A 47,158-nucleotide genomic window follows, 5' to 3' on the forward strand; every position below is an offset into this window, starting at 1 on the left:
TGAACCGACTTCCGGCGAAGTGATTACGCCTGATTTGTTGTTTGTGCCGTGTGTTGGGTTTGATGTGGATGGGTATCGGCTTGGGTATGGTGGTGGGTATTACGACCGTACGCTCGCCGTGTTTCGCGAAGCTGGGAAGGTGCCTGTGACCGTCGGTGTCGCGTATGAGGTGTGCCGGGCTGGCACGATGCAGCGGGAAGCGCATGATATTCCGCTTGATGTTGTCGTTACTGAGGGTTCTTGTTATCCGGAAGGGGCGCGGGGTTTGTAGTAGTGGTTTTTTTGCTGGTAGCGCGGGCATTCGTGTAGCGCCTTTGCGGCGCGGGCGGTTTGGTTTTTTTGCTTTGCGCTGGCATCTGTGTGGCGTTTTTGGGCTTTCGCTGGCATCCGCGCCTTCGTGCTTCAAGCGTCGCCCCTGTGCGGGGCGGCACCTACTTTTCTTTGCCGCCGCAAAGAAAAGTAGGCAAAAGAAAGCGGCTAACACCGCCAACATTTCTTCTTGCCTGAGGGCCCCCAACCGGTCCTACACTTCACGCGGCAACGTCCCTGTTCGCGCGCGTTGCCAACGCACTGAACGAGCGCCTCACCCGCTTCAAACACCCGTACATGGGCTAATGGCAGCGAATGGTATGTGCCGCCCAGGTGGCAAACTGTGTGTAGGTTGTCGCGGCGTATAGCTTGGCGCTCTTACACGGTGGAACGCGTGCGCTATCGGTCCGAAGTGAGGCGTGTGAAGTGCGACGGCCTACACACAGTTTGCCACCTGGGCGGCAGAGGAATGTCCGGCGCGGTACGCTGCGACGCGGGCGCGCGAAGCGGGTGAGGCGTCAATTCAGAGCGTTGGCAACGAACATGAGTCACGTGATTGCCGTGTGAAGTGTGGGACCGGTTGGGGGCCCTCAGGCAAACACAAGAGCTGGCGGTGTGAGCCGCTTTCTTTTGCCTACTTTTCTTTGCGGCGGTGTACAGACTGGAGACATAGCTGACAGGTGTACAGGGACATGACTGACACTTTCGGGTAATCAAACGCCCGGATTCCAACCATGCCCTGGGAAGCAAAAGACACCATGAATCTCCGCGAAGACTTCGTGCGCGATGCCGCCACGCAGGCGGTGCCGTTCAGCGAGTTGTGCCGCAAATACAAGATCACCCGTCAGACGGGCTACAAGTGGCTTGGACGCCATAAGAGCGAAGGCGCCGACGGACACCTGGCCGACCGCTCCCGCCGCCCGCATCACAGCCCCACACGCTCACCGGAGCACATCGAAGCGCTGGTGCTGGACCTGCGCTGCCAGCACGGCTGGGGCGGACGCAAGATCGCACAGCGCCTGCGCGATCTGGGCCAGACCGAGGTGCCCGCGCCTGCCACCATCACCGAGATCCTGCGGCGCCACGGGCTGATCGACGAACAGGCGTCGCGACAGCGCCAGCACTGGCAACGCTTCGAGCATGAGCATCCGAACTCGTTGTGGCAGATGGACTTCAAGGGCGACTTCCCGACCCTGGAGAGCGGGCGCTGCGCGCCGCTGACGGTCATCGACGATCACTCGCGCTACAACATCGTGCTGAGCGCCTGCTCGCGCACCACCACGCAGGTCGTGCAGGAAGCGCTCGAGCAGGCGTTCCGCTGCTACGGGCTACCCTCGCGTATCAACACCGACAACGGCGCGCCGTGGGGCTCGCCCAGCGCGCCGGGACAGCTCACCGAGCTCGCCGTCTGGCTGATCCGGCTGGGTATCCATGTGAGCTACAGCCGGCCGTATCACCCGCAGACCAATGGCAAGGACGAACGGTTTCACCGCTCGCTGAAGGCCGAAGTGCTGCAGCGGCACGCCTTCAGCACGCACGAGCACGTGCAGCAGGAACTGGATCGCTGGCGGCAGGTGTACAACACCGAGCGTCCACACGAGGCACTCGGGATGGCCACGCCGGTCACCCGCTACGCGTGCAGCCTGAGCAGGATGCCCGATCGCCTCCCGGAGCCCGAATACGAGTCCGGCGATAAGTTTTACTGGTCAACTCAAGCGGCGTGGTGCGCTTCCGGGGCGAGAAAGTGAGGCTCTCGATTGCGCTCAAGGGCTTGCATGTGGCAGCCCGCCCGAGCGAGGACGAAGACGGGGTGATCGAGTTCTGGTTCGCCCATCAGCGTGTCGAAAAACTTGACCTGAAGGAGCCCAAACCCTGACCATCATGTGTCAGCGATGTCCCTGTACATGTGTCAACGATGTCTCCAGTCTGTACACGGCGGCAAAGAAAAGTAGGTGCCGCCCCGCACAAGGGCGACGCTTGAAGCACGAAGGCATAACGCGGATGCCAGCGCAAAGTCAAAAAACCGAAAACCGCTTGCGCAGCAAACACCGTAACGCGGATGCCAGCGAAAAGGCAAAAAATCCAACCCGTCGGCAGACAGCAAAAAACCCCTACAGCGATGCAGCCGCCCGCGCCGCAGTGTCATAAAGCCCGGAAGCATTCCGCATCAGTTGCGCTGCCTCCCCAATCTGCTCATTGGTGAGCCCACTTTCCTTCAGCGTCGCGATCAGACAACTCTCCCGCACCTCGCGATACTTCATACACAGATCACGCCCCGCCTGCGTAGCAGAAAAAAACACTTCCTTGCCGGTCTTTTCGCTTTTTACATACCCTCTAGCTACGAGCTTCTTGAGCGCGTAAGTCGCGACGTGCGTGTCCTCGATATTCAGCACGAAGCAGATATCCGCAATCTTCTTGCGCCGCTCGCGGTGGCTCACATGGTGCAGCAGCGAAACTTCGATCGCAGTCATGTCCTTGTCGCCCGCCGCCGCCATGCAACGAACCATCCATCGATTGAACGCGTTGCTCGCCATGATCAGTCCGTACTCGAGTTCGGATAACTCCGCACTAAATTCAGACACAAGATGTTCCGATGAGACGATTTTGGTCGGATGACGCGCCATGGTGATTTTTCTATGCGAAGCGTGATGGTTGACCGAAGTGTACGACTTCCCTCCTGGACGGGCGAGCCTGGGGACATCGCTTATTGATAAATTGTCGAGATTTTATTGAGAATGTAGGCTAGCTCTATCGTGAGAAGTTAGCATGCATCGTCGGACGAATCTGCTGCTTCTCTACTTGACCCAGGATATTGATGACTGAACCCCGCATCTTTCCGTTTGGCGATACCGCACTGGTCTGCGAAGCGCCGCCGCCTGCCACGCTGGATTGCCAGCGCCGCGTGTGGTCGGCCGCCCAGGCCGCGCGCGACTGGCCGCACGTGCTCGAAGTGGTGCCCGGCATGAACAACCTGACCGTGATCTTCGATCCCCTCGCAGCCGATCCCGACGATCTGACTGCCAGGCTCAAGGCCGCGTGGGAACAGCCAGGCAGCGCGCAAGATTTGGGCCGCGAGGTGGAAATCCCCGTGCAGTACGGCGGCGAGTTCGGCCCGGATCTGAAGACGGTGGCCGATCACACGGGCCTCACGGTGAAGGAAGTCGTCGAACGGCATGCGGGCGGCGAGTACATCGTGTTCTTTCTCGGCTTCCAGCCTGGCTTCGCGTACATGGGCGGGCTCGAGGAGGCACTGCACACGCCGCGTCGCGCCGAGCCGCGTCTCGAAGTGCCCGCTGGCTCGGTCGGCATCGGCGGCGCGCAGACGGGTATCTATCCGGCCACTTCGCCGGGCGGCTGGCAACTGATCGGCCGCACTGCGCTGAAGCTCTTCGACCCGACGCGCACGCCGCCCACCCTTCTGCAACCGGGCGATCGCGTCCGCTTCACCATCGCGGGGCTGCACGCATGATCGACGTAATACGCGCGGGTCTGTTGACCACGATCCAGGACCTCGGCCGGCATGGCTTCCGGCACCTCGGCATCGCGATGGGCGGCGCGCTCGACAGGCTGTCGCTCGAAGTGGGCAACCGTCTGGTCGGCAACCGGCCCGATGCCGCCGGGCTCGAAATCACCTTCGGCCCGACCGTGCTGCGCTTTCTGCGCCCGACGCGCGTCGCGATCACGGGCACCGAATTCGGTGCAACGCTCGACGGCAAACCGGTCTATTCGTACTGGAGCCTGCCCGTGCAGGCCGGCCAGGAACTGACGCTGAACGTGGCGAAGCGTGGCATGCGCGGCTACGTTTGCATTGCGGGCGGCGTCGACGTGCTGCCGATGCTCGGTTCGCGCAGCACCGACCTGCAGGCTGGCTTCGGCGGCCTGGGCGGCCGCGCGCTGCGCGACGGCGACCGCCTTCCCGTCGGCGTGCCGCGCGCCGGCACGGGTTCAGGCTTTTCGCCCGATGCGCCCGAGTTCGGTGTGAAGGCGCCCGCCTGGTGCAAGTTCGTGCTCGTCGACGAGCCGGTGCGTCGTGGCCGTCATCCGTCGGGCGTCGCCTGGGCGCCGCCCATCCGCGTGCTGGCCGGCCCCGAGTACGACAGCTTCACCGCCGACGCGCAAAACGCCTTCTGGAACGACGAGTGGCTCGTCACGCCGAACAGCAACCGCATGGGCTTCCGGCTGGCGGGCACCGAACTCAAGCGCACGCACAAGAGCGATCTGCTGTCGCACGCGGTGATGCCCGGCACGATCCAGGTGCCGCCGAACGGCCAGCCGATCATCCTGATGAGCGACGCACAGACCACGGGCGGCTATCCGAAGATCGGCGCGGTGATTCACGCGGATTTATGGAAGCTCGCGCAGGTGCGCCTGAACGGCGCGGTCCGCTTCATCCCGACCACGCCTTACGAGGCCCGCCAGGCGCTGATCGAAGAGCGCAAGTACCTGCGGCAGATCGATGCCGCAATCGGCATGCATGAAGAACGCTGCGCGCGCCTCGCCGCACCCGCAGCGATGTAAGACCTACGAGGACATCATGGAAATCGACTTGAACGCCGATCTCGGCGAAGGATGCGGCTCCGACGAGGCGCTGCTCGATCTCGTCAGCTCAGCGAACATCGCGTGCGGCTGGCATGCAGGCGGACCCAATGCGATGCGCGAATGCGTGCGCTGGGCAGTGGAAAAAGGCGTGTCGATCGGCGCGCATCCGAGTTTCAACGACCCGGAGAACTTCGGCCGCAAGGAAATGGACTTGCCCGCGGGCGAAATCTACGCGGGCGTGCTGTACCAGCTCGGCGCGCTGTCGGCGATTGCGCAGGCCGAGGGCGGGCGCATCGCGCACGTGAAGCCGCACGGCGCGCTCTACAACCAGGCTGCGCGCGATCCGAAGATCGCCGACGCAATCGTCTCGGCCGTGCATGACTTCGATCCGTCCGTGGCCGTGTTCGCGCTTGCCAACAGTGGGCTCGTAACGGCCGCGCGCAACGCGGGGCTCGTCGCGATCGAAGAAGTGTTCGCCGATCGCGGCTATCGCGCGGACGGCTCCCTCGTGCCGCGCAAGGAGCCGGGCGCGCTGCTCGAAGACGAAGAAGAAGTGCTGCAACGCACACTGGCGATGGTACGCGAGCAGCGCGTGCAGGCCGTCAGCGGCGAATGGGTGCCCCTCAACGCGCAGACCATCTGCCTGCATGGCGACGGCCCGCATGCGCTCGCGTTCGCGCGCCGCATCCGTACGGCGCTCAAGGAGGCCGGCATCGGCGTGCATGCGGCGGGCGCAGCGCGCGTCTGATTTTTCAGCGCTTACGCCTCTGATTAAAGGCCATTACACAACAGTCGACGCCCCGCTTTTCGCGGGGCGTTTTCCAGAAAGTAAGCCAGAAAACAACATCGCCAGTTGCCAACGGCTTTTTGAAGCAGCACAAGTTCGGCAGCAACCGTAGAGCAGTAACCCGCAGCAACGACAGGGCAGTGCAGCCTGAGTGGCCACCGAAGAGCCACAGGGCAACGAGGAAAGCCGGGCCCAAAAAAACCAAGGCCCGGCGTCATTAAAGTTCGCCGCCACGAGCGGTGTCCCAATGCAGGACCACCTCTGGAGATCTAGATGCAGTCAACCGTCAACCTATGGCCGCTCATTGGAGTCGCGGTCATCATCGTCGGGTTTGTGTTGCGCTTCAACCCGATGCTGATCGTGGCCGCCGCCGCCGTCATCACCGCCATCGCCGCGCACTTTCCGCCGGACAGAATCCTGGCCGCGATCGGCAGTGGCTTCATCAAGACACGCAATATCCCCCTCATCATCCTGTTGCCGCTCGCAGTGATCGGCCTGCTCGAACGGCACGGGCTGCGCGAGCGCGCGCAGACGTGGATCGCCAGCATCAAGGCCGCGACGGCCGGGCGTCTCCTGATCGTCTATCTGCTCGTGCGCGAGCTGACGGCGGCCGTCGGCCTGACGGGCCTCGGCGGGCATCCGCAGATGGTGCGTCCGCTGATCGCGCCGATGGCGGAAGGCGCCACGGAAACGCGCTTCGGCAAGCTCAGCGATGCCGTGCGCTACAAGCTGCGCGCGTTCTCGGCGGCCACGGACAATGTCGGCCTGTTCTTCGGCGAGGACATCTTTGTCGCGTTCGGCGCGATCGTGCTGATGGTCACGTTTCTGAAAGAAGCGGGCATCACGGTCGAGCCGATGCACGTCGCGCTGTGGGGCATTCCGACAGCCATCAGCGCCTTCCTGATCCACGGCTTCCGGCTCTGGCTGCTCGATCGCAAGCTCGAACGCGAGTTGCGCGGTAACGCGGCATCGCAAGGGGCTGCGAACGTCAACACGAACAACCACACGAGCCACAACGCGACGCGCACGACCGGGGACGAAGCATGACACTCACCATCAACTATCTGTTCTGGCTGCTCGGTATCGTGCTGCTGGTGATCGGCGGCATGATCGCCACCGATAAGGATCATCCGCGCCGCTTCACGGCGGGCGGCTTCTGGATCATCTACGCGCTGATCTTCCTGGTCGGCGACAAGCTGCCCGTCGAACTGGTGGGCGTGCTCGTCATCGCGATGGCGCTGATCGCGGGCTTCGGCGGCGTGACGGCGGGCAAACCCAAAGTGCTGTCCGAAGCAGCGCGCAAGGCGAGCGCCGCGCGCCTCGGCAACAAGCTGTTCGTGCCCGCGCTGACGATTCCCGTCGTCACGGTGATCGTCACGTTGTCGGCGAGCCATCTGGTGTTCGGCGGCACGCCGCTGGTCGAGCAGAAGAACGTCACGCTGATCGGCTTCGGTATCGGCTGCGTGATCGCGCTGGCGATCGCCTGCATCATGACGCGCGACACCGTCGGCCAGTCGATGAAGGAAGCGCGGCGTCTCGTCGATGCGCTGTCGTGGGCGGCCGTGCTGCCGCAAATGCTCGGCATGCTCGGCCTCGTGTTCTCGGACGCGGGCGTCGGCAAGGCGGTCGCGCACGTGACGACGGCTTACATCAGCCTCGACTACCGGCTGATCGCGGTGGCCGTCTACTGCATCGGCATGGCGCTTTTCACGATGGTGATGGGCAACGGCTTCGCCGCGTTCCCGGTGATGACGGGCGGCGTCGGCGTGCCGATCCTCGTCAACGTGTTTCACGGCAACCCGGCCGTGATGGTCGCAATCGGCATGTTCTCCGGCTACTGCGGCACGCTGATGACGCCGATGGCCGCGAACTTCAACATGGTGCCCGCCGCGCTGCTCGAACTCCCCGACAAGAACGCGGTGATCAAGGTGCAGGTTCCGACGGCGCTCACGCTGCTCGTCGTGAATATCTTCCTGCTCAACTTCCTGATGTTCCTGTAGCGCCTTTGCAGTGATCCCGGCCGCGGGCGGCTCGCCGAATCCTATTTCCAGGATACGCGATCCGCCCGCGCGGCTTGTTTCAAAAGGCGCGCCGCCATTTTTAGGATGCCTCTGATAGTTTGGCCGAGGCCCCGGACCTAACCTGTGAATGTTCCATCGTTCATAGTCCGGCGCATCGACAGGTCTGCGCCGGCTCTTTCGAGAGTCTGGAGAGCATCGCCATGCAACCGCAATCCGCCGTTTCTACTTCCTCCGCTTCTACCTCCACCGCTTCTACTCCTACCACCCAGCTTTTCCCGCTCACGCTCGCGTTCGCGCTCGAAGCGCATCGCGCGTGCCGCTTCATCGAAGCCGAATCGCTGTACCGCTAAGCACTCGCGATCTGCCCGGAACAGCCGGATGTGCTGCATTACTACGGCGTGCTGCTGCATCAGCGCGGCCAGCATGTGCTGGCGCTCGAATACATCGACCTTTCGCTCGAACTCGAACCGGACAACGCGGAGTGCTGGAACGACCGCGGCTTCGTGGCCGATGCGCTCGGCGACAAAGCGCTCGCACTTCGCTGCTATCGCGTGTCGCTGGCGCTCGATCCGCGCTCACCCGATGCGCACAACAACATCGCCGTTGCGCTCGAAGCCGAAGGCAAGCTCGGTGAAGCGGTACATCACTATCGCGAGGCGTTGAAGGTCGACCCGACGCTCGCCGACGTGCATATCAACCTCGGCTCGGCGCTCGACCGCCTGATGCGATTCGACGATGCCGACGAGCACTACCGCGCGTTGCTGTCGCTGAATGCGCGCACGGTTAACGTCTGTCTGAAGACGAGGGGTTCGAAAGAACAGTCGCTCGATGCGCTGGAAGCAGCGCTAAAACTCGTGTCGCAAACCGGCCGTGGACGTGTCGCCAACGGCGCCTTCGGCGCGGTAGGGGCAAGCGTTTAACCGTCGCTCACGTTGAGCGCGCAGGCAGCGCGCTCCTCAATAAGACTCGACAACAAACCCCCGCTGCCGCAACAGCTGCAGCACACCTTTTTGCCCGCCCAGATGCAGCGCGCCGATCGCGACGAACACTGGCTTGTTCGGCGCCGCGATCAGTAGCATCCGGTTGACGAAGCGCCGGTTGCGATCGAACAGAATCTTGTTATCCACCTGCGCGGAGATACGCTTGTCGCGCGCGAGCTTCTCCGACTTCGCTGCTTCCCACGCGGTAATCGCATCCGCGTCGCCGACGCGCCATAGCCGGTGCAAGGTCTGCACATCGGCGACATTCTCGGCGGGCGTCTGCACGAGATCCTGCGCAAGCATTTCGCGCTGCTGCGCCAGCGTGAGCCCCGTGAACGCGCGCATCTGCTCGGCGAGCGTCTCCAGCCCGACAATCTTTCCCTTCTGCCGCAGATACACGTTCTGCAACTGCGCTTCCGTGCCGAATTCCGTTTGCAGCCCGGCGCTCAGCGAATCGTAAGTTTCGACCAGCAAGGACGCGAGCCACGGCCGCATCTTGCGGATTTCATCGAGCGCGGCGGGATTGGCACGCAGACGCATCGCGAGCTTGTGCCACAACGGTTCGGGCAACAGCTTCGGCAGACATTCATACGAGCAGATGCCGTACTTCGACACATCGTCCTGCGAGACGAGCAGATCGTCGGGCGACAGTTCGAGCGCAAGCGTCGGCGATGCGGCTAGCGCACCGAGAATCGGCGCGCGGAATGGCTGGTTCGGCGGATAGTCGTTCGGATCGCCGACATGCAGCGTGCCCAGAAGATAAATCGTGGTCTTGCCGCGTGTCGCGACATAGAAAGGCATGCGCGTCGGTTGCGCGCGCACGGGACCGCTCGCCGTGGTGCCGCTCGCGTACGAAGGCGGCGGATTGAAGCCGGGCAGCGTCGCGCGCGGTTGCGACGGGGTGTGCGGAACGGGAACGGCCGGGCGGCCGACCTGATTGGCCTGCGCAGCCTGCACGGGCGTATTCGCCGAAGCCCCTGCGGCATGCGCGGAGGCGATCGGATCGAACGGATGAAACGGCAGCAACGGACATTGCGCCGTCACGACGAGCAGCGCGCCCATCAGGACGCGCGCAACCCGCCGATGTGAAGACGCAGCGCGCGCGCCGCCCGCATGTTTCATAGGCTTCACATGCTAACGACGCGCATGACGGCGCGCAACATCACGCGCCGCCACCCCATCATGCATTCGTATCGTCCCCCACCTCCTCGGCGCGGTGACACGATACCTGGCGACCATCCACTTCACGCAGCTTTGGCTCTTCTTTGCGGCAACGTTCGATAGCATACGGGCAACGCTGATGGAACGTACAGCCCGACGGCGGATTGAGCGGCGACGGCATTTCGCCTTGCAGCTTGATCTGGATGCGGCGGTCGGCTTCGAAGATCGACGGTGTCGCCGACATCAGCGCGCGCGTGTACGGATGACGCGGCTTGCTGAAGATGCGCTTCTTTTCACCGAGTTCGGCAACGCCGCCGAAGTACATCACCATCACGTCGTCGGCGATATGCTCGACCACCGACAGATTGTGCGAGATGAACACATAGCTCGTCTTGAACTGATCCTGCAGGTCCATGAACAGGTTCAGGATCTGCGCCTGGATCGACACGTCGAGCGCGGAGACCGGTTCATCGGCGACGACGATCTGCGGATCGAGAATCATCGCGCGCGCAATCGCCACACGCTGGCGCTGGCCGCCTGAGAACATATGCGGATAGCGCTTCGCATGCTCGGGCCGCAGGCCGACGGTGCGCATCATGTGCGCAATGCGTTCGCTGCGCTCGCTTGCGGTCAATTGCGTATTGATCGCGAGCGGCTCGCCCAGCGTCTGCTCGACGGTCTTGCGGGGATTGAGCGACGCAAACGGGTTCTGGAACACCATCTGCACGCGGCGTCGCAACTGCGCGATTTTCTCGTGGCTCGCGCCCGCGACATCTTCGCCGTCGATCAGCAGACGTCCGGCCGACGGCGCTTCGATCATCGTCAGCTGACGCGCGAGCGTCGACTTGCCGCAGCCGGATTCGCCGACCACAGCGAGCGTCTTGCCGCGCTCCAGATGAAACGACACGCCGTTCAGCGCCTTGACGGTGCCATGGCCGAACATGCCGCGCTTCACGTCGTAGTGACGCGCGAGGTTGTCGGCGATCAGCACGTGATCGCCTGCGGGCTTGCCGGGCCTGTCACCATCGGGGCGCCGCGTTTCGGGTACTGCGTTCATCGTGCGCCTCCCGGGTGAATGGCATCGCGAACCAGGTTCAGCGGCTTGATGCAGCGAACCTGGGCGGCGGGATCGTGATCGGCCAGCGGCGAGAGCGCGGGCCGCGCCTTGTTGCAATCGTCGACGACGTATTTGCAGCGCGGCGCGAACAGACACCCCTTAGGCCGGTCGTCGCGTCCCGGCACCATGCCCGGCAGCGCGGCCAGCCGCACCGCGCCGACGTTGTGCTCGGGAATCGCCGCCAGCAGCGCTTCCGTGTACGGATGATGCGGCGCCTTGAAGATATCGGGCACGCGGTTCGTTTCGATGACTTCGCCCGCGTACATCACGGCTACACGCTGCGCGACTTCCGACACCACGGCCAGATCGTGCGAGATCAGCACGAGCGCCATGCCGCGATCTTTCTGCAACTGCACGAGCAGTTGCATGATCTGCGCCTGAATGGTCACGTCGAGCGCGGTGGTCGGCTCGTCGGCGATCAGCAGCTTCGGGTTGCACGCAACCGCCATCGCGATCATCACGCGCTGGTTCATGCCGCCCGACATCTGATGCGGGAACGTGTTGATGCGGTTCTTCGCGTCGGGAATGCCGACCTGATCGAGCAGTTCGACCGCGCGTTTGTGCAATGCGTCGCCGCGCAGCCCTTCGTGCAGTTTCAGCACTTCCTTGATCTGATAGCCGACGGTGTAGCTCGGGTTCAGGCTCGTCAGCGCGTCCTGAAACACCATCGCCACGTCTTTGCCGATGATCTTGCGGCGTTGGTTGGGCGTCGCGTTCAGCAGGTCCTTGCCGTCGAAGGTGACTTCGTCGGCCGTGACCTTGCCGGGCGCGTCGATCAGGCCCATCAGCGCCATCATCGTCACGCTCTTGCCCGAGCCCGATTCGCCCACCACGCCGACCACTTCGCCCGGCGCCACGTTCAGATTGATTCGATCGACAGCGGGCATGCCGCTGAAGTTCACCGCAAGATTGCGGATGGTCAATAGGTTACCGTTGCTCATGTCAGGCCAGCCTTTTGAGTTTCGGGTCGAGTGCGTCGCGCAGCCCGTCGCCGAGCAGGTTGATCGCGAGCACCGAGATCAGGATGGCGAGACCGGGCATGGTGACGATCCACCATGCGCTGTCGATGTAGTCGCGTGCCGACGCGAGCATCGCGCCCCACTCCGCCGACGGCGGCTGCACGCCGAGGCCGAGGAAGCCGAGCGCGGCGGCATCGAGAATCGCCGACGAAAAGCCCAGCGTGGCCTGCACGATCAGCGGCGCAGTGCAGTTCGGCAGCACCTGCGAGAACATCAGGCGAGCCGTGCCCGCACCTGCGACGCGCGACGCCATCACGTATTCCTTGTGCAACTCGCCGAGCGCCGATGCGCGCGTCAGACGCACGTAACCCGGCAGCGCGACGATCGCGATGGCGAGCATCGTGTTCACCAGACCCGGACCGATGATGGCAACCACGGCTACCGCGAGCAGCAGCGACGGCAGCGCGAGCAGCACGTCCATGATGCGCATGATGGGCGTGTCGGCCCACTTCTCGAAGAACGCGGCGATCAGACCGAGCACGATGCCGGGAATCAGCGCGAGCACCACCGAAACAAAGCCGATCCAGAACGACAGCCGCGCGCCGTACATCAGGCGCGAAAGAATGTCGCGGCCGGCTTCGTCGGTGCCGAGAATGAACTTCCAGTTGCCGCCGTCGAGCCATGCGGGTGGAATCTTCACGGAATCGCGGTATTGCTCGATCGGGCTGTGCGGGGCGATCAGCGGCGCGAAGATCGCGACGAAGACCAGCACCAGCACGATGAGGCCCGCGCCGACGGCGCCGCGGTTGCGGGAGAAGTTGGACCAGAACTCGCGGGCGGCGAGAGCACGGCCGCTCGGGGGTGTGACTGCCTGGGGGACTGTATTTTGAATGTCTGCCACGGTATTACCTCGTATGGCGGATGCGTGGATTCAACACGCCGTACAACAGATCAACGACGAGGTTCACGACGATCACGAGTGTCGCGATCATCAGGATACCGCCCTGCACGACGGGATAGTCGCGCCGGCCGATCGCGTCGATCAGCCATTTGCCGATGCCCGGCCACGAGAACAGCGTTTCCGTCAGCACCGCGCCCGCGAGCAGCGTGCCGACCTGCAAACCGATCACCGTGACGACGGGAATCAGCGCGTTACGCAGTGCATGCACGACGATCACGCGTCCCGGCGACAAGCCCTTCGCGCGCGCCGTGCGAATGTAATCTTCGCGCAGCACTTCGAGCATCGACGAACGGGTCATCCGCGCGACGACCGCGAGCGGAATCGTGCCGAGCACGATCGACGGCAGGATCAGGTGCGACAGCGCCGAGCGGAACGAGCCTTCATCCGTGCCGGGCAGCAGCGAGTCGATCAGCAGGAAGCCGGTCACGTGCGGAATGTCGTATTCGACCGCGATGCGGCCCGACACGGGCGTCCAGCCGAGCTTCGACGAGAAGAACATGATGAGGATCAATCCCCACCAGAAAATCGGCATCGAATAGCCGGTCAGCGCTGTGCCCATCACGCCGTGATCGACGGCCGTGCCGCGCCGCAACGCAGCGAACACGCCCGCCGGAAGACCCACGATCAGCGCGAACATCATGGCGCAGATCGACAGTTCGACGGTGGCGGGGAAACGGGCCAGGAATTCGTCCATCACGCTGGTATTGGTGATGATCGACGTGCCAAGGTTCCCCTGCAGCGCGTGGCCGACGTAATGGAGGTACTGGATGGGCAACGGTTCGTCGAGCCCGAGGCGATGCATCGCCGCAGCGTGCATGGCCGGATCGACGCCGCGCTCGCCCATCATGACTTCAATGGGGTCGCCCGGAATCAGGTGAATGAGTGCGAACGCGAGGATCGTGATACCGATGAAAGTCGGTATGACCATCCCGATGCGGCGCAAAACGAATCGGAACATGGTTCGTCCCTATGGTCTTGGTGAGAAAAAACGCAACCGGCGACGAGGGCTCGTGACCCCGGTCGCCGGACCATTTCGACCAGTCTTCTAACCGAACGAAAAGCGTACTGCGTATGGGATGCAGCAGGCAACGAAGCCCACCGCATCACGTGATTTACTTCATGCTTACGCCATCGAAGCGCGCATAGCCGAGCGGCTCGATGCGCATATCGACAACCTTCTTGCTCACCGGCTGATACACCGTCGAGTGAGCGATCGGCGAGAACGGCAATTGCTGCGCGAAGATCTGCTGCGCCTGCACATACGCCTTCGTGCGGTCTGCCTGGCCCGTCGTTTCACGGCCCTTCTGCACGAGTTCGTCGAACGGCTTGTAGCACCACTTCGAGAAGTTGTTGCCGTTCACCGCGTCGCAGCCGAGCAGCGTACCGAGCCAGTTGTCCGGGTCGCCATTGTCGCCCGTCCAGCCGATCAGCATCGTGTCGTCTTCGCCCGCGTGCGCGCGCTTGATGTACTCACCCCATTCGTACGTGACGATCTTCGCCTTCACGCCGATCTTGGCCCAGTCGGCCTGGATCATTTCCGCCATCAGCTTGCCGTTCGGGTTGTACGCGCGCTGCACGGGCATCGCCCACAGCGTGATGTCGAAACCGTTCGGGAAGCCAGCTTTGGCGAGCAGCGCCTTGGCCTTTTCCGTATCGTATGCCGGCATCTTCAGGTTCTTGTCATACGACCACTGAGTAGGCGGCATCGGGTTCGTCGCGGCCTGGCCTGCGCCTTGATACACGGAATCGATGATCGCTTTCTTGTTGATCGCCATGTCGAGCGCCTGACGCACTTCGAGCTTGTCGACGGGCTTGTGCGTCACGTTGTACGCCAGGTAGCCCAGGTTGAAGCCCGGCTGCGACGGCATGTCGACGTTCGAATCGGCCTTCAGCGGTGCGATATCGGCGGGACGCGGATAGCTCATCACCTGGCATTCGTCACGCTTCAACTTCTGCACGCGCACGCCCGCATCAGGCGTGATCGAGAAGATCAGCTTCGAGATCTTGACCGTGTTCGGCTTCCAGTAGTCCGGATTGCCGTCGAAACGGATCGTCGCGTCCTTCGTGTAGCTGCGGAAAATGAACGGGCCCGTGCCGACCGGCTTCTGGTTGATATCGGCCGCGTTGCCGGACTTCAGCAGCGAATCCGCATATTCAGCCGAGAGGACCGACGCGTATTCCATTGCCAGATTCTGGATGAACGGCGCGTTGACTTCCTTCAGCGTGAACTTGACCGTGTACGGGTCGACCTTTTCGACCTTGTCGATCAGCTTGTCGAGGCCCATGTCGGTGAAGTACGGGAACTGCACCGGGTAAGCCTTACGGAACGGCTGGTTCGTGTCCAGCATGCGCTGGAACGTGAACACGACGTCATCCGCGTTGAATTCGCGGGTCGGCTTGAACCAGGACGTGGTGTGGAACTTGACGCCGTGGCGCAGATGGAACGTGTACGTCTTGCCGTCCGGCGAGACATCCCACTTTTCTGCGAGGCCCGGCTCGACCTTCGTGCCGCCGCGTTCGAATTCGACGAGGCGGTTATAAACCGTGAACGTATTGGCCGTGAAATCCACGCCTGTGGTGTATTGCGCCGGATCAAAACCCGCCGGGCTGCCTTCCGAGCAGTACACGAGGGTTTTGTTCGGGATATCGGCGGCGTTCGCCAGTTGGGTCCCCGCCATCGATGCCGCTGCCGTCGCGACCAGCATCGTGAGCCGTGCCGCGCGCAACAGTTTGTTTTGCTTCATGTTTCCTCCAGGATCATCGCCGGCTAAAACCAGCGTAGCGCGATATTACTGAGCTTTGCCAGGGGCCGCAATTGGAGGAAATTAACTTTGTTGACGATCGGAAACAGCTTTCATCCGGGTTGCCGCGCCTGGCGCGGCAACCCTCCCGAATTTCAGCGAAATTGGGGATAGAAGCGGTAAATTACCTACTTGAGACCGACGTTCCAGAACTGGGTCGGGCCAAACGGGTCGATCTTGAAGCCGGTGACTGCCTTCGACAGCGGCTGGTAAACGGTCGAATGCGCAATCGGCGTGAAAGGCACCTGATCCTTGAAGATCTGTTGGGCCTCGGTGTAGTCCTTGGTGCGCGTGGCCGTATCGGTGGTGCTGCGGGCCGCCTTGATGAGGTCGTCGAACGGCTTGTAGCACCATTTGGAGAAATTGCTGCCGTTCACGGCATCGCAGCCGAGCAGCACACCGAGCCAGTTGTCCGGGTCGCCGTAGTCGCCCGTCCAGCCGATCAGCATCGCCTCGTGCTCGCCGCTGTGCCCGCGGCGGATGTACTCACCCCACTCGAAGGTGACGATTTTCGTCTTCACGCCGATCTTCGCCCAGTCCGCCTGCAGCATTTCGGCCATCAGGCGCGCGTTTGGGTTGTAGGGTCGCGAAACGGGCATCGCCCACAGCGTCAGGTCGAAGCCATCCGGGTAGCCCGCCTGCTTGAGCAGCCCTTTGGCTTTGTCGACGTCGTACGGTGCGTCTTTCAGGCTCTTGTCGTAACCCCATTGGGTGGGCGGCATCGGATTGGTCGCCGCCTGGCCCGCGCCCTGGTAGACCGAATCGATGATCGCCTTCTTGTGGACGGCCATGTCGAGCGCGCGGCGCACGAGCACATTGTCGAGCGGCTTTTTCGTCGTGTTGTACGCGATGAAGCCCAGATTGAAGCCCACCTGATGCGGCAGCGCGATCGACGAATCCGCCTCGATCTGCGCAATGTCGGCGGGCTTCGGATAGCTCATCACCTGGCATTCGTTGCGTTTGAGCTTCTGCAGACGCACGGATGGATCGACGGTGATCGAGAAGATCAGCTTGCTCACCTTCACGACGCCGGGTTTCCAGTAGTTCGGGTTACCGTCGAAGCGGATCGACTCGTCCTTCGTATAGCTGCGGAAAATGAACGGGCCCGTGCCGACGGGGAACAGATTGATGTCGGACGCCTTGCCGGCCTTCAACAGCTGGTCCGCATACTCGGACGACAGGATCGATGCGAACGGCATCGCGATCTGTTGCAGGAACGGCGCGTCGACTTCCTTCAGCGTGAAGCGCACGGTGTATGGGTCGAGCGCCTCGACCTTGGTGATGTTCTTCGCGAGGCCGAGATCGGTGAAGTACGGGAACGGCACGTTGTATGCCTTGCGGAACGGCTGCTCGGGATCGAGCATGCGTGTATACGTGAACACGACGTCGTCTGCGTTGAAGTCGCGCGTCGGCTTGAAGAAGGAGGTCGTCTGGAACTTCACGCCTTTGCGCAGGTGAAACGTGTATTGCAGGCCGTCGCTGGAGACATCCCACTTTTCGGCGAGCCCGGGCTCGATATCGGTGCTGCCGTGGCCGAACTCGACGAGCCGGTTATAGACCGTGTACGAGCCGGCGCTGAACTCGACGCTGGTTGTGTACTGCGCGGTGTCGAATCCGGCGGGACTGCCCTCGGAACAGAAGACGACCGTCTTGTCGGGCAGCGAGGCCGCCGCGCACAGTTCAGGTGCAATGCATGCAGCAATTACCGCGACAGCGGACAGCACAGGCAGGCAAGACTTGCGAACTGCAGACAGCGTCGATGACATGGGCATGGCGTTCTCCGCGAGGCAGCTGGGGTCGAGTGCCTTTGGATCATAGTCAGCCAATAATCAGATTCAATATGGGTTTTCACTCCGCTTCGCTTCGTGGAGCGGCAGGTTTGGTTTGCTTGTGTTTGCGCTGGCATCCGGAGGACGGTGTTTGCTGCGCAAGCTGTCTGGCTTGCATGTGTTTTGCGCTGGCATCCGCCAGTTGTTATCTAGGTTCACGCGGATGCCAGCGCAACGGCCAGAACAACCAAATCGACCGCGCCGCGAAGGCAAAACGCCGATGCCAGCAAAAACACACGCCGACCACCCAGCGTCGCAGACGAACAAAAAAAATCGGTGCACGCTCACACGCACACCGACTTTGCAAAAACCAGAAAAACAGAAAACCTGTCAGCCAACGAGCCGCTCGCAAATAGCCTTCGTCGCAGCCGAACCGTTGAGGGTATAAAAATGCAGCCCCGGCACCTTCGCCTCAACAAGACGGCGGCACAGGTCCGCCACCACATCAAGGCCGAATGCGCGAATCGACTCGCGGTCATCACCGAAGCTTTCGAGCCGTCGCGCGACCCAGCGCGGCACTTCAGCGCCGCACATCTCGGAGAACCGCATCAACTGCGAGAAGTTCGTGATAGGCATGATGCCCGGCACGATAGGCACATCAACACCGAGCTTGTGCGCATCGTCGACGAAGCGGAAATACGCGTCAGCGTTGAAGAAGTATTGCGTGATCGCCGAATTGGCGCCCGCCTTCACCTTGCGCGCGAAGTTCTCGAGATCGTGCTTCGGCGAACGCGACTGCGGGTGATACTCGGGATATCCCGCGACTTCGATGCGAAACCAGTCGCCGAACTCGGAGCGAATGAAGCTCACCAGTTCCGACGCGTAGCGCAACTCGCCGACTGCACCCATGCCCGACGGCAAATCGCCACGCAACGCGACGATATGGCGGATGCCATGCGAGCGATACTCATTGAGAATCGCTCGCAAGCTTTCCCTCGACGAGCCGATGCACGACAGGTGCGGCGCGGCTTCGAGGCCGTCCTTCGCCATGTCGAGCACCGTGTCGAGCGTGCCTTGCTGGGTCGAACCGCCGGCGCCGAACGTGACGGACACGAACTTGGGCTTGAGCGGCAACAGTTCCGCGCGCGTCGCACGCAGCTTGTCGAGCCCTTCCTGTGTCTTCGGCGGGAAGAATTCGAATGAAAGTTCGATGGGGTTCATGGTTCTGTTGGCACCCGTCAGCCGATGCTGCGGTTGCCGAAGATGAGCGCGGACAGCAGCCACGAAACGATGCTGTACAGGATCGAGCCGAAAAACGCCGACCAGAAACCCGACACTTCGAAGCCCTTCAGCAGCGACGCGCACAGCCAGAAGCACAGCGCATTCACTACGAGTATGAAGAGACCGAGCGTGAGGATCGTGACGGGCAGCGTCAGCAGGATCAGCACCGGCCGCAAGACGGCATTGATGAGCCCGAGCACGACAGCGACGATCAACGCAGTACCGAAACTGCGGATATGGATCGACGGCACGAGGTAGGTGATGATCAGCAGCGCGAGCGCGTTGATCACCCAGGTCAGCAATACGGTCATGGACAGCTCCTGGTCGCCTGTGGACGTGAAGTCCGGATTGAACTCGAAGGCACGCGAGAAGCATCAGCCGATGCAATGCATCGCATGGGCGTGTGCTTCGTCCGATGCAGCCGCGTGCCGAAGCAAGCGGCTGCACCTGTCATGCCGCCTTTTGCGGCTTGGTTTGCGGCTTAATAACGGTAGTGGTTCGGCTTGAACGGACCGTTCTTGTCGACGCCGATGTAGCCAGCCTGTTCCGTCGACAGCTCCGTCAGGTTCGCGCCGATGCGCGCGAGGTGCAGGCGCGCGACCTTCTCGTCGAGCTGCTTCGGCAGAACATAAACCTTGTTCTCGTACTTCGCGCCGTCGACGAACAGTTCGATCTGCGCGAGCGTCTGGTTCGTGAACGAGTTCGACATCACGAACGACGGGTGGCCCGTCGCGCAGCCCAGGTTCACGAGGCGGCCTTCAGCCAGCAGGATCACGCGCTTGCCGTCCGGGAAAATGATGTGGTCGACTTGCGGCTTGATGTTTTCCCACTGGTACTGGCGCGTCGACGCAACGTCGATTTCCGAGTCGAAGTGACCGATGTTGCAGACGATCGCGTTGTTGCGCATCGCCTTCATGTGATCGTGGTTGATCACGTGGTAGTTGCCCGTTGCCGTCACGAAGATGTCGGCGTGCGGCGCGGCGGCTTCCATCGTCACAACGCGGTAGCCTTCCATCGCGGCTTGCAGCGCGCAGATCGGATCGATTTCCGTGACCCACACCGTCGCGCCCAGACCGCGCAGCGATTGCGCGCAGCCCTTGCCCACGTCGCCGTAGCCCGCCACAACCGCGATCTTGCCGGCGATCATCACGTCGGTCGCGCGCTTGATACCGTCGACGAGCGACTCACGGCAGCCATACAGGTTGTCGAACTTCGACTTCGTGACCGAGTCGTTCACGTTGATCGCGGGGAACGGCAGACGGCCTTCCTTCTCCATCTGATACAGGCGGTGCACGCCCGTCGTCGTTTCTTCCGTGACGCCCTTGATGTGCGCGAGGCGCTTCGAGTACCACGTCGGGTCAGTGTCGAGATGCGCAGCAATCGACTTGTACAGCGCGACTTCTTCTTCGTTGGTCGGCTTCGAGATCACCGAGCGATCCTTCTCGGCCTTCGAACCGAGAATCAGCAGCAGCGTTGCGTCGCCGCCGTCGTCGAGGATCATGTTGGCGAACTCACCGTTCGGCCATTCGAAAATGCGGTGCGAGAACTCCCAGTATTCGTCGAGCGATTCGCCCTTGAACGCGAACACGGGCGTGCCGGCCTTCGCGATGGCGGCGGCGGCGTGATCCTGCGTCGAGAAGATGTTGCACGATGCCCAGCGAACGTCCGCGCCCAGCGCGGTCAGCGTCTCGATCAGCACGCCCGTTTGAATGGTCATGTGCAGCGAGCCCGCGACGCGCGCGCCCTTCAGCGGCTGCTGCGTCTTGTACTCTTCGCGGGTTTGCATGAGACCGGGCATTTCGGTCTCGGCGATGGTGAGTTCCTTGCGGCCCCAGTCGGCCAGCGACAGGTCGGCAACAACGAAATCCTGCGAATTTTTGGAATCCATAACTGCGGCGTTCATCACGCCCTCCTTTCTAAAAATGACTAGAAATTTGACGTGAGCGCCGTTCGATGCGGTTGGTTTGTTGGCGCTGCGCGCGTCCAATCCTTCCGATTGAAAGCCTTCGAGCCTGGCGGGTGAAACCCGTCGCAACGCTCCTCGAAGACGAACGGCGATTGTAGCAAAACGAGATGGCTTGCGGAATGACGATTCAGCTTATGCCGATTGATCTGGCGGTGAATTTGCGCCCGGTTGCGCACTCAGATGTGGTGCGAGTTCGACGCCGCGTAATTCCTTGGTCGCTTCATACGCGCGGCGCACGAAGTGCCAGGATGCCTCGCGGGTCGAGTTGACGAGTTCGTCCGACGCCTGGAGCATGCCCATCGAAATGCGGAAATACCGTTCTGCATGGATGTTCGGGTGATAGTGCATGCGCACGCGCCTGCGGTCATTGAGACGCGGATTGCCGAAGATATTCAGCAGCGCCAGCGAAAACGCGCCGTCCTCGCCGCCATGACGCCGGAACACGTCGTCGAGCGGAAAGCCGCCGAACGCGGCATAGACGGAGCGGCGGATCACGAGGCTGCTCGGCACCGTGTTGCTCAGCGTCGCCGCGTGAATGTCGAACTGCGGGTGACCCGTGATGTCGGCGGGAAAGCCGCAATACTCGACGTCGAGGCGGATCGAAGGCTGACCTGGATGATCGTGCAGGAACGCGGCGGCAGCGGCGAGCGCGTGCGGCATGTATTCGTCGTCGGCGTCGATGAAAGCCAGCAGCGGGTGCAACGCATGCATCGCGCCCCAGTTCCGCGCGCGTGCTGCGCCGCCGTTTTGCGGCATGCGCAGCAGTTCGATCTGCGGATACTGCTGCGCGTATTGGGCAGCGATGTCGGGCGAAGCGTCACGTGAGCCGTCGTCGATCACGAGAATCTGCGCGGCTTCGGGCTGTGCGATGCAACTGTCGAGCGTGCGCGCGAGCGTCTGTTCAGCGTTGTAGCAGGGAATGATGACGGAAATGGGAGGCATCGCCTGGACCGGTCTCAGGAGTGAACGACGGCGGCAATCATAGAGCGAGCGCGCCGCCGTTCATCCCAAATTGGCCACCGATCCCGGCTACGTCAAAGCGGAAGCATCCCGAACAGCGGCGCGAGCAGCACCATCACAACGCCGGCGATCATCATCGTCAGGCTCGCGACGACGCCCTCTTCGCTGCCCAGCTCGCGCGCCTTCGCGGTGCCGACACCATGCGCCGCCGCGCCGAACAGCGCGCCGCGCGCGAGCCGCGTGCGAAGCGGCACGAGCGCGAGCACGAGTTCACCGAACAGCATCCCGCAGACGCCCGTCGCGATCACGAACAGCGCAGTCAGGTCCTTCGGCGCGTGAATCTTGTCGGAGACGGCGAGCGCAAAAGGCGTCGATACCGAGCGCGTCATCAGGCTACGCTGCAGTTCCGGCGACAGATGCAGCAGCTTCGACAGCGCGAGCGAGCCGCCCACCGCAACGATGATGCCGACCGTCACGCCGACGGTGAGCGAAATCCAGTGCCGCCGCAGCAGATCGCGGTATTCGTAGATGGGCACCGCGAATGCAACCGTGGCCGGGCCGAGCAGCCACATCAGCCAGCGCGTGTCCTGAAAGTAGACGGCGTACGGAATCCGCGCGATAACGACAATCGCAGCCAGCACCGCAGGCACGGCGAGAAGCGGCGTCAGCCACGGCGATCTGAAGCGCGCATACAGCGCCTTCGACGCGAAATAGAGCACCACCGTCAGCACGAAACAGCCTGCCGCGATCAGCCGGGAAGCGTCGTCGGCGAAAAGGGACGTGTAGAAGGCGCTCATCGGCGGAACGGTCCGGGACGTGGATTAGAGGAAGTTGCGGCTAACAGGACGACGCTCGATGTGCGAGCGCTGAACCATCACGCGGCGCAGCGCGAGACGGCGTTCGAGCCGCGCGGCCTGTTCGACGGCGAATGCGACAGCCACCATCACCATCAGCGTGCCCGCGACCACGACGAGTGCAAGACGCCAGCCGTCTTGGCGGAACAGGCCGCCGTACTGGACGGCCGCGACGGCGGCGGGAATGAAGAACAGCAGCATGTCCGACAGCAGCCAGTCGGCGCCCGCCTTCACCCAGCGCGGCGCGACGCCGCCGCAGAACAACAGCGCGAGCAGCGCGACGAGGCCCACGACGCCGCCCGGCACCGGCAAGCCAAAACGGCGCACGACGCAGTCGGCGGCGAACCAGACTGCGGCGATCCCGGCGCTCTGCACGGCGATCCGGCCGATCTTCGCGACGGGCGACGTCGCATCGAGGCGGACAGAAGCGGCAAGACGGGCGATCAGCGGCGAGATCATGGCAAACCCTAGGTGACTTTTCGATGAGATTCAGTATAGGGTGCAGTGCAACATAAATATAATGACTTAGAATTATCAGCTTCATTCCAAATTGGAATTCTGAGGGCCACGAACATGGAACTGCGCGCGCTCCGCTATTTCGTTGAAGTCGTGCGGCAACAGAGCTTCACCGTCGCCGCCGAGCAGATGTTCGTCACGCAGCCGACTATCAGCAAGATGGTGAAGGCGCTGGAGGACGAAACCGGCTCGCCGCTGCTGCTGCGCGACGGCCGGCAAATGGTGCTGACGGATGCCGGGCGCATCGTCTATCAGCGCGGCCAGGACGTGCTCGCCGCCTACGCGCAGTTGCAGGCCGAACTGCACGACCTCGACAAACTCGGGCGCGGCGAGCTGACGATCGGCATTCCGCCGATGGGCGGGTCGCTGTTCACGCCCGCCATCGCCGCGTTCCGTCAGCGCCATCCGAAGATCGAGCTGAAACTCTTCGAACAGGGCTCGAAGGCCATCGAGGCCGCGCTGATTTCCGGCGAACTGGAACTGGGCGGCGTGCTGCAACCCGTCGACGACATGATCGACGTGCTGCCGATGAGCCGCCAGGTGCTGTGGCTAGTCGCGCGTCAGGGCTCGCGCTGGGACGAGTTGCAGGAAGTGCCGCTCGCCGATCTCGCCAGTGAGCCGTTCGTCTTCTATGGCGAAAGCCTCGCGCTCAACGACGTCGTGCTGACGGCGTGCCGCACGGCCGGTTTCGCGCCGACCATCGTCGGACGCAGCGGGCATTGGGATTTCATGGCGGCGCTGGTGCTGGCGGGCGTCGGCATTGCGCTTCTGCCCGCGCCGTATTGCCGGCGGCTCGACGTGGCGCAATTCACCTGCCGGCCGGTCGTCGCACCGGAGATTCCGTGGGAAATGGCGATCGGCTGGCGGCGCAAGGGTTATCTGTCGCATGCGGCGCGCGCATGGCTCGAGGTCGCGCGCGAAACACTGCCGGGACTGACCACCGACAACTTCACGCACCCGCTGACCTTCGACTCGCCCACGACTACGCCGGACCGCGCGAAACCGCCGCTGAAATAAAAAAAGCCGCCCGGTCTGCACCGGGCGGCATCGTGTCTCACGTCTTTACGCTGAGCGGAGACGCTTTACTTGGCCTGAAGCTGCGTTTGGGCCTGAGTCTGAGCTTGCACCTCGCTGAATTCGATCCGGCGATTCGCGAAACGTCCGCTTTCCGTCGCGTTGCTCGCCACAGGACGAACGTTGCCGTAGCCATGCGCGACGAGCGCATCGGCGGGCACACCGGCCTTCACGAGGAAGGCGCGCACGGCGTCGGCGCGTTCCTTCGACAGTTCCAGATTCGCCGATTCGCTGCCGAGGTTATCCGAGAAGCCCGCCACTTCGAGCTTCAGCGTGTGGCCGCTTGTCGTACACGACTTGAGCAGTTGCGCGGACTGGTTCAGATCGTCGAGTGCGGACTGCGGCACGTGCGCGTCGCGCGATGCGAAATTGACGACCTGCAGATTCAGCGTCTTGACGACATCCGCACTCGCGCACGACGCGCCCAGCGACTTCGCCGCGTTCTTGAACGACTGCGCGGCGTTCGCAACGGCTTGCGCCGCATCGAATGCGCTCACTTGATACGGCGCGCCGAACAGCGATTTCAGACGATCGAGCCAACCCGATTTCGCATCGGCAGCCGTGCCGCTCAGTTCGACACGCGTGCCGTCGATCTTCATCTCCGCACCTGGCGTAGACAGCAGCGGCATCAGTGCGTCGATCTGCGCGAGCCAGTCGGCAGCCTTACGGTTTTCGTCGACGGTGATGTCGGCGTTGAAGTTGCCGGCGCCGAATTTCTTCGTCAGCGCGTTCAGCAGCGCCGACTTCTCAGCGATATTCTGGACGGTCGCGGTAAGCGTCGGCTTGCCCTTCCCGTCTACAGCGACGATCAGTTGCGAGTCCTTCGCGACGGCAGGCGCCGCTTCAGCTTCGACCTTGCCGGCGGCGCTGGCCGCGTCGTCCTGCGGCGCTTGCGACGCGGGCTGCACATCCGCTTGCGTCGCAGCAGCCGACGCTTCAACCGTCGCCGCGGCGGCATGCTGACCAAGGAAGCTTGTCGCCGCCGGACACAAGGCCAACGCCACCCACGTCACCATCGCAGCGATCGCGCCGATCAACGCGGACAAGGCGGCTATGCCGAACCAGTGCTTCGCCTTCGGGCCGACATGGCGCACTTCGCGCGCGGGCGGCGCAACGGAGATCGCCGTGGCGGACAACGCGGGTTCGACGGGAGCGCGCGCGGTCGTCGGCACTGGCGCTGCGGCGGGATGCTCGAAATGCGACGACACGACGCGCACCTGCGAGCCGATCGTCTGCGCGAAGGCAGCCGCGCCGCCCAGGCCGAGTACGGTCGTGAGGCCGTCGTTCAGAAACGGCGCGATGGTCGGCAACTGCTGGCCGAGCAAGGTCGGCAACTGACCGATGTTGCCCCGATGCTCGAGAATGTGTCGCTTGAGCACGCCCAACAGAATGCTGCCCGCAATGCCCGACACGGCATGCGTCGCGTGCGCGGGCACGCCTGTTTGCATCGACACGGTGTCGCTCAGTCCGTCGATACGGCGCTCGAACGAATGCTCGAGCAACTGACGTCCCGTCGACGACAGCTGCGTAACACCCGTCGTGCTAGAGAAGAGGCGAGGCAGCTGTTCGGCGACATCTGCGTTGACTTCCTGACCGAGGATCGTCGCGAACAGCGCACGCGCGCCATCGAGCGTTGCACACTTGTTCAGCAGGCCGGCGACGAGCGCGGGCGTGGTGACGTCCATGACTTTCGCCGTCGCTTCCGGCGGCAATCCGAGACAGTTCGACAGTTGTTGAACCACGGTGTCCGGCAACGCAGACCGGACCAGTTGAATCACATTGACACTCATCGATTCGTTTCCCTGAATTTCGAACGCGCGCCCATGCGCCCTTCGTTGGGCCGCGATTATAGGAGCGGGAAAATCTCAGAATTGAAGCGATCAATGATTTTCAAACTTTATCGGAATTCTCTTACGGCGCTTTTTGCGCTTTATCACAATCGACAGCGTGCATCGCCGGAATCACGTCGTTTCACGTGGCGCGCGCCGGCTCGGCGGCGGTCGCTGGACTCGGCGCAGCACGGCGCGTGGCGGCGATGAAATCGGCGGCACGCTCGCCGATCATCACCGTCGGCGCATTCGTGTTGCCGCCGATCAGCGTCGGCATCACGGACGCATCGACCACGCGCAGACCCGTCACGCCGCGCACGCGCAATTGCGTATCGACGACGGCCCGCTCGTCGCCGCCCATGCGGCACGTCGAAACGGGGTGATAGATGGTGTCGGCATGCGCGGCGATCGTCGCGCGCAATTCGGCGTCCGTCTGACCATGCCGCGTATAAAGCTCGCGGCCGCCGCACAGCGCGAGCGACGGCGCGTCGAGAATGCGTCGCGACAGATGCACGCCTTCGACCAGCAGGTCGAGATCGCGCGGATCGCTGAGAAACGCCGGATCGATGACGGGTGCTTCGCGCGCATCGCTGCTTGCGAGCGTGACCGAGCCGCGGCTATGCGGACGCAGCACGCACACGTGCAACGAATAGCCGTGACCCCAATGCATGTGGCGGTTGTGATCGTCGACGAGCGCCGTGCAGAAATGCAGTTGCAGATCAGGCCGGTCGAGCGTCGGCCGGCTTTTCAGAAAGCCGCCCGCTTCCGCAACGTTGCTCGTCAGCATGCCGCGCCCGCTGCGCAGATACGAGACAAAGCCCGGCACCATCTTCGCGAAGCCGCGCAGCGAGAAGCCGATCGTTTGTGCCGACGACACGCGCTTGTTGATCGTGAAGTCGACGTGATCCGTGAGATTGCGCCCGACCTCGGGCGCGTCGTGCAGCACGGGAATGCCGAGTGCGCGCAGATGATCGGCGGGACCGATGCCCGAGCACATCAGCAGTTGCGGCGAATTGAACGTCCCCGCCGACAGCACGACTTCCGCGCGCGCCTCGATCGTCTCCGCGACGCCGCCGCGCATCACTTCGACGCCCTTCGCGCGCTTGCCGTCGAATACCACGCGCAGCACCGCCGCGTCGGCGATCGTGTGCAGGTTCGGATGCGAGCGGCCGTAGATATAAGCGCGCGCGACGCTCCAGCGCTGTCCGTCGCGCTGCGTCACCTGATAGAAGCCGACGCCTTCCTGCTGCGGGCCGTTGAAGTCGTCGTTGCGCGGGAAGCCCGCTTCGACGGCGGCTTTCACGAAGCGATGCGAGAACAGATTCTGAAACCGCAGGTTCGCCACGCTGAGCGGACCGTCCGCGCCATGCAGCGTATCGGCGCCGCGCTCGTTGCCCTCGGCGCGGCGGAAATACGGCAGCACGTCATCGAATGCCCAGCCATCGCAGCCAAGACGCGCCCAATCGTCGTAATCGAGCGGATGGCCGCGCGTGTACACCATCGCGTTGATCGCGCTCGATCCGCCGAAGCCGCGTCCGCGCGGCTGATAACCGCGCCTGCCACCGAGGCCGGGTTGCGGCGTCGTCAGATAGCCGTAGTTGGTCTTGCGCCGGAACGGCACGACGGCCGCGACGCCGAGCGGCATGTTGACGAACAGATTGCGCTCGGTGTGCGGGCCGGCTTCGATGAGCGCGATGGTCGCATCGGGACATTGCTCCGCAAGACGCCCGGCGAGCGAACAGCCGCCCGAGCCTGCGCCGACGATGACGTAGTCATATTGCATCCGCTCCTCCTATCGACCGCGCTGAATTGCTGGCGACATCTGTCTCGTGCACACTTGTCTACGTGCGATTGTTTGCGCATTGTAGGGAGCGCTGGCCGTTCGCGCGCTGCCGGCGTCAGAGCGATCACTCTAAACGGAACCCGCGACGCGCCCCTATGATGAAAGATGCTGTCCGCGCCCGGCACCGCGTGCGGACGTCATTCAAACACGGTCTTTCGCGCATCGTCTTATACGCATATGGCTCGCGCGCTCCAATAAAACAACGCCCTGCGCAACGACCGGCGCGCGTGTATCGAATGGAGACATCAGATGGAACGGTTCGGCCCCGGCAACACGCATGAAGTGACCAATCAGGTCCCGCTGCTTGCGAACTACAACCTGTTTGCGAGCGATGCCGCGCTGGCCGCCGCCGTCGAGCGCGAAGGCGCGTCGTGGCATCGCGAGGCGCTCGCGCGCGATGGCGCCGCGCTGACGACACCTGATGTGCTCGCGCTCGCCGATCTGGCGAACCGCCACACGCCCGAACTCACGAGCTTCAGCCCGCGCGGCGAGCGCATTGACGCGCTCGAGTTTCATCCTGCGTGGCATACGTTGCTGAGCCTGCTGCGCCGCGAAGGACTGCACGCGTTGCCCTTTTCCGATCCGCAGTCCGGCGCGATGGTCGCGCGCTGCGCGGGCTACTTTCTGCACGCGCAACTCGAATCCGGCTCGCTATGTCCGCTGACGATGACCTTCGCCAGCATTCCCGTGCTGCAACGTGAGCCTGCTCTGTTCGCCACGCTGCGCGACAAGCTCTACTCACGCGAGCACGATCCGCGCGACGTGCCGCTCGATCAGAAGACTTCGATGATGATCGGCATGGGCATGACCGAGAAGCAAGGCGGCTCGGACGTGCGCAGTAATCGCACGCAGGCGTTCGCGGCGGAAGGCGGCGGACGCGGCGCGGCGTATCGGCTGGTCGGCCACAAGTGGTTCTTTTCCGCGCCGCAGTGCGACGCGCACCTGGTGCTCGCGCGCACCGACGATCGCGAAGGCCTGTCATGCTTCTTCGTGCCGCGCTTCGCGCCCGACGGCAGCAAGAACTCCGTGCGCGTGCAGCGCCTGAAGGACAAGCTCGGCAACCGTTCTAACGCGAGCAGCGAAGTCGAATTCTTCGACGCCCACGGCGTGATGATCGGCGACGAAGGGCGCGGCGTGCCGACCATCATCGAAATGGCGAACTACACGCGGCTCGACTGCGTGATCGGCAGCGCGGCGCTAATGCGCGCGGCGCTCGTGCAGGCGATCCACCATGCGCGGCATCGCAGTGCATTCGGGCGGCAGCTCGCCGATCAGCCGTTGATGCGCAACGTACTCGCCGATCTGTCGCTCGAAACGGAAGCGGCAACGGTATTGTTCATGCGCCTCGCGCGCGCATTCGAAGACACCACGAACGCCCCTGAAGAACGAGCGTGGCGGCGTCTGGTCACGCCCGCTGCGAAGTACTGGGTTTGCAAGCGCACGCTCGAATTCACGGGCGAAGCGATGGAAGTCTGGGGCGGCAACGGCTACGTCGAAGAAGGGCCAATGGCGCGCTTCTACCGCGAAGCGCCCGTGAACTCGATCTGGGAAGGCTCGGGCAACGTGATGTGTCTCGACGTATTGCGCGCGATGGAGCGCGAGCCCGATGCCGCACAGGCTTTGCTTGCCGCGTGGCGCGACGTGGCGCAAACACATCCCGCGCTGAACGCGGCGCTCGAACGTCTGATGCGCGCGCTAACGTCGGCACCCGAAACGCGCGAGGCTTCCGCACGCCGCATCGCGCAGCAAATCGTGCTGATCGCGCAAGCGGTGCTGCTCGCGCAGCATGCGCCTGCCTTCGTCGCCGATGCGTTCATCGCGACGCGGTTGGGCGATGGCTGCGGCGAAAGCGGCCGCGTGTACGGCACGCTGCCCGCCGCGTTCGACCACAAGGCGATCGTCGATCGCGCGTTCACCAGCTGATATCACGCAGCACACAACAACATAGGGAGACACAACGAAATGAAAAACGATCGGCCGGACATCGCGGCCCTGGAAGAGCTTCTGCGCGAACAGCGCGCCGCGCATCTGCGCGCGCCGTATCCGACATGGGACCAGCGTGCCGCGCATCTGAAGGCATTGCGCGAAGTGCTGCTCGACAATCGCGACATGCTCGCCGATGCGATGCACGCCGACTTCGGCAATCGCGCGAAAGAAGAAATCCTGCTGGCCGAATTTCTGCTCGTGAAAGAGGAAATCGACGGCGCGCTGCGTCACGGCAAACGCTGGATGAAAGCGCAGCGCCGCGCGACCAACAAGTGGCTCCTGCCTGCCCGCGCGAAGGTCGTACCGCAGCCGCTCGGCGTCGTCGGGATCATCGTGCCGTGGAATTATCCGGTGCTGCTGGCGGCTGGGCCGCTCATCAGCGCGCTCACGGCCGGCAATCGCGCGATCATCAAGATGTCGGAGCTCACGCCGCGCACGTCGCTGCTCTTCGAGCAACTAATCTCGCAGACTTTCGCGCGCGATCACGTCGCCGTCGTGAACGGCGACGCCGCGCTCGCCGCGGCATTCAGCGCGCAGCCATTCGATCATCTGCTGTTCACCGGCTCGACGAAGGTCGGCCATGATGTGATGCGCGCCGCCGCCGCGCATCTGACGCCCGTGACGCTCGAACTCGGCGGCAAGTCGCCCGCCATCGTCGGGCCGCAGGCGCGCTTCGACTACGCCGTCGACAGCATCGTCGCGGGCAAAACGCTCAACGCGGGACAAACCTGCATCGCGCCGGACTACGTGCTCGTGCCACGCGGCAAGGAACAGGCGTTCATCGAGCGGGCGCGTTTGCGCATGTCGCGCCTGTATCCCGATTTCGCGCACAACCCCGATTACACGTCGATCATTTCGCCGCGTCATTTCGATCGCTTGCAGCGTCTCGCCGACGAAGCGCATGAACAGGGCGCGCAACTGCACGCGCTCACCGATGCCGCGCCCGATGCGAGCGCGCGCCGCTTTCCGCTCGTCGCCGTGACGAAAGCGCCTGACACGTCCACGCTGATGCAGGAAGAGATCTTCGGGCCGTTACTGCCCGTGATTCCCTACGATTCGCTCGACGATGCCATCGCCTACGTCAATGCGCGCCCTCGTCCGTTGTCGCTCTATCTGTACGACGACGACAAGGCGGTGATCGCGCGCGTCATGCATGAAACGATCGCGGGCGGAATGTCCGTCAACGAAACGCTGATGCATCTCGCGTGCGAGAGCCTGCCGTTCGGCGGCGTCGGTGCGAGCGGGATGGGCGCGTATCACGGGTACGAAGGCTTCGTCACGTTCTCGAAGATGAAGCCGGTATTGACGCAGGCGCGCTTCAACGCGCGCGGCCTGATCGCGCCGCCGTACGGCAGACGCGTGCGGGCGCTGCTCAGTCTGATGATGCGGTTCTGACGCCGGGCGTCAAAACTCGCTGGACGTGTCGGGTGGAAGGTCGGTGGCAACCACGTCGATGACGGGCGAATCATCGCCGGCACCGCTCTCCAGCCGATGCAGCCACGCGAGCAATTCCGCGACGGCCTGATACAGGCGCGGCGGAATGCGCGAGTCAACATCGACCTGCATCAGCAGCGACACCATTTCGGGCGATTGGTGCACGTACAGGCCCGCTTCCTTCGCGCGCTGCACGATCATCTCAGCGACGATCCCGTAGCCTTTTGCGACGATGCGCGGCGCGTCGTCGTGACCGTGCGAATCGTAGACCAGCGCCGCCGCGCTCCTGCGATTCGTGCGGCTCATTGCATGTCCCAGTCGAAATCGCTGTTGTCGGTGGCGTCGTGCTGCGCGGCTTTGTCCGTCGTCGATCGCGCATACGCCGATGCCGCAGCGGCAGCCGCCGCAGCGTTGCCCGCCGGCATGCTTCCGCCGATTTCGCGGATCGACAGGCCGCTCAGCTCGATGCCCGCTTGCGCAAGGCGCTCGCGGAATGTCTCGCCCTGCGCCGCGAGCCGCGCCGCGCCGCCGGGGCTAGCTTGTACACGCGCGACGAGCCGCGAGCCTGTCAGCGTGAGCTCGGCGTCGACCGTGCCGAGCGACGGCAGCGACAGCGTGAGGCGCGTGTGCCACGGGTATTCGTCGTCGGCGGATGCAGCGCCATCGCCGCTGCGCCGCCATTCGTCGCCGTCCTGCTCGATCGTCCAGTCGAGACGCGCGCCCGGCCACGCTTCGCCCGTCCAGCGGAATTGCCCCGTCGCGAGCAGATCGAGCTGCTGGCGCACCAGCGGAATCGTCGCGGGATGAAGCGCTGCCGCCATCGATTGCTGTTGGCGCGCGCTGGCGTCGTCCATGCCCGCTGCTGCATGGGCCGCCGCCGGGTTCTGCGCAGTTTGCGCAGGCTGATCGGGCGTGTCGATGATGTCGTGCGTCGCCAGATCGAACGTCGTGAAGCGCGCCGACTGCGTGTGCGGGCCTTCCGGCGTACCACGCGCAGCGGCCACCGCTGCCGCGAAGGCCGCTGCGCCCGTGTTGCCCGACGGGCGGCCTTGCGCCCATGAGTTCGATTCGTCGGCGTCGTGGCTCAAGTCGAGCGGCATTTGCGACGCCGCGTCGGCAAGCCGGTTCTGCGCCTCGCCCGCGAGCGATTCGACGGGTCTTTGCCCCGATAGCCACTGCGCGAGATGCGATTCGTAGAAGAGCCCGCTTTCGTCGACGGTGCGCCTGAGCGCCGCCGCCAGCTCGGCGACGGGTAAAGGCGCGGCGACGATGTTCGCCGCCGCGTCCGCGCCGTGCGCGGCATTCGCGCCGCCCGCGTTCTGCGCCGTCGCGGCACCCGCTGCGGCGTTACCGGAAGCCGCGGCCTGCGATGCGTTCGCGCCCGTGTCGAACAACGGCAGAGGCGCGATGTCGATGGCGGGCGCGGCGGGCCAGACAGGAATCTGCCCGACCAGCGCGGGCGTCGCCTCGCCGCCGGAGCGCGTGATCGCGTCGAGCGTCAGCGCGACTGCCGACAGCACCGTCTGCGCGGACGCCGGCAACGGCGCGGGCATCATCGCGATGGGCGCACCGGGCGGCTGCCTGACGTTCAGGGACGCGTCCGTCTCCGACGTCGTCGCGCCGGATCGTGCGCCGATGGGAAGCAGGCTGTCGATGCGGCTAGCCAGCAGCGAGGCCACCGCCGTGTCGATTCCGTTCATGCCCACTTCCTCTCGCGCATTGACGCTGCGTGGCCGCTAGCGGCTCGTATTGGACGTTATGAAAGCGCTCAGCGCGCCTGGTAAAGTTCTTTCAGCACGATGGCCGGGCGGCTCGGCGCAAACAGCGCCTGCAGCTTGGCCATGCGCGGGTTCGCGAGATCGCGGACCGTCGCGTCGTTCGCGAGGATCTGGCGGATCAGGTCGAATTTGCGCGAGCGTTCGTCGTCGGACAGGCGTACGCCGTCTTCCGCGTGCTTCAGCGCGTCGACGAGATGCCGGTACTCGTCCTGCAACAGGACGAGATCGTTCCAGAGCGCGTCCCGCGCTGCCATCACCATCCGGACCGAAATCGCTGCGATCGCCTCGTAGCGGGCGAAATATTCTGCGTTCGAACTCATCTCATACTTTCCGCGGATGACTGCATCGCCATCCGCGCAATCTCCGGCGCGATTCCAATCCAGGCTTCCTCGAGCGTAGCCAGCAAGCCGTCGACTTCGACGAGCATCGCATCGCTTTGTTTGAGGTTCGCCTCGAGCAGTCGCCGCGTCATATAGCTATAGAGCGCATGGAGACGCTCCGCGATTTCACCGCCTGCTTCGACGTTGAGCGCCTGCTGCAACCCGTCGCCGATGATCTGAATAGCCTTGCCGATCGCCTCGCCGCGCGCCGCGATGTCGCCCTGCTGCAGATGCATGCGCGCCTGCGCAACGGCCTTGCGTGCCCCCTGGTAGAGCATCACGATCAGGCGATGTGGACTGGCGCCCATCACCCCTGTCTCCACGCCGACGCGAGCGTAGGCATTGGCTCCAGAGTGTCCCGGGGAAAACATCGGCGCTCCTCCTGTATTGCAGATGACGATCAGATCAGACTGACAGCGGACGGCCCGCCGGAGCGCTGCGCGATCCTGCCGCACGCCTCCCGCCAGCCCTTGTATCAAGGTTATCGGTTCATACGAATAAAGCTTTAGCCCGCTGGAAGGAAGCGTCAGGAAAGATACGCGGCACGGCACCGGGCGCCGCGCGGGCGCGGGGTTGGCTGCGAACGGCGGGCCGCCGCACCGGCACGGTGCAGGGAACCGGCGCGCATCGCCGCTCGGCGAGGCGGGCGACGGGACGCTGCGCACGCTTGCGACAGACGCGATGCCGCCTGCATCGACCGCGCTCCGCCGCCCAGAGGCCGGCGGCTGGCCGCGGTCGCCGGCGACATGAGTCGCAAGCGTCGCAGGCGTCTCAGACGGCCATCTGCATGATGTCGTTGTAGGCCGACACGAGCTTGTTGCGCACCTGCAGACCGAACTGGAAGCCGACGTTGGCCTTCTGCATGTCGACCATCACGTCGTTCAGCGACACGTTCGGCGCGCCGATTTCGAACGCATGGGCTTCGCCAATCGCGCTCTTCTGGTCGCCGCTGATCTTGTCGATCGAGGCTTTCAGGGCCGACGCGAAGCCGCCTGCCGTGGCCGCGCCATTGCCGTTCCCAACCGGGGCGCTGCCGCCCGTGGCCTGGGCCGCCATCTCCTGCATCTGCTGCAAGGCCGACTGGATCGGATTGATGAGTGCCGTCATGTTCTCTCCTGAGTGAGATGCAGGCGAGCGTTCGCGCCATACACCGATTGGACAGGAAGCATAGCAGCGGGCCTTTTGCGAAAGCCGTGAAAGTAAGGGGGAAACCCCCCGCTATTCGGCGCATCGGGTTGCTTACCCATGCGGATAATCCCTAGCGTGAAAGTCTCTGTCGGCAGGCAAGGTAAGGCGCCGTAAGCCGCAGAACGCAAAAGCATTCCGGAGAAACCCGACGCATGGATTCGTCAGCCAACTCTTTGATCAACCCCGACGCCCGCATGGGCCTCGCCGGCGCGCAGCCGGGCACAGCGGGAGCAGCAGGCGGCGCTGCAGGCCTCGACCTTGGCGGCACGGGCGGTGGTTTCGCCACGCGCTTCCCGGGCCTTCCGACGTCGCTGTCGCAGATGCGCGGCAACCCGCGCGCGCCGCTGATCTTCGCCGTCGCGTTGCTGGTCGCCGTGGTCGCGGGGCTGATCCTCTGGTCGCGCGCACCCGACTACAGGGTGCTGTATAGCAATGTCTCCGATCAGGACGGCGGCGCAATCGTTGCCGCGCTCCAGCAGGCGAACGTGCCGTACAAGTTTTCCGATGCGGGCGGCGCGATTCTGATCCCCGCCGACCAGGTGCATGAAATGCGCCTGCGCCTCGCGTCGCAGGGTCTGCCGAAAAGCGGCTCGGTCGGCTTCGAACTGATGGACAACCAGAAGTTCGGCATCAGCCAGTTCGCCGAGCAGATCAACTATCAGCGCGCGCTCGAAGGCGAGCTGCAGCGCACGATCGAATCCATCTCGACGGTCAAGTCGGCACGCGTCCATCTGGCGATTCCGAAGCCGACCGTGTTCGTGCGCGACCGCGAAGCGCCGTCGGCATCCGTGATGGTCAACCTGTATCCGGGCCGCATGCTCGACGAAGGCCAGGTCGTGGCGATCACGCATATGGTCGCCTCCGCCGTGCCCGACCTGCCCGTGCGCAACGTGACGATCATCGACCAGGACGGCAACCTGCTCACGCAGGCGGGCGTCAGCGGCAGCGGCCTCGACGCGACACAGCTCAAATATGTGCAGCAGATCGAGCGCAACACGCAGCAGCGCATCGACGCGATCCTTGGACCGATGTTCGGCGCCGGCAACGCGCATTCGTCGGTCAGCGCGGACATCGATTTCTCCCGGCACGAGTCGACCTCGGAGCGCTACGCCCCGAACAACGACCCGCAGCAGGCCGCCATCCGCAGCCAGCAGACCAGCACCGCGACGGAAATGTCGCAGGGCGGCGCCTCGGGCGTGCCGGGCGCGCTGTCGAACCAGCCGCCGCAGCCGGCGTCCGCGCCCATCGTCGCCAGCGCGAATGGCGCCAGCGGCGTGACGACGACGCCGATCAGCGACCACAAGGACTCGACCACCAACTACGAGCTGAGCAAGACCGTGAGCCACACGGAGCAGGGGATTGGCGGCATCAAGCGTCTGTCGGTGGCCGTGGTGGTGAACTACATGCGCGTCGTCGATGCGAAGGGCCACGCGACGATGCAGCCGGTTCCCGCCGACAAGCTCGCGCAGGTCAAGCTGCTGGTCAGCGACGCGATGGGCTACGACAAGGCACGCGGCGACTCGGTCAACGTGGAGACCAGCGCGTTCACGCAGGTCGTCGATCCGGATGCCGACCTGCCGTGGTGGCGCACCAAGGACATGATCGCGATGTACAAGCAGATCGCGACGTACGTGGGCATCGGCGCAGTCGCCCTGTTCCTCTACTTCGTGATGGTCAAGCCGGCGCTGCGCCGCGCGTTCCCGCCGCCGGAGCCCGCTGTCGCCGCGCTGATGTCGCCGGACGAGCCGGTGCTCGACGGCCTGCCGAGCGCAGCCGCCATCGCCGCCGAAGAGGAAGTCGAAGGATCGCTGGTCTCGCTGGAAAGCGACAAGGCCAAATATGAGCGGAACCTCGAATACGCGCGTCAGATCGCGCGTCAGGATCCGAAGATCGTTGCAACCGTCGTGAAGAGCTGGGTGTCCGATGAGCACTGAAGGCGTATTGAAGAGCGCGCTCCTGCTGATGTCGATCGGCGAGGAAGAGGCGGCTCAGGTATTCAAGTTTCTGGGGCCGCGTGAGGTCCAGAAGATCGGTGTCGCGATGGCGTCGCTGAAGAACATCACCCGCGAGCAGATCGACGAGGTACTGCACGAGTTCGTCTCCGAGGCGGACAAGCACACTGCCCTCTCGCTCGATTCGAGCGACTACATCCGCTCGGTGCTGACCAAGGCGCTCGGCGACGACAAGGCCGGCGCGATCATCGACCGTATCCTGCAAGGCAGCGATACGAGCGGCATCGAAGGCCTGAAGTGGATGGATTCGGCGGCCGTCGCGGAACTCATCAAGAACGAGCATCCGCAGATCATCGCGACGATCCTCGTGCACCTGGACCGCGATCAGGCGTCGGAAATCGTCGCGTGCTTCACGGAGCGCCTGCGCAACGACGTGCTGCTGCGCATCGCGACGCTCGACGGCATTCAGCCCGCCGCGCTGCGCGAACTCGACGACGTGCTGACGGGCCTGCTCTCGGGCAGCGACAACCTGAAGCGCAGCCCGATGGGCGGCATCCGCACGGCGGCGGAAATTCTCAACTTCCTGCCGGGCAATCACGAAGAGTCGGTCATCGACAACGTCCGCCAGTACGACGCGGAACTCGCGCAGAAGATCATCGACCAGATGTTCGTGTTCGACAACCTGCTCGACCTGGAAGACCGCGGGATCCAGCTGCTGCTGAAGGAAGTCGAGTCGGAAACGCTGATCATCTCGCTGAAGGGCGCGCAACCCGCGCTGCGCCAGAAGTTCCTGTCGAACATGTCGCAGCGTGCAGCCGAGCTGCTCGCGGAAGACCTCGACGCACGCGGTCCGGTCCGCGTATCGGAAGTGGAAACGCAGCAGCGCAAGATCCTCCAGGTCGTGCGCAATCTCGCCGAGTCGGGAGCAATCGTGATCGGCGGCAAGGCGGAAGATGCATATGTCTGACCACGATCCCGTGCGCAAGGAAAGCCTCTCGGCCTACCAGCGCTGGGAGATGGCCTCGTTCGACCCGGTGCCCGAGCCGGAACCCGAGGTCGACGACGACGGCGCGTTCGAAGCCGAACTGCAACGCCTGCGCGACACCGCGCATGCGCAGGGTGTCGCGTCCGGCCATGTGGCCGGCCAGGCGCTCGGCTATCAGGCCGGCTACGAACAGGGCCGCGCGCAAGGCTTCGAGCAGGGGCAGGCGGAAGCGCACTCGGAAGCCGCGCAGCTTGCCGCGCTCGCCGAGACGTTCAAAGCCGCGCTCGACAACGTGCAGCACGAATTGTCCGAAACGATCGTCGCGCTCGCGCTCGACATCGCGCAACAAGTGGTTCGCCAGCATGTCCAGCACGATCCGACGGCGCTGCTTGCCGCCGCGCGTGAGGTGATGGCGACGGAACCGGCGCTGGTCGGCGCGCCGGCTCTGATCGTGAGTCCTGCCGATCTGCCCGTCGTCGAAGCGTATCTGCTGGAAGAACTGCAGACGCGCGGCTGGAACGTGCGCACCGACCCCGCGATCGAACGCGGCGGCTGCCGCGCGGTCTCCACCACGGGTGAAGTGGACGCCGGCATCGGCACGCGCTGGGAGCGCGTGACGGCTGCGCTCGGCAAGGCAAGCACATGGTAAAGCCGACCATCGAAGACATTCAGCACAGCGACCTCACGCCGCTCGAGCGCGAGCTGGCGCTGGCGTCGTTCGGTGCGGAAGCGCTCACCGTCGCGCAGATGGAAGAGTCGCTCGCCGCGTTGGAATCCGCGATTTCTGACGCGCATTCGGCGGGCCAATCCCGCGATGAAACGCACGACGACGCAAACGGCAACGCCAGCGGCGCACATCCCGCTGCCGCGCCCGCGAGCCGCGAATCGGCGGCTGCGCAAAAGCGCGCGCCTGATCCCGCACTCGCATCCAATCCGCATCTGCAGGCGTGGCGCAATCGTTTGAATGGCCTGCGCGAGCGCAACCAGATAGCGCGCCCACTGCGCGCCTGCGGCCGTCTGACGCGCGCCGCCGGTCTGGTGCTCGAAGCCGTCGGCCTGCGCCTGGCCGTTGGTTCGGAAGTGATGATCGAACTGCCGCCCGGCAGCACGCGCACGATGGCGGAAGCCGAAGTGGTCGGCTTTCACGGCGACAAACTGTTTCTGATGCCGACCACGGAAGTCGCTGGTCTGTTGCCCGGCGCGCGTGTCTACCCGCTGGAAGTGGCGCCTATCGCCGATCCGATGGCGGGCGCGAAGCGTCTGCCCGTCGGCTGGGAACTGCTCGGCCGCGTGGTCGATGCATCGGGCAAACCGCTCGATGGCTTCGGCCCGCTCAACTCGCGCAACGACGCGCCGCTCACGGCACCGACCATCAACCCGCTGCATCGCGAGCCGATTCACAAGGTGCTCGACGTCGGCGTGCGCGCAATCAACGCGCTGCTCACCGTCGGACGCGGCCAGCGCATGGGTCTGTTCGCCGGTTCGGGCGTCGGTAAATCGGTGCTGCTCGGCACGATGGCGCGCTACACCAGCGCCGAAGTGATCGTGATCGGTCTGATCGGCGAACGTGGCCGCGAAGTGAAGGAATTCATCGAGCAGATTCTCGGCGAGGAAGGTCTCGCGCGCTCCGTCGTCGTGGCCGCGCCCGCCGACGTGTCGCCGCTGCTGCGGATGCAGGCCGCCGCCTACACGACCTCGCTCGCCGAGTATTTCCGCGATCAGGGCAAGCACGTTCTGTTGCTGATGGACTCGCTCACGCGTTACGCGATGGCGCAGCGCGAGATCGCGCTGGCGATCGGCGAGCCTCCCGCGACCAAGGGCTATCCGCCGTCCGTGTTTGCGAAGCTGCCCGCGCTCGTCGAGCGTACGGGCAACGGCCCGGAAGGTGGCGGTTCGATTACAGCGTTCTACACAGTGCTGACGGAAGGCGACGACCAGCAGGACCCGATCGCCGACTCGGCGCGCGCGATTCTCGACGGCCATATCGTGCTGTCGCGCGCGCTCGCCGAAGCGGGTCACTACCCTGCCATCGACATCGAAGCGTCGATCAGCCGCGCGATGACCTCGCTCATCAGCGACGCGCATCTCGATCGCACGCGCCAGTTCAAGCAGATGCTGTCGCGCTACCAGCGCAACCGCGATCTGATCAACGTCGGCGCGTATTCGTCGGGCCGCGACACCGTGCTCGACAAGGCCATCGCGCTGTATCCGCGGATGGAAGCGTTCCTGCAGCAAGGTTTTCGCGAGAGCGCCGGCTTCGACGCCAGCATCGCGCACCTCGATTCGCTGTTCGGCTAGCAAGCCAGGAGAGACTGAATGAGCAAGCACTTTCCGATCAAGACGCTGATTGGCCTCGCGCAGGATGACGTCGATGCCGCCGCGCGCAAGCTGGGCCGCGTGCAGCGCGAGCGCAACGAAGTCGAAGCGCAACTGACCGCGCTCATCGAATACCGCGACGAGTATCACCGCCGTTTCACGGAAACCGCCAAGGCGGGCATGCCCGCCGGCAACATGCGCAACTTTCAGGCGTTCATCGACACGCTCGATGCCGCCATCGAACAGCAGCGTGGCTTGCTGGCGACGGCGACGGCGCGTGTCGAAGCGGCCAAGCCCGAATGGCAGCACAGCAAGCAGAAGCTCGGTTCTTACGAAGTACTGGAAGCACGCGGCATCGCCGCCGAAGCAAAAGTCGCGGCGCGCCGCGAGCAACGGGACGCCGACGAGTTCGGCGCACGAATTCTCCGGATGCGCGCAGAAGGCGCATGAAGACGCCTCACGCCGCGAAGCGCTGCGGCGCGCAACGGGACTGACACGACCACACGAGATCCAGCATGTCGCCTCTTTCACTGATCAACTCGCTGCTCGGCTCGACGAGCGGCACATCGGGCAGCAGCGCGTCGAACGGCGTGCACGCCAGCACGCTGCCGTTCTCGACGACGCTGCAGCAAAGCATCGCCGCGCAGAACCAGGTTGCCGCGCCGTCGCCTGCTCCCGCGCCGGCACCCACGCCGACGCCGGCGCCGTCCGCATCGAATGGCTCCAGCGTGCACGACGTGCCGCCCGCCGATAACAGCTCGAAGGACAGTAGCGCCGCCGACAGCTCGAACGACACCGACAGCACCAAGTCCACGAGCCAGAGCGACAACACGCAGCAAAGCGGCGCGTCGAACGGTGCAGACGGCACGAATGGCGCGACCGGCAAGGACAAGACCGACACGGCCTCGAAGCCGGACGACGGTGCGCCGACCAAGGGCGCCGCAGCCGCAGAGACGGCAGCAGCCGCAGCGGCCGCAGCCGCCGCTGTACAAGCTCAGGCACAGGCGAGCGGTGCGGCCGATGCAGCGAATGCGGCAACGGCCGACGCACAGCCGTCGGCACCCGCTTCGCCCCCCGTCGCCGGCAACACGACGACGCCCGTGATCCAGACACCGTCGAAGAAGATCGCATCGCTCGATCCGAAAGCGACTCAAGACGCATTGCAGGCCGCCTTCGCCGCGATGGCGAACGGCCAGGGCGCAACACCTGCGACGGGCGTGAGCGCATCCGCCGGCTCGGGTACGTCGGCCACGGGCGACGCGACGCTCGGCGGCGCTGGTGCAGGCGCCGCCAAGGGCCTGACGCTCGGCGACTTGCGCAACATGAAGGGCGACGCGATGGCGAACGGTACGAACGCCACGGCCGCTACGACACCGGCCGCTGCAGCCGCCGCGCAGCCGAGCCCTGCCGAGACGCTTGCCGCTGCCAGCGCGAGCGTCTCGCAGGCGAGCGCCGTGCCCGCCGCGAATACCGACACGAGCGCCGCGCTCGCCGCGACCCAGGCCGCATCGGCGGCAGCGGCTGCGAGCGCAACGACGACGGTGACGCAGGGTTCCAACCCGGCAACGGCCGCGATGGCGAACGCGATCGCGCCGCAAGTCGGCGCGCACGATTGGGAAGACGCGTTCAGCCAGAAGGTCGTGTTCCTCACCAACGCGCATCAGCAGACCGCGGAACTCACGCTCAATCCGCGCGACCTCGGCCCGCTACAGGTCGTCCTCCAGGTTGCCGATAACCATGCACATGCCCTTTTTGTTTCGCAGCATCAGCAGGTGCGGGAGGCGGTCGAAGCCGCGCTGCCGAAACTGCGCGAAGCAATGGAGCAAGGCGGCATCGGCTTGGGCAGCGCCAGCGTCAGCGACGGCTTTGCCCGCCAGAGCAGCCAGCAGGGCCAGGAGCAGAGCGGCGGCGCTCGCGGCGGCCGCGGCAACGGCCGTGGCGATGCGGGCATCGACGTCGCGGATAGCGGCGCTACGACGGTGAGCATGCCTGTGCGACGCACGGTTGGGTTGGTGGACACGTTCGCGTGACGTTATGCGGTTTGCAGTTTGCTGTTGCGCTGGCATCCGCGTGATGTTGTCGTTGTTCATGCGTTGCCCCTGTGCGGGGCGGCAGTCACTTTCTTTGCCGCCGCAAAGAAAGTAACCAAAGAAAGCGGCTCACACCGAGCCGCTTGACCATCGCCAGGGAACGGGAACGGCCCAAGCTGCGGCAAACTGTGTGTAGGTTTTCTCGCCTTGAGCGCGAGCACTTCGGACCAGGTCCGGAGTGCTCGCGTGTGTGGCACGACAGCCTACACACAGTTTGCCGCAAATGGGGCGCTGGAAGCTCCGGAGCAACGGTCAAGCGGCTCGGTGTGAGCTGCTTTCTTTTGCCTACTTTTCTTTGCAGCAGCAAAGAAAAGTAGGTGCCGCCCCGCACAGGGGCAACGCATGAAAAACGACAACATCACGCGGATGCCCGCGCAGCGAAAAAACCGCAGGACGCCTGCGCAGCAAAAAAACAAAACCACCCCCGGGCAGGCAAACACACGAGCTAACCCTGAATATCCCTTCTTTTCGACCCATCGCAGCAGCGTCGGACACCTGAAAATTCAACCTACAGCATTGAGGCAATCAATTCCATGGCAACCACGACCGCAAACCAGCAAGCCAACGCGAAGCCCTCCTCTCCGGGCCTCGTCAAGCGCATTTTGGTGATCCTGCTGATCGTACTGGTCGCGGCAGGCGCAGCCGGCGGCGCCACCTGGTTCTTCATGTCGAAGCGCGCGCCCGCCGCCGCGACGGCAGCAGCGCCGGCGCCCGCGCCTGCACCCATCTTCTTTCCGCTCGAATCGATGACGGTGAACCTGCAGTCCGACGACGGCCAGCAGCACTATCTGCGTATCGGTCTGACGCTGAAGCTGACCGACCAGAAGGTGCAGGAACATTTGACCGAACACATGCCCGAAGTCCGCAGCCGCGTGCTGCTCGCGCTGTCGAACAAGCATCCCGAGGAACTCGCGACGCTCGACGGCAAGAAAGCACTCGCCACGGAACTCGAAAAGCTGATCGAAGAGCCGACCGAGCCCAACGGTCAACCCGTGCACGTCTCCGACGTGCTGTTCACCGAATTCGTCGTCCAGTAACGGCGCCTTGTGCCGACTGATTTGATCTTCCACCGCGCCATTGAAGGGACGTACGAGGAATAGGAATGGGCCACGAAGAGTTCATGTCCCAGGAGGAGGTCGATGCCCTCCTGAAGGGCGTCACCGGCGAGTCTGACTCGCAATCCGATCAGGGCGATCGGTCCGGCGTCCGCCCCTACAACATTGCGACGCAGGAACGCATCGTTCGCGGCCGGATGCCCGGCCTCGAAATCATCAACGACCGGTTCGCGCGTCTGTTGCGCGTCGGCATATTCAACTTCATGCGGCGCACGGCGGAAATTTCCGTCGGCCCGGTGAAGGTGCAGAAGTACAGCGAGTTCACGCGCAACCTGCCGATCCCGACGAACCTGAACCTCGTCCACGTGAAGCCTCTGCGCGGCACGTCGCTGTTCGTGTTCGATCCGAACCTCGTGTTCTTCGTGGTCGACAACCTGTTCGGCGGCGACGGGCGTTTCCATACGCGCGTCGAAGGCCGCGACTTCACGCAGACCGAGCAGCGCATCATCAGCAAGCTGCTCGGCCTCGTGTTCGAGCACTACACGACGGCATGGAAGAGCGTGCGGCCGATGCAGTTCGAATACGTGCGCTCGGAAATGCACACGCAGTTCGCCAACGTCGCGACCCCGAACGAAATCGTGATCGTCACGCAGTTCTCGATCGAATTCGGGCCGACGGGCGGCACGCTGCATATCTGCATGCCGTACTCGATGATTGAGCCTATCCGCGACGTGCTGTCCTCGCCGATCCAGGGCGAAGCACTCGAAGTGGACCGCCGCTGGGTGCGCGTGCTGTCGCAGCAGGTGCAGGCAGCCGAAGTGGAGCTGACGGCGGATCTCGCGCAGGTTCCCGTGACGTTCCAGGACATTCTCAACATGAAGGCGGGCGACGTGCTGCCCATCAACATTCCCGAGCACATCACGGCGAAGGTCGACGGCGTGCCGGTGATGGAATGCGGCTACGGAATTTTCAATGGTCAATACGCGTTGCGCGTGCAGAAGATGATCAGCGCAGCGGAACAGATGAAGGAAGCGGGATATGACTGAGTTGAACTCGACACCCGATATGGACATGCCGGAAGAGTCGAAGGTGAATGATCCGTTGCCCGGCGCGGGCGCCGAAGAAGCGGCCCTCGACGATTGGGCGAGCGCGCTCGCCGAGCAGAACGACAACACGTCGGTCAGCGCAACCACGGCTGGCGTGTTCCAGCCGCTGTCGAAGGTCGAGCCGTCCACGACGCGCAACGACATCGACATGATTCTGGACATTCCCGTTCAGATGACGGTCGAGCTGGGCCGCACGAAGATCGCGATCCGCAACCTGCTGCAACTCGCGCAGGGTTCCGTCGTCGAGCTGGATGGTCTCGCGGGCGAGCCGATGGACGTGCTCGTCAACGGCTGCCTGATCGCGCAAGGCGAAGTGGTGGTCGTGAACGACAAGTTCGGTATTCGCCTGACCGACATCATCACGCCGTCCGAGCGTATCCGGAAGCTGAACCGATGAAACACGCAGTAACCCGGGCCGCGTCCCACGGGAGCGGCATGCCGCTGCCGCGCCGCGCCCGTTTCATGTCGACGGTTGTCGTGGCTGGGCTCATGCTCTGCGCCAGCGCTTGCAATCTCGCCCACGCCGCCGACATGAATGCCGTCAACAACGCCGCGCAGATCGCCTCGAGCGTCGGTGCGGGAACGGCGGTGCCGTCGCTTGGTGTCGGCGCCGTGTTGCAGACGATCGTAGGTCTCGCTGTCGTGATCGGCCTCGTGTTCGGCTTCGCATGGCTCGCGCGCCGCTTCGGCCTGCAACCGGGCCAGCGCGGCGGGATCGTGAAGACGATCGGCGGCACGTCGCTCGGCGGCAAGGAACGCGTGGCCGTCGTCGAGATCGGCGATACATGGCTCGTGCTCGGCGCTGCGCCCGGCAATGTGCGCCTGTTGCATACGATGCCTGCCGGCTCGGCGTCGGGCGCATCCCTTCCCACCGGCACGCCTTTTTCAGTGCCCGGCGCATCCAATCCCGGCGGCCCGGTCCAGTTGAGCGGCACCTTCGGACAACGCTTTCGCGACGCGCTCAAAAACGAAGCGGCCAAACGTTTCCAGCGACGCGCGAGCGGAGAACAGTAATGCAGCACGACCGATCTGACGCGCGGCGCAGCTGCGCTGTGACTTCCCACGTCCTTACCCAGCCTTCCTCGCAGGCTTCCGCTTCGATGAAAAAGCGCATCCTGAAGGGCGCTGCGCTGATTGCGCCGCTCGCCGTGCCCGCGCTGCTGTTCGCGCTGCCGACGCTGTCGCACGCTCAGGCCAACGGTCTGCCCGCCTTCAACACGAGCCCCGGCCCGAACGGCGGCACGACGTACTCGCTGAGCGTGCAGACGATGCTGCTGCTCACGATGCTGTCGTTCCTGCCCGCGATGGTGTTGATGATGACGAGCTTCACGCGCATCATCATCGTGCTGTCGCTGCTGCGTCAGGCGATCGGCACGCCGACCACGCCGCCCAACCAGGTGATGGTCGGTCTTGCGCTGTTTCTCACGCTGTTCGTGATGACGCCGGTGCTCGACAAGGCCTACACCGATGGCTACAAGCCCTTCTCCGAAGGCACGATCCAGATGGACGAAGCAGTGAAGCGCGGCGTCGCGCCGTTCAAGTCGTTCATGCTGAAGCAGACCCGCGAGAGCGATCTCGCGCTGTTCGCGCGCATCTCGCACGCCGCGCCGATGCAGGGTCCGGAAGACGTGCCGCTGTCGCTGCTGGTGCCGTCGTTCGTGACGAGCGAGCTGAAGACGGGTTTTCAGATTGGCTTCACCGTGTTCATTCCGTTCGTGATTATCGACATGGTGGTGGCGAGCGTGCTGATGTCGATGGGCATGATGATGATTTCGCCCGCGACCATTTCGCTGCCGTTCAAGCTGATGCTGTTCGTGCTGGTCGATGGCTGGCAGTTGATCATCGGCTCGCTTGCACAGAGCTTCGTCTGAATTCCGCAGGGAGAATCACGCCATGACGCCGGAAACCGTCACCACGCTCGCGCACGAAGCGATGTACATTGCGTTGCTGCTGGCTGCGCCGCCGCTTTTCGTGGGGCTCGTTGTCGGTCTCATCGTGAGCCTGTTTCAGGCAGCGACGCAGATCAACGAAGCGACGCTGTCGTTCATTCCGAAGCTGTTCGCGATCGCCGTGACGCTGGTGCTGATCGGTCCGTGGATGCTCGCGAAGATGCTCGATTACATGCGCCACATGTTCACCAGCATTCCGACGCTCGCCAACTGAGCGCCCTTCTCTTTCCTTCTTTCGACGCGCGATGTTCTCCGTCACCTACGAACAGCTGAACGTCTGGCTGACCGCGTTCCTGTGGCCGTTCGTGCGGATTCTTGCGCTGATGGCGACGGCGCCCGCGTTCGGCGACAAGTCGTTGCCGACTCGCGTGAAGGTCGCTCTCGCGGGTTTCATTACGCTGATCGTTGCGCCGACTATCGGTGCGTTGCCGCAGGTTACTGTGTTTTCCGCGCAGGGCGTGTGGATCATCGTCAACCAGTTTTTGATCGGTGCGGCGCTTGGTTTTACGATGCAGCTCGTGTTTGGTGCGATTCAGGCCGCCGGCGACATTATGGGCATGAGCATGGGGCTCGGGTTCGCGACGTTCTTCGATCCGCATGCTGCGGGGGCGACGGATGTCATGTCGCGCTACATGAATATGCTCGCGATTTTGACTTTTCTCGCGTTTGATGGGCATTTGCAGGTTATCTCTGCGTTGATTCAGACGTTTCAGGCACTGCCTGTGTCGGCGAATGTGCTTGGGGCTAATGGATGGCGAGTAATCGCCGGGTGGGGGAGCACTGTGATCAGTGCAGCGCTGCTGCTGTCTCTGCCGATTGTCACTGCGCTGCTTATCACTAATCTTGCGCTCGGGATTCTTAATCGGGCTGCGCCGCAGATTGGGGTGTTTCAGGTTGGGTTGCCTGTCACCGTTATTACTGGGTTGCTGCTCATTCAGTTGATGTTGCCCAATATGATGCCCTTCTTTGCTCGGTTGTTTGAGAGTGGGATTGAGCAGATGGGGCGGGTCGCGGCTGGGTTAAGGTGAGGTTTTTGCTGCGCAAGCCTTGATGTGGTTTTTTTGCCTTTTCGCGGGCATCCGCGTTTTGGCGTTTGTGTTTTCGCTGGCATCCGCGCTTTGCCGTCGTGCTTCAAGCGTTGCCCCTGTGCGGGGCGGCACCTACTTTTCTTTGCCGCCGCAAAGAAAAGTAGGCAAAAGAAAGCGGCTCACA

The 47,158-nt window shown here is 63.9% G+C and carries 45 protein-coding genes, 1 pseudogene and 1 riboswitch (1 of these 47 running past the window's edge); of the genes and pseudogenes, 25 read left to right on the forward strand and 21 right to left on the reverse strand.

From position 1 onward, the window contains the following. Together SB822_RS35145 and SB822_RS35150 are read left to right on the forward strand one after the other, a co-directional pair. Positions 1 to 271: the 3' end of a 5-formyltetrahydrofolate cyclo-ligase gene (locus SB822_RS35145; protein ID WP_167449598.1), read on the forward strand. It extends 338 nt beyond the left edge of the window; the window shows 271 of its 609 coding nt (coding positions 339-609); its start codon lies beyond the left edge, outside the window; it ends in the stop codon at positions 269 to 271. Positions 272 to 1,043: 772 nt separating this feature from the next. Next, positions 1,044 to 2,185, forward strand: a pseudogene (locus SB822_RS35150) (IS481 family transposase). Between the two features lie 235 nt (positions 2,186 to 2,420). On the opposite strand, the gene SB822_RS35155 reads toward SB822_RS35150, so the two are convergent. Beyond that, positions 2,421 to 2,933 carry a winged helix DNA-binding protein gene (locus tag SB822_RS35155; RefSeq protein WP_007577159.1) on the reverse strand — a complete coding sequence of 171 codons (513 nt, stop codon included), beginning with the start codon at positions 2,931 to 2,933 and terminating at the stop codon, positions 2,421 to 2,423. Positions 2,934 to 3,124: 191 nt separating this feature from the next. Here SB822_RS35155 and pxpB point away from each other — a divergent pair, with 191 nt between their 5' ends. The 7 genes from pxpB to SB822_RS35190 all read left to right on the forward strand — a co-directional run bounded on the left by pxpB (position 3,125) and on the right by SB822_RS35190 (position 8,576). Continuing rightward, entirely contained in the window at positions 3,125 to 3,778 is a 654-nt protein-coding gene (gene pxpB, locus SB822_RS35160; RefSeq protein WP_090838470.1) for a 5-oxoprolinase subunit PxpB, read from the forward strand. Next, positions 3,775 to 4,827: a biotin-dependent carboxyltransferase family protein gene (locus SB822_RS35165; protein WP_090838468.1), complete on the forward strand. Its 1,053-nt coding sequence runs from the start codon at positions 3,775 to 3,777 to the stop codon at positions 4,825 to 4,827. Before pxpB ends, SB822_RS35165 begins: the two co-directional genes overlap by 4 nt. Positions 4,828 to 4,843: 16 nt before the next feature. Continuing rightward, positions 4,844 to 5,596 carry a 5-oxoprolinase subunit PxpA gene (gene pxpA / locus SB822_RS35170; RefSeq protein WP_090838474.1) on the forward strand — a complete coding sequence of 251 codons (753 nt, stop codon included), beginning with the start codon at positions 4,844 to 4,846 and terminating at the stop codon, positions 5,594 to 5,596. A gap of 312 nt (positions 5,597 to 5,908) precedes the next feature. After that, the gene (locus SB822_RS35175) at positions 5,909 to 6,682 is read left to right on the forward strand and encodes a DUF969 domain-containing protein (RefSeq protein WP_079498758.1); all 774 of its coding nucleotides are present in this window, start codon (positions 5,909 to 5,911) and stop codon (positions 6,680 to 6,682) included. Next, entirely contained in the window at positions 6,679 to 7,635 is a 957-nt protein-coding gene (locus SB822_RS35180) for a DUF979 domain-containing protein (RefSeq protein WP_090838466.1), read from the forward strand. The genes SB822_RS35175 and SB822_RS35180 overlap by 4 nt, the downstream gene beginning before the upstream one ends. 221 nt (positions 7,636 to 7,856) lie before the next feature. Further along, the gene (locus tag SB822_RS35185; protein ID WP_244144686.1) at positions 7,857 to 8,006 is read left to right on the forward strand and encodes a hypothetical protein; all 150 of its coding nucleotides are present in this window, start codon (positions 7,857 to 7,859) and stop codon (positions 8,004 to 8,006) included. Between the two features lie 30 nt (positions 8,007 to 8,036). After that, complete coding sequence (locus SB822_RS35190) at positions 8,037 to 8,576, forward strand: tetratricopeptide repeat protein (RefSeq protein ID WP_244144687.1); 540 nt, start codon at positions 8,037 to 8,039, stop codon at positions 8,574 to 8,576. 36 nt (positions 8,577 to 8,612) lie between these two features. Here the strand turns inward: SB822_RS35190 and SB822_RS35195 are convergent, their stop codons facing one another. From SB822_RS35195 to SB822_RS35255, 13 genes are all read right to left on the reverse strand, one after another. Further along, positions 8,613 to 9,758 carry a TraB/GumN family protein gene (locus SB822_RS35195; RefSeq protein ID WP_090838464.1) on the reverse strand — a complete coding sequence of 382 codons (1,146 nt, stop codon included), beginning with the start codon at positions 9,756 to 9,758 and terminating at the stop codon, positions 8,613 to 8,615. 58 nt (positions 9,759 to 9,816) lie between these two features. Next, complete coding sequence (locus SB822_RS35200; RefSeq protein WP_167449583.1) at positions 9,817 to 10,854, reverse strand: peptide ABC transporter ATP-binding protein; 1,038 nt, start codon at positions 10,852 to 10,854, stop codon at positions 9,817 to 9,819. Beyond that, positions 10,851 to 11,855 (reverse strand): ABC transporter ATP-binding protein, encoded by a 1,005-nt coding sequence (locus SB822_RS35205; RefSeq protein WP_007742846.1) that lies wholly within the window; start codon positions 11,853 to 11,855, stop codon positions 10,851 to 10,853. Before SB822_RS35205 ends, SB822_RS35200 begins: the two co-directional genes overlap by 4 nt. Before the next feature lies 1 nt (position 11,856). Beyond that, entirely contained in the window at positions 11,857 to 12,774 is a 918-nt protein-coding gene (locus SB822_RS35210) for an ABC transporter permease subunit (RefSeq protein ID WP_007577140.1), read from the reverse strand. 4 nt (positions 12,775 to 12,778) lie between these two features. After that, a complete protein-coding gene (locus SB822_RS35215; protein ID WP_007577139.1) occupies positions 12,779 to 13,792 on the reverse strand; it encodes an ABC transporter permease subunit in 1,014 nt (337 codons plus the stop codon). A gap of 154 nt (positions 13,793 to 13,946) precedes the next feature. Next, a complete protein-coding gene (locus SB822_RS35220) occupies positions 13,947 to 15,578 on the reverse strand; it encodes an ABC transporter substrate-binding protein (RefSeq protein ID WP_007577137.1) in 1,632 nt (543 codons plus the stop codon). Positions 15,579 to 15,763: 185 nt separating this feature from the next. Beyond that, positions 15,764 to 17,407 carry an ABC transporter substrate-binding protein gene (locus SB822_RS35225; RefSeq protein ID WP_007577132.1) on the reverse strand — a complete coding sequence of 548 codons (1,644 nt, stop codon included), beginning with the start codon at positions 17,405 to 17,407 and terminating at the stop codon, positions 15,764 to 15,766. 387 nt (positions 17,408 to 17,794) lie between these two features. Further along, complete coding sequence (metF, locus tag SB822_RS35230) at positions 17,795 to 18,625, reverse strand: methylenetetrahydrofolate reductase [NAD(P)H] (RefSeq protein ID WP_079498752.1); 831 nt, start codon at positions 18,623 to 18,625, stop codon at positions 17,795 to 17,797. A gap of 17 nt (positions 18,626 to 18,642) precedes the next feature. Beyond that, a complete protein-coding gene (locus SB822_RS35235) occupies positions 18,643 to 18,996 on the reverse strand; it encodes a phage holin family protein (protein WP_079498750.1) in 354 nt (117 codons plus the stop codon). A 170-nt stretch (positions 18,997 to 19,166) separates the two neighbouring features. Beyond that, positions 19,167 to 20,588 carry an adenosylhomocysteinase gene (ahcY, locus tag SB822_RS35240; protein ID WP_007577129.1) on the reverse strand — a complete coding sequence of 474 codons (1,422 nt, stop codon included), beginning with the start codon at positions 20,586 to 20,588 and terminating at the stop codon, positions 19,167 to 19,169. Positions 20,589 to 20,619: 31 nt separating this feature from the next. Next, positions 20,620 to 20,734, reverse strand: a riboswitch (S-adenosyl-L-homocysteine riboswitch). Positions 20,735 to 20,783: 49 nt separating this feature from the next. Further along, positions 20,784 to 21,593, reverse strand: coding sequence for a glycosyltransferase (locus SB822_RS35245; protein ID WP_090838462.1), 810 nt, complete (start codon positions 21,591 to 21,593; stop codon positions 20,784 to 20,786). 92 nt (positions 21,594 to 21,685) lie between these two features. Beyond that, complete coding sequence (locus SB822_RS35250; RefSeq protein ID WP_079498744.1) at positions 21,686 to 22,408, reverse strand: LrgB family protein; 723 nt, start codon at positions 22,406 to 22,408, stop codon at positions 21,686 to 21,688. A gap of 24 nt (positions 22,409 to 22,432) precedes the next feature. Further along, entirely contained in the window at positions 22,433 to 22,921 is a 489-nt protein-coding gene (locus SB822_RS35255) for a CidA/LrgA family protein (protein ID WP_407671773.1), read from the reverse strand. A 117-nt stretch (positions 22,922 to 23,038) separates the two neighbouring features. Here SB822_RS35255 and SB822_RS35260 point away from each other — a divergent pair, with 117 nt between their 5' ends. Then, positions 23,039 to 23,998, forward strand: coding sequence for a LysR family transcriptional regulator (locus SB822_RS35260; protein ID WP_007577125.1), 960 nt, complete (start codon positions 23,039 to 23,041; stop codon positions 23,996 to 23,998). 65 nt (positions 23,999 to 24,063) lie between these two features. On the opposite strand, the gene SB822_RS35265 is transcribed toward SB822_RS35260, so the two are convergent. Then, positions 24,064 to 25,845, reverse strand: a complete 1,782-nt coding sequence (locus SB822_RS35265; protein ID WP_090838458.1) for an OmpA family protein — start codon at positions 25,843 to 25,845, stop codon at positions 24,064 to 24,066. 181 nt (positions 25,846 to 26,026) lie between these two features. Then, complete coding sequence (locus SB822_RS35270) at positions 26,027 to 27,667, reverse strand: GMC family oxidoreductase (protein ID WP_090838457.1); 1,641 nt, start codon at positions 27,665 to 27,667, stop codon at positions 26,027 to 26,029. Positions 27,668 to 27,976: 309 nt separating this feature from the next. Here SB822_RS35270 and SB822_RS35275 point away from each other — a divergent pair, with 309 nt between their 5' ends. After that, positions 27,977 to 29,650, forward strand: a complete 1,674-nt coding sequence (locus SB822_RS35275) for an isovaleryl-CoA dehydrogenase (protein WP_090838455.1) — start codon at positions 27,977 to 27,979, stop codon at positions 29,648 to 29,650. 39 nt (positions 29,651 to 29,689) lie between these two features. Continuing rightward, the gene (locus tag SB822_RS35280) at positions 29,690 to 31,108 is read left to right on the forward strand and encodes a coniferyl aldehyde dehydrogenase (protein WP_090838453.1); all 1,419 of its coding nucleotides are present in this window, start codon (positions 29,690 to 29,692) and stop codon (positions 31,106 to 31,108) included. 9 nt (positions 31,109 to 31,117) lie between these two features. On the opposite strand, the gene SB822_RS35285 is transcribed toward SB822_RS35280, so the two are convergent. From SB822_RS35285 to fliE, 5 genes are all read right to left on the reverse strand, one after another. Then, complete coding sequence (locus SB822_RS35285; protein WP_090838451.1) at positions 31,118 to 31,453, reverse strand: EscU/YscU/HrcU family type III secretion system export apparatus switch protein; 336 nt, start codon at positions 31,451 to 31,453, stop codon at positions 31,118 to 31,120. Then, the gene (locus SB822_RS35290; protein ID WP_090838449.1) at positions 31,450 to 32,847 is read right to left on the reverse strand and encodes a flagellar hook-length control protein FliK; all 1,398 of its coding nucleotides are present in this window, start codon (positions 32,845 to 32,847) and stop codon (positions 31,450 to 31,452) included. The genes SB822_RS35285 and SB822_RS35290 overlap by 4 nt, the downstream gene beginning before the upstream one ends. Before the next feature lie 68 nt (positions 32,848 to 32,915). After that, complete coding sequence (locus tag SB822_RS35295; RefSeq protein WP_035991528.1) at positions 32,916 to 33,245, reverse strand: flagellar protein FliT; 330 nt, start codon at positions 33,243 to 33,245, stop codon at positions 32,916 to 32,918. Continuing rightward, on the reverse strand, positions 33,242 to 33,676 hold the full coding sequence (gene fliS / locus SB822_RS35300; RefSeq protein ID WP_007577111.1) for a flagellar export chaperone FliS: 435 nt from the start codon (positions 33,674 to 33,676) through the stop codon (positions 33,242 to 33,244). The genes SB822_RS35295 and fliS overlap by 4 nt, the downstream gene beginning before the upstream one ends. 400 nt (positions 33,677 to 34,076) lie before the next feature. Beyond that, positions 34,077 to 34,412: a flagellar hook-basal body complex protein FliE gene (gene fliE, locus SB822_RS35305; RefSeq protein ID WP_007577109.1), complete on the reverse strand. Its 336-nt coding sequence runs from the start codon at positions 34,410 to 34,412 to the stop codon at positions 34,077 to 34,079. 233 nt (positions 34,413 to 34,645) lie between these two features. Between fliE and fliF the strand changes: the two genes are divergently transcribed. From fliF to fliR, 13 genes are all read left to right on the forward strand, one after another. Beyond that, complete coding sequence (gene fliF / locus SB822_RS35310) at positions 34,646 to 36,427, forward strand: flagellar basal-body MS-ring/collar protein FliF (RefSeq protein ID WP_007577107.1); 1,782 nt, start codon at positions 34,646 to 34,648, stop codon at positions 36,425 to 36,427. After that, a complete protein-coding gene (gene fliG / locus SB822_RS35315) occupies positions 36,417 to 37,412 on the forward strand; it encodes a flagellar motor switch protein FliG (protein WP_007577105.1) in 996 nt (331 codons plus the stop codon). Before fliF ends, fliG begins: the two co-directional genes overlap by 11 nt. Further along, entirely contained in the window at positions 37,399 to 38,079 is a 681-nt protein-coding gene (gene fliH / locus SB822_RS35320; protein ID WP_090838447.1) for a flagellar assembly protein FliH, read from the forward strand. The genes fliG and fliH overlap by 14 nt, the downstream gene beginning before the upstream one ends. Next, complete coding sequence (gene fliI / locus SB822_RS35325) at positions 38,073 to 39,728, forward strand: flagellar protein export ATPase FliI (RefSeq protein ID WP_090838445.1); 1,656 nt, start codon at positions 38,073 to 38,075, stop codon at positions 39,726 to 39,728. The genes fliH and fliI overlap by 7 nt, the downstream gene beginning before the upstream one ends. Before the next feature lie 18 nt (positions 39,729 to 39,746). Further along, positions 39,747 to 40,196 (forward strand): flagellar export protein FliJ, encoded by a 450-nt coding sequence (gene fliJ / locus SB822_RS35330; protein WP_035991516.1) that lies wholly within the window; start codon positions 39,747 to 39,749, stop codon positions 40,194 to 40,196. A 65-nt stretch (positions 40,197 to 40,261) separates the two neighbouring features. Beyond that, on the forward strand, positions 40,262 to 41,776 hold the full coding sequence (locus SB822_RS35335) for a flagellar hook-length control protein FliK (protein ID WP_090838443.1): 1,515 nt from the start codon (positions 40,262 to 40,264) through the stop codon (positions 41,774 to 41,776). A 593-nt stretch (positions 41,777 to 42,369) separates the two neighbouring features. Next, positions 42,370 to 42,873 (forward strand): flagellar basal body-associated protein FliL, encoded by a 504-nt coding sequence (gene fliL, locus SB822_RS35340; RefSeq protein WP_090838442.1) that lies wholly within the window; start codon positions 42,370 to 42,372, stop codon positions 42,871 to 42,873. Positions 42,874 to 42,938: 65 nt separating this feature from the next. Continuing rightward, positions 42,939 to 43,937, forward strand: coding sequence for a flagellar motor switch protein FliM (gene fliM, locus SB822_RS35345; RefSeq protein WP_042315511.1), 999 nt, complete (start codon positions 42,939 to 42,941; stop codon positions 43,935 to 43,937). Beyond that, positions 43,930 to 44,394, forward strand: coding sequence for a flagellar motor switch protein FliN (fliN, locus tag SB822_RS35350; protein ID WP_039899729.1), 465 nt, complete (start codon positions 43,930 to 43,932; stop codon positions 44,392 to 44,394). The genes fliM and fliN overlap by 8 nt, the downstream gene beginning before the upstream one ends. Then, positions 44,391 to 45,011 carry a flagellar biosynthetic protein FliO gene (fliO, locus tag SB822_RS35355; RefSeq protein WP_090838440.1) on the forward strand — a complete coding sequence of 207 codons (621 nt, stop codon included), beginning with the start codon at positions 44,391 to 44,393 and terminating at the stop codon, positions 45,009 to 45,011. The genes fliN and fliO overlap by 4 nt, the downstream gene beginning before the upstream one ends. Positions 45,012 to 45,097: 86 nt before the next feature. Next, complete coding sequence (gene fliP / locus SB822_RS35360; protein ID WP_090838438.1) at positions 45,098 to 45,868, forward strand: flagellar type III secretion system pore protein FliP; 771 nt, start codon at positions 45,098 to 45,100, stop codon at positions 45,866 to 45,868. Between the two features lie 22 nt (positions 45,869 to 45,890). Further along, complete coding sequence (gene fliQ / locus SB822_RS35365; RefSeq protein WP_007577083.1) at positions 45,891 to 46,160, forward strand: flagellar biosynthesis protein FliQ; 270 nt, start codon at positions 45,891 to 45,893, stop codon at positions 46,158 to 46,160. Positions 46,161 to 46,191: 31 nt separating this feature from the next. Further along, the gene (gene fliR / locus SB822_RS35370) at positions 46,192 to 46,974 is read left to right on the forward strand and encodes a flagellar biosynthetic protein FliR (RefSeq protein WP_007577081.1); all 783 of its coding nucleotides are present in this window, start codon (positions 46,192 to 46,194) and stop codon (positions 46,972 to 46,974) included. The last annotated feature ends 184 nt before the right edge of the window (positions 46,975 to 47,158 follow it).

Source organism: Paraburkholderia sp. SIMBA_054 (assembly GCF_046534875.1).
In the GTDB taxonomy this organism is placed as follows: Bacteria; Pseudomonadota; Gammaproteobacteria; order Burkholderiales; family Burkholderiaceae; genus Paraburkholderia; species Paraburkholderia hospita.

Excerpts from the sequence above, each read along its gene's own strand:
- SB822_RS35155 (WP_007577159.1), bottom strand. The coding sequence starts at position 2,933 with ATGGCGCGTCATCCGACCAAAATCGTCTCATCGGAACATCTTGTGTCT.
- pxpB (WP_090838470.1), top strand. The coding sequence starts at position 3,125 with ATGACTGAACCCCGCATCTTTCCGTTTGGCGATACCGCACTGGTCTGC.
- SB822_RS35165 (WP_090838468.1), top strand. The coding sequence starts at position 3,775 with ATGATCGACGTAATACGCGCGGGTCTGTTGACCACGATCCAGGACCTC.
- pxpA (WP_090838474.1), top strand. The coding sequence starts at position 4,844 with ATGGAAATCGACTTGAACGCCGATCTCGGCGAAGGATGCGGCTCCGAC.
- SB822_RS35175 (WP_079498758.1), top strand. The coding sequence starts at position 5,909 with ATGCAGTCAACCGTCAACCTATGGCCGCTCATTGGAGTCGCGGTCATC.
- SB822_RS35180 (WP_090838466.1), top strand. The coding sequence starts at position 6,679 with ATGACACTCACCATCAACTATCTGTTCTGGCTGCTCGGTATCGTGCTG.
- SB822_RS35185 (WP_244144686.1), top strand. The coding sequence starts at position 7,857 with ATGCAACCGCAATCCGCCGTTTCTACTTCCTCCGCTTCTACCTCCACC.
- SB822_RS35195 (WP_090838464.1), bottom strand. The coding sequence starts at position 9,758 with ATGAAACATGCGGGCGGCGCGCGCGCTGCGTCTTCACATCGGCGGGTT.
- SB822_RS35200 (WP_167449583.1), bottom strand. The coding sequence starts at position 10,854 with ATGAACGCAGTACCCGAAACGCGGCGCCCCGATGGTGACAGGCCCGGC.
- SB822_RS35205 (WP_007742846.1), bottom strand. The coding sequence starts at position 11,855 with ATGAGCAACGGTAACCTATTGACCATCCGCAATCTTGCGGTGAACTTC.
- SB822_RS35215 (WP_007577139.1), bottom strand. The coding sequence starts at position 13,792 with ATGTTCCGATTCGTTTTGCGCCGCATCGGGATGGTCATACCGACTTTC.
- SB822_RS35220 (WP_007577137.1), bottom strand. The coding sequence starts at position 15,578 with ATGAAGCAAAACAAACTGTTGCGCGCGGCACGGCTCACGATGCTGGTC.
- SB822_RS35225 (WP_007577132.1), bottom strand. The coding sequence starts at position 17,407 with ATGCCCATGTCATCGACGCTGTCTGCAGTTCGCAAGTCTTGCCTGCCT.
- metF (WP_079498752.1), bottom strand. The coding sequence starts at position 18,625 with ATGAACCCCATCGAACTTTCATTCGAATTCTTCCCGCCGAAGACACAG.
- SB822_RS35235 (WP_079498750.1), bottom strand. The coding sequence starts at position 18,996 with ATGACCGTATTGCTGACCTGGGTGATCAACGCGCTCGCGCTGCTGATC.
- ahcY (WP_007577129.1), bottom strand. The coding sequence starts at position 20,588 with ATGAACGCCGCAGTTATGGATTCCAAAAATTCGCAGGATTTCGTTGTT.
- SB822_RS35245 (WP_090838462.1), bottom strand. The coding sequence starts at position 21,593 with ATGCCTCCCATTTCCGTCATCATTCCCTGCTACAACGCTGAACAGACG.
- SB822_RS35250 (WP_079498744.1), bottom strand. The coding sequence starts at position 22,408 with ATGAGCGCCTTCTACACGTCCCTTTTCGCCGACGACGCTTCCCGGCTG.
- SB822_RS35260 (WP_007577125.1), top strand. The coding sequence starts at position 23,039 with ATGGAACTGCGCGCGCTCCGCTATTTCGTTGAAGTCGTGCGGCAACAG.
- SB822_RS35265 (WP_090838458.1), bottom strand. The coding sequence starts at position 25,845 with ATGAGTGTCAATGTGATTCAACTGGTCCGGTCTGCGTTGCCGGACACC.
- SB822_RS35270 (WP_090838457.1), bottom strand. The coding sequence starts at position 27,667 with ATGCAATATGACTACGTCATCGTCGGCGCAGGCTCGGGCGGCTGTTCG.
- SB822_RS35275 (WP_090838455.1), top strand. The coding sequence starts at position 27,977 with ATGGAACGGTTCGGCCCCGGCAACACGCATGAAGTGACCAATCAGGTC.
- SB822_RS35280 (WP_090838453.1), top strand. The coding sequence starts at position 29,690 with ATGAAAAACGATCGGCCGGACATCGCGGCCCTGGAAGAGCTTCTGCGC.
- SB822_RS35285 (WP_090838451.1), bottom strand. The coding sequence starts at position 31,453 with ATGAGCCGCACGAATCGCAGGAGCGCGGCGGCGCTGGTCTACGATTCG.
- SB822_RS35290 (WP_090838449.1), bottom strand. The coding sequence starts at position 32,847 with ATGAACGGAATCGACACGGCGGTGGCCTCGCTGCTGGCTAGCCGCATC.
- SB822_RS35295 (WP_035991528.1), bottom strand. The coding sequence starts at position 33,245 with ATGAGTTCGAACGCAGAATATTTCGCCCGCTACGAGGCGATCGCAGCG.
- fliS (WP_007577111.1), bottom strand. The coding sequence starts at position 33,676 with ATGTTTTCCCCGGGACACTCTGGAGCCAATGCCTACGCTCGCGTCGGC.
- fliE (WP_007577109.1), bottom strand. The coding sequence starts at position 34,412 with ATGACGGCACTCATCAATCCGATCCAGTCGGCCTTGCAGCAGATGCAG.
- fliF (WP_007577107.1), top strand. The coding sequence starts at position 34,646 with ATGGATTCGTCAGCCAACTCTTTGATCAACCCCGACGCCCGCATGGGC.
- fliG (WP_007577105.1), top strand. The coding sequence starts at position 36,417 with ATGAGCACTGAAGGCGTATTGAAGAGCGCGCTCCTGCTGATGTCGATC.
- fliH (WP_090838447.1), top strand. The coding sequence starts at position 37,399 with ATGCATATGTCTGACCACGATCCCGTGCGCAAGGAAAGCCTCTCGGCC.
- fliI (WP_090838445.1), top strand. The coding sequence starts at position 38,073 with ATGGTAAAGCCGACCATCGAAGACATTCAGCACAGCGACCTCACGCCG.
- fliJ (WP_035991516.1), top strand. The coding sequence starts at position 39,747 with ATGAGCAAGCACTTTCCGATCAAGACGCTGATTGGCCTCGCGCAGGAT.
- SB822_RS35335 (WP_090838443.1), top strand. The coding sequence starts at position 40,262 with ATGTCGCCTCTTTCACTGATCAACTCGCTGCTCGGCTCGACGAGCGGC.
- fliL (WP_090838442.1), top strand. The coding sequence starts at position 42,370 with ATGGCAACCACGACCGCAAACCAGCAAGCCAACGCGAAGCCCTCCTCT.
- fliM (WP_042315511.1), top strand. The coding sequence starts at position 42,939 with ATGGGCCACGAAGAGTTCATGTCCCAGGAGGAGGTCGATGCCCTCCTG.
- fliN (WP_039899729.1), top strand. The coding sequence starts at position 43,930 with ATGACTGAGTTGAACTCGACACCCGATATGGACATGCCGGAAGAGTCG.
- fliO (WP_090838440.1), top strand. The coding sequence starts at position 44,391 with ATGAAACACGCAGTAACCCGGGCCGCGTCCCACGGGAGCGGCATGCCG.
- fliP (WP_090838438.1), top strand. The coding sequence starts at position 45,098 with ATGAAAAAGCGCATCCTGAAGGGCGCTGCGCTGATTGCGCCGCTCGCC.
- fliQ (WP_007577083.1), top strand. The coding sequence starts at position 45,891 with ATGACGCCGGAAACCGTCACCACGCTCGCGCACGAAGCGATGTACATT.
- fliR (WP_007577081.1), top strand. The coding sequence starts at position 46,192 with ATGTTCTCCGTCACCTACGAACAGCTGAACGTCTGGCTGACCGCGTTC.